This is a genomic window from Tardiphaga sp. (assembly GCF_028290495.1).
GTDB lineage: Bacteria > Pseudomonadota > Alphaproteobacteria > Rhizobiales > Xanthobacteraceae > Tardiphaga.
The window spans coordinates 1-42,801 of the sequence record NZ_JAQGJT010000132.1 but is presented as its reverse complement, the minus strand read 5'-3'; the positions used below and the strand labels follow the sequence as shown (position 1 = coordinate 42,801).

Genomic DNA, 42,801 nt, shown 5'->3' with positions numbered 1-42,801 from the left:
GGCCACAACAGCAAAACCACGACCGGCCTCACCGGCACGGGCGGCTTCGATCGTGGCATTCAGCGCCAGCAGGTTGGTTTGGCCGGCGATGGTGTTGATGAGTTCAACGACATCGCCGATCCGCGCCGCCGCCTTGGCGAGTTCGCCGACACGATCATTGGTCTGGCGCGCCTGCTCAACAGCCTGGCCGGCGATGGTCGCGGAGTCCTGCACCTGGCGGCTGATCTCGTTGACCGACGAGGCCATCTCCTCGGTGGCGGAAGCGACCGACTGCACGTTGGTCGAAGCTTCTTCGGACGCCGCCGCCACCGCGGTCGTCAGTTCCTGCGAACGCTCGGCGGTGGCGGTCAGCGTGCCGGCCGAGGCTTCCAGTTCGGTCGAGGCCGACGACACGGTATCGACGATCTCGCCGATCAACGCTTCGAAATCGCGGGTGATGCCATCGACGCGACGGCCGCGCTCGATCTTGGCCTCGGCGTCGACCATCGCGGCCTGGTCGGCGGCGCGCTTGTCGATCAGCGCCTGCTTGAACACCTGCAGCGCGTCACCCATCGAGCCGATCTCGGTCTTCATGCCCTGGTGCGGCACGATGGCCGAGAGATCGCCGGCGCCCAGCGCCTGCATCGGCTTCACGATCGAGGCGATGCCCGAGGACACGTCCTTGATCAGATAGATCCCGACGCCGATGCCGATCACGGCCGAAGCTGTCAGAATGCCGGCCAGCAACATGAAAGCATTCTCGTAATTATCGCTGGCGTCCTTGCCTGCCCGGTCGGAGCCTGCGTTGTTCAGTTCGATATCCTTGTTCAGGAGTTCGTCAGCCTTTACGCCGATGGGATTCACGGTTTTGGTGTTCAGTTCCTGCGCTTCGTGGGGAATCTTGCCCACGCTGTCACGCGACAGCGCCATCACATCGACCGTGCCCTTCTTGTAGGCGTCCCAGATCTGGCCCCATTCGACGTAGATGGCGCGCTCCTCCGGCGACGTAATCAGCTTCTCGTATTTGGCACGGATCGCACTGTTCGCCGCAACCACCTTCTCCAAGGTTTTTTCATTCTCCAGCTTGTCAACCAGCGTCTCGGACAACATGTGCTGGCGGACAACGTTGCGATAGGTGATGACTCCGCCGCGCAATTCGCCCAGCAGCCGAACGCTCGGCAACCAGCTGACCTGGATATCGACGGCATTGGCGTTGATCGCCTGCATCTTGCGAACGGCCAGCAAGCCCATGCCGGTCATGGCAATCAGCAGGAAGGCCAGAACGGTGGTAATCTTGGCGCGGATAGATAGGCTGGCAAGCATGGCAAAGTATCCCTCGGTGTTTGACCGTTGGTCCGCGTACGCGGTGTGGCTGGGTTGGGCAAAAGGCGTGATGCAAGGTTGGCCGGCGGGACGATCGATCACTCGACCGCAGGAGGATGTTGTAATTCGCCGTTTCAACTTGATGGTTCGTGATGAAGGAGAGGTAAACGGGAACCCAAATCCGATTCAAATAACCCAATAAAAATAGGGGTTTCTGAAAAACAGCACCAAGCTACCGCGAGATATGCAGCCCAGGATGCGCTGGAATGTCACACGCGCATAGATAGCAATTCCGCCATCTGGTCAGCTGCGCTACCTCCGGAGCGAACCACACTCATTTGCGATGAAACGGCAGCAGCCAACGCGCAGCACCCGATGTTGCCGGTTGCGGGCGAGAGCTAGGATATCGATGGGGTCTTGCGCCGGCAGTGACAGGTGGCTGGAAACTAGGACCCGATGGAAGCGACTCCTGAAGTCGCTTGAGACGGATGACGGCCAGAGGGAAAGTGTTGTGGCTGACATCATGGGCCATGAAAGCAACGTTGGAATTACATTTGGGCTTTGTTCCAACGCTCAACTCAAACAGCTTAAAAAGGACTGCGTGGAGTCCGTTACATTGCCACTTTGAACAGGCTCGCTAAGGTCGATGCCGACGTTGGGACGGGGATTGAGATATCGTACGCTGGCTGAGACCGCTGTTGCCCAAGGGCGGGATGCGCGTTCCAACCACTGAGCGGGTGTGACGTTGCCACTGCCGAAGCGGGTGATCGCATTGACACGTAAACTGCGTCGCCGCCTGATGATACGACAGGCCGCCCTTGTCGCCATTAAAAGCTGTCAGCGTTTTGGGAACTCTCGTTGGAGAATGCCGGGGGGTTCGCCAGTCGATCTGTCTGTCGCACCCACTTCGAGCGCGGCAACGATAGAATTTAGCCGCTCGGGTGTTGGATGGCTCTTCAATCGCAGCAGGTTGAAATCGAGGTGCTCTTTCTGGAACATCGAGATCAGCGTGACCCCGGCTGAATTCGTTGCGAATGCGTAATCGGCAAGAAATGCGGCGGCAATTTCAGTGGGACTGCCGCGGTATCCAAGTTCGTCAAGAGCGACCAGGATTTCCTTTTGCGCATTTATTCTCGCGATTATTTGGTCGAGGCATGAGAATGTCCCGTGTGTTATAAACGTTCTGTGAGAGTGAGCACGCTCCTTCAACTTCTCAAGGTTTGGCTCTAGTGGGGTATTGGCAATCTGCACGAATCGATAAGGTAACGATTCATCGAGAGCTGTCATTCCTGCCCCGATATCTCCTGCGACCGAAATGGCGCGCACCTTCCCGTCCTGAACCACGCGCTCCACCGCCCGGATGATATCCTGGTGAACAAGTTCTTCGACTGTCGGTCGATGTAGCGCAAGGACATCGACATAGTCCGTGCGAAGACGTCTTAGGCTCTCCTCGACACTTGATCTTATCAACTCCGCAGACAGCGGTACCTTGAATGGCGTGGGTCGCACTCTTGAAGCGTACTGCTTAAGCGTAGGAAACGCCGTAATAGCGATCCGCGACAACGGCTTCAGCACCCGCATGGCGGTGGGGGTCTTCGGCGGGCGCATGCCAACCTTGGTGCAGACGCAGACACTATCGCGCCTTCTGGATGCAAATTCGCCTAAGATCGATTCAGCCACCCCGTCGCCATACGAAGGCGCGACGTCGTACCAAGTCACCCCAGCTGCGTACGCGCGTTCGAGCGTCTCGAGCCCCTTGCGAACTCCAATACGAGAACCAAGCGAAGCGCAGCCAAAGCCGACACTTGATACTTTCCTGCCGATAGCCTCGACAAAGACCAACTTCATCGCGAATACCCGTTTTTCACGCCGGCACCAAACCTGAAACCGTCTGAGTTGAATGATCTTTTCGTCTTTCTGTCACGAGACAAGAAAGGCATGACATCCCGCGCAATAATTACATCCCGCGCAATAATTGCTCCTAGCGGAGAAACTGTTTCTTGACGTCGCTTGCCGGAGCCATGCTTCGATACGCTACGTCCCGCCGATGGCTATCAGACGCCAGCTCTTTCACCCCGGCCCTAAACTCTTCGTCGTTGTAACAGCCGATGATCGAAACAATTTCCCCGAACTCACCCTCATTTACGAGCTCGATCTGGAACGCAGGATGGCTCATTGAATCCCCCCCCAGTTCGAAAGTAGTCGAACCATGAAAGTAGGCAATCCGATGACGATGCCGGCATGTGGTCACTTTCCCGCACAACCGCAATTAGCTGCCCGGATTCGAAGTGAGGGATCGTCCGCTGCCCAGCGGCCCTCCGGAAGCAGAGGGCACAGACTTGAACCCTGTCGGGCGCACTAACAAAATCAACAATTTAACGACACCGCTGGGCGATATAACCCATGGACCACGGAGGCCAGCCTCCCGATAATCGGCAAGGCTGCCAACGGGCAGGACTCAAATGAGCACACTGGGTGGAACGGTGTTATGCGCCATCGGGCCAAACCTGCGGCGCATGCCGTTAGGGGCAACCGTTAGGGGCGGCGTTGGGGTACATCGGACACCCCGCGACAAACTATCTAATTATTTCAATTGGTTAGAAAAGTGCCAGCAGTTTGGCTGGGGAACTAGGATGCGCTCCACCGTAGCTAATGCTCTGAATTTGGCTGAGATTTGCGGCCCGACTTCCCTCTTTGTGGGAGCGTTGTGGGATCGCGTCAATACGGCCGGGCCTGCCTTGCGGCAAGCTACCGACCAATTTCGGTCACCAGAACCAGAAGAGCGCGAGCCCGAAAGCGGTCGTTTCAGCCGTGAACGGTTTCTCTGCGTTCTAGCATACCAACGAAGTCCCCGATCTTTCGGGCTCTGGTCTCAGCTTTCTTCACCGCGCCAATCCGATACAAGATCGCATATCGGTTAGCGCCCGTGAGCGTAGCGAAGAAAGCTGCGGCCTTCGGATTCGCATCGAGCGCGTTCTGCAAATCCGGTGGAACCTCAGCCTTGCTAGCCGGTGCATACGCGGCCTCCCACCTGCCATCAGCCTTCGCTTTATCAATTTCCAATTGTCCAGATGCCTGCATGCGCCCCGCCGAAATCAGTTCCAGCGCGAGTTTCCGATTGACCTCCGACCACTTGCTGCGCGGTCTGCGTGGGGTAAAGCGTACCAACCAGCTTTCGGCGTCATACTTGTCGAGTTGGCCATCGATCCAGCCATAGCAAAGGGCACTCTCAATCGCCTGAGGTTTGGTGACACTGGCGACGCACGAGCCCTTCTTACGAAATCGAACCCATGCACCGTTGGAATCGCTCGGTTGTTCCGCCAACCAACCTTCCAATGCAATTGGATCAGCAAATGAAACTATCGGAAGGCCCGAACGCAATTCAGTCATTCTCTACCCTCCGCGTGATCCGTGGCTTCGATTATGCCAACGTCCTCGCCTCTTGACCACCGCCGCCTCCACTGTCATTCAGGGCAAGGAATAAATACCCCTGCATTTGGCAACTAACTGCGATTGGCAGACGATGCCGATCATCGAGGGGAATACCATGGACCATCATCACCACCGCCTGTCACCCGCTGCCATCGCCGCCGCGTTCAAGGTGGCCAAGGATCCGTCACGGCTGCTGTCGGTGGCCGACTACTGGCTGGAGTTCGAAGAGCCTGTCGATTTGCTCGGAGACCCTCAGGCCACCTTTGCGGGCGATACGAAGCACCTCCGGGCAGCGTGCGACAAACACGGCATCGCTTATCACGTCGGCGACGAACCGGCCTTCCCGATTTGGCTGCTGAGGGAGTTCTACACGCCGCGCTTCTTGGTAATGTGGGGGCATTGTGGGATCAAGTGGACGATGTCTCGGCATTCGCGTGATGCCGAACCGAAGATATCCCAATTTATTCAGTGCTTTAGCCAAGCCATTGGCTGGGGAACTAGGATTCGAACCTAGACAAACAGAGTCAGAGTCTGTTGTGCTACCGTTACACCATTCCCCAAGAGATTCAGTGGCTTGAGCCGTGGCTCGCCAGAATCATCAGAACGTGGACATCGCCTCGTTCGGCCGCGTTCTAGCCCGACCGGCGCACTTTACGCAAGCACGTCGTGCGTGCGCAGCGCAATTCTCTTGAGGGGTGACGCGCCAACCGCACCGACGCCGCTGCGCGGATTGATGAGGATCAGGATACCTGTTGCGTCTTTGCCAGGGCATGGGAGCAACGGGGTTGATGATGTGCTGGCCAGTGGTGGCGGTGGCCGGATTTTGCTTGATCGGCGGCTGGACTGCCTCAGCAAGAGCCGAAAACAGGCTCGAAATCGACGAGAAGGCCACGGTCCTGGATAATTGGACCGTCGGATTCAACAAGGCGCATAGCAGTTACCTGGCGACCGCGACCTATGGCGACGACACCACGGTGTGGATCGGCATGGATGCCGACGACGGCGAAGTCTATTTCGGCCTCACCAATCCCAATTGGGACTCGATCCAGGACGGCAAGCGATACAGCATGAAGATCGCTTCCGTCGGCGGCGGCCGCTGGCAAGGCCAGTTCAACGGCATCAGTCGCAACCAGGAAAAGGGCGTGATCTCCGGCGGGCTGAAGGAAGCCTTCGTCCGCGACCTGATCCGCAGTCCCGGCATCGCCGTCTCGCTGGGATCGCGCGTCATCGCCAAGCTCAATCTCGACGGATCGCCTGCCGCCTTCGCCGCCGTGCTGGCCTGCCAATCGAAGCAGTCCTCGGCCGCCACGCCGAAAGCCGGCAGCAGCGCACGTCGCGGCGGCAGCAGCGGCACCGGCTTCTTCGTGTCCTCGCAGGGCCATGTCCTGACCAACAGCCACGTCGTGGAATCCTGCCAGGGCATCACGATCGAACAAGCCGGCCAGCAGAGCGTCTCGGGCACCGTGGTCGCGCGCGACAAGGCGAACGATCTCGCCGTCGTCAAAACCAGCCAGAGGCCGTCGGCCGTCACCGCGTTACGGCTCGACCTGCGGGTCGGGGAAAGCATCGCCGTCTACGGATTTCCGCTGGCCAGCAAGCTCGCCACCTCCGGCAATTTCACCGTGGGATATGTCAGCGCACTGGCCGGCCTCAACGACGACACCTCGAAAGTGCAGATTTCCGCGCCGATCCAGCCCGGCAACAGCGGCGGCCCGGTGCTCGATCACTACGGCAACGCGGTCGCCGTGATCGTCTCGACCGCCACCTCGGCGATCATGGCGAGTGCCGCCGGCGTCGCTCCGCAGAACATCAACTTCGCTATCAAGGCCGTGATTGCGAAAAACTTTCTCGACGCCAGCGGGATCAAGGCCGACGGCGAGATGCAGACCAGGCAGGTCTATGAATTCGCCGACCTGGCAGAGCGCGCCAAGCTCGGCACCGTCAAGATTCTTTGCGAGTAATCACATTCAATCGGGGGACTTATCGTTGTCGATCAAGAAACTGCTTTCGATTTTGGCCGTCACCGCACTCTGCATACCCGTTCCGCAGGGCCCTGCCCTCGCGCAATATCGCGACGGCGCGCTGACCGCGGGCCTGATTGGCGCCGCGCTGGGAACGGCGATCCTGATGCAGGGCCAGAGGAGTGGCCCGGCCTATCAGCGCGCTCCCCGCCGCAGCGCGCGCGTTCGGACCGCACCGCGGACGCGTGAATACCGGAACACCAGGGATCCCTTCGCCAGCGCCTCGGCGCCGTCCGATTACGCCCGCCCGGTGAGCGCCGGCAAGCGCTGATCCTTCTGATCCGCTTGATCCGCTACCCCAAAATAAAAAAGCGCGCCCTGCTCCGGGCGCGCTTTTCATTTGGCTGATCGAACCGATCACTTCACCGGCGGCGTGCCGTGGGTGTGGAAGGATTCGATGGTCTTGAGGCCCCAGGCCTGGCCCTTCTTGCGCTCTTCCTCGGTCCAGACGATCGGCTTCCAGTCCGGCGCCAGGATCAGGCGCGCGCCAGCATTGGCGACCTCAACGCGGTTACCGCCGGGCTCGTAGACGTAGAGGAAGAAGGTCTGCTGGATCGCGTGCTTGTGCGGCCCGGTTTCGATATGCACGCCGGCTTCCAGGAAGATGTCGGCGGCGCGCAGAATGTCCTCGCGGCTGTCGAGTGCGTAGGTAATGTGGTGGAAGCGGCCTTTGGTGCCGGAGTGATCGCGCGAATAGGCGAAGTCGTAGCTCTTGTTCGACATGGTCATCCACATCGCCGCTTCGGTACCGTCGTTCAACACGATCTGCTCGGTCAGACGCAGCCCGAGATACTGCTCAAAGAACTCACGGTTGGCCTTGATGTCCACCGCCAGGCAGTTGAGGTGATCGAGCCGGCGCACATTGATGCCGCGCGCCGGATAACGCTGCGCCTGGTTCTTCAGCGCCGGCTTCAGTTCCGGCGGCGCCTCGTACCATTCGGTTTCGTAATACAGCTCGACGATGTGGCCATCGGGATCGCGGCAGCGATAGGCCGGGCCGTGGCCAAGATCGCCATCGGTCCAGCCGATCGCGAATTCAGAGCCCTTCAGCGCGGCGACACGGCGCTCCAGCGCCTGCGGGCTGCGCGCGCGCAGCGCCATGTGCTCCATGCCCGAGGTCTTCGACGCCGTCAGCTTCAGCGAATAGCGCTCATAGTCGTCCCAGCCCCGCAGATAGGCGGAGTCGCCCTTCTCGCCGCTCACCGTCATGCCCATCACATCGACGAAGAACCTGAGGCTCTCCTCCGGCTTCGGCGTCAGCATTTCCATATGCCCGAGATGGGCAAGATCGTAGATCGGTTCGGGGATCATGTTAATTCCTCCAGTGGCAGTGGTCGTAATTGCGAGGAGCTCTTGCGACGAAGCAATCCAGCCTTCGCTTGTGGCCTTCTGGATTGCCGCGTCGCGAAGTTTATCATCGGGCTGGCGAAGCCGGACCCGTTGGCTCCTCGCAATGACGGCTGAGCGTTCGAGCGTTCACCTCAACGCGCGCGTCACGTCATCATACAATTCGTCGACCGCGTAAGCGCGAGGGATCAGCCCCTGCTCCGCGGTATATTTCGTAATCAGTTCGATCGAACGCGTCAGTTCGTCGTCATTGAAAGCCGGCGACTTGCCTACAGCCAGTACCCTGCTCGCCTGCAGCATGCGATGCACTTCACGCACGATTTCCGGGTGCTTCTCCGACAGGTCGCGGCTGACCACCGTGATATGGTTGACGGGCACGACACTGTGCCCGGCGAACCATGCCTTCTCTTCGGCGGCGACATCGGGAAACAGTTGCTTCACCCGAGGATCGTCAGTCTTCTCGCCGAGCACCGCGTCGAGTTCGCCATCGAATAACATCGGCAGGATCTGCTTGCCGGCCGGCGCCTTGGTGGTGGTGTCGATATATTCCGCGACATGTGGATCCTCGAACGTCACCCAGTCGATCTTCTCGAGATCGACGCCGTAATCATTGGCGAGAATGCCACGCAGCCAGGCGCCGGTGGTGGTGGTGAAGGAGCGGATGCCGACCCGTTTGCCTTCGAGGTCTTTCGGCGTGGCGATCCCGGCATTGGGATGCGTCACCGCAAAAGCGTGCTGAAACCGCGCCATCATCACGTCCGGCAGCAGCACCATCGGCTTGTCGTAAGCCTTCGCCATCAGGAAGGTGACGATCGCCAGCTCGGAGACGTCGAACGCCCCTTCGCGGACCATCGGCTTGAAGCCCTTGTTGGTCGGCGAATAATCGGCGAAGTCGAACTCGACCAGCTCGGACGTCACCGCGCCGGATTTCAGCGCCGCAGTGTGCGGGTGAGCGCCGAGCAGGACGCGGAGCTTCATCATCGCCATGTCCTATGCGTCTTCGGGCTTGTCGACATAAACGAGGCCAGCCTTCGCAAGCCCCTCGCGCATATTGTACATGTCGAGGCCGAGAATGCCGGAGGCCAGCTTCTGCCGCTTGCTCTCTTCCAGAGCCGCACGCCCCTCCGCCAAAGCGGCGACATCCGCGGCATCCTTGCGCGGGATCACGACGACGCCATCCTCGTCGGCGATCACGACATCGCCGGGATTGACGAGCGCGCCAGCGCAGACGACGGGGACATTCACCGCACCGAGCGTGGCCTTCACGGTGCCCTTGGCGGAAATCGCCTTCGACCACACCGGGAAGCCCATCTCGCGCAAGGTCTTGATGTCGCGGCAGCCGGCATCGATGATCAGGCCGACGCCACCGCGCGCCTTCAGCGAGGTCGCCAGGAGATCGCCGAACATGCCGTCGGTATTGTCCGTGGTGCAAGCGACCACCAGCATGTCGCCGGGGCGGCACTGCTCGATCGCCACATGCAGCATCCAGTTGTCGCCGGGCTGCGCCAGCACGGTGACCGCAGTGCCCGCGGCTTCCGCGCCGGACCACACCGGGCGCATATAGGTCTTCATCAGGCCGAAGCGGCCATAGGCCTCGTGCGAGGTGGAGACGCCGAGCGCGCCGAGACGCAGGACCACATCGGCGTCAGCGCGCTGGATGTTTTGAATGACGACGGGTTTCATGCCAGCACCTCAAGGGTCATCGGAAACAGGCGCTGATACGCCTCGCCATAGGTCATTGCAGCGCCGGTGTTACGGCCGCCTTGCATGCCGCGCTGAAGCGCCACGCGCTCGTAATAGGCCCAGAGATGCTTCTGCGCGGCCAGGATCTCGAACGTCTTGCGCTTGATGTCCCAGACCTCGTCGATGTTGAGGATCACCTGCGGCTTGAAGTTGCACATTTCGGGCTGGTGCGGCTCGAACAGGAACACCGGCGGCGCCGAGTAGCTATATTCGGCTTCCGGCTTGTGGCCCATCGCCTGCGCGATGATGCGGGCTTCCTGGGCAGCCGCGGTCGCCGCGGGATGATCGACGTTGTAGGGATCTTCCAGCGAATGCGTCAGCACGAAGCTCGGATTGAGTTCGCGGTAGACGTCGATCAGCCGTTCCTTGTGCGCCTCGGTCAGATGCAGCGGATAGTCGCCGGCATCGAAGAACTCGATCTCGGCGCCCAGGGATGCCGCAGCCCGCTCGGCCTCGTCGCGACGGCCGGCCTTCACCTTGGCCAGCGTCATGCCCTCCTGCTTCCAGGCGAACTGCGACTCGCCGCGCTCGCCGTAAGCGAGGCAGACGATCTTCATGCGGTAGCCCTTCTTGGCATGCAGCGCGATTGCGCCGCCGGCGCGCCAGACGAAATCGCCGGGATGGGCGGAAACCACCAGACCTGTTTTTTGCTTCGACATGAGGGTTTTCCTTATTGGCTATCGAATTCGAAAAGGCGCGCGGGATTATCGACCAGGATCTTCTGCTGCACGGCCGGGTCCGGCGCGAACAATGGGATCAGGTCGACGAGGTCGCCGTCATTGGGCATCGCCTTGACGTTGGGGTGTGGCCAGTCGGTGCCCCAGATCACGCGGTCCGGCGCGGTGTCACAGATCTTCTTCGCGAACGGCACGGCGTCGGTGAAGGGCGGGCCCATCGAGGTCACACGCTCGCAACCGGAGACTTTCACCCAGCACTTCTCGTCACGTTGCATCAGTTCGATCAGGGTGCGGAACGGCAGCTGGTCGAGTCCGTCGCCGGCCTTGACGCGACCCATGTGGTCGATCGTGTAGCGCACCGGCAGCTTCGCCAGCAGCTCAGCATAATCAGGCAGATCGACCGCATCGAAGTGCAGATCGACGTGCCAGTTCAGCCGCGCGATCATGTCGATGATGCGATGGAACACCTTCATGTCCGGCGTGCCGCCGAGATGCTTGACGAAATTGAAGCGGCAGCCGCGAAAACCGCCGTCGTGCAATTCCTGCAGGCCCTTTTCAGTGATCGTGCCGTCGATATTCGCGACCGCGCGATAACGGCCGCCGCTGACCTTGATGGCATCGAGCGCGACACGGTTGTCGGTGCCGTGCACGCTGGCGTTCACAATCACCGCGCGGCCGATGCCGAGCACCTTGTGCAGCTTCTGGAAATCCTCCAGCGGAGCGTCCGGCGGGATATAGGAGCCGACATAGGGATACTTGTCGCCCGGCCCGAAGATGTGGGTATGCGCGTCGCAGGCCAGCGGGGGCAGCTTGAACTTCGGCGTGCGGGTGTCGGGATCGGGACCCGGAACGGTTGGTTTGGTCATGTTGTCCTTGAAAGCTTGAGTCAGATGAGTCGTGCGGCCTCTACTGCTTGGGAATGCCGGCCTGCTCGATCACCTTGGTCCATTTCGCGATGTCGTCCACCAGCCGCGCCTTCAGCTCTTCCGGCGAACCGGCGCGGGCCTCGATGCCCAGATCGAGCAGCTTCTGTTTGACATCAGGCTGCGCCACGACCTCGCGCAACGCGCTGTTGAGTTTGGCGATCACCTCCGGCGGCGTTGCGGCCGGCGCGAACAGCGCATTCCACGACACCACGTCGTAACCCTTGACGCCGCCTTCGGTCACCGTCGGCGCGTCCTTGAGGATCACAGAGCGCGCTTCTCCGGTCGTACCAATGGCGCTGACCTTGCCGTCAACAAGCGCGGATTTCATGCCGACATAGTTATCGATCATGACGTCGATATCCTTGCGCAGCAGGCCGACGATGACCTCTGGCGTGCCGCGATAGGGCACGATCTGGAAGTCGATGCCGGCGGTGGACTTCAACAACTGGGCGGAAAGGTTCTGCGTGCTGCCGACGCTGATGGTGCCGACGTTGAGCTTGCCGGGATTTTCGCGCGCGAACTTGATCAGATCGGCCAGCGTCTTGTACGGCGACTCCGCATTGGTGCCGACGATGAAGTCGAAGAACCCGATGCTCGAGATCGGCGCGAAATCCTTCACCGGATCGAACGGCAGGCTCTTGAACAGGGGTACGCTGACGGCGGTGCCGTTGCTGAGCAGCGCCAGCGTATAACCGTCGGGCTGCGACGACAGCACCGAACGCGCCGCGGCAACGCCGCCGGCGCCCGGCATGTTTTCGACGATCAGGCGCTGGCCGAGCTTCTCGCCGAGGCTTTCGGCGACGATGCGCAACGTGATGTCAGCCACACCGCCTGCGGCAAACGGCACGACGACGCGGATCGGCTTGTTCGGATAGGTCGACTGCGCCTGTGACGGCATCGCCGACCACGACAGCACGGCAGCGGTCACGGCGAAGGAGAAACAGAGGCGGCCGAACAGGCCGGAGGGTCGCGTGGACGAGAGCTGAATCATTGTGAATTCCCAAGACGCTTTGCGCCATCCCTGCTTTTTTCAGCCACGCGCCTGTCGCAAGGCGGCGACATCCGGGGGCCATTTCGCCCCCGGATTAGCCACGTCCGATTTATGAAGCAAATGATAGTTTTTGCATAATCAAACGGTGATGTGCATATAAGCGTCCGGTCTCCCGGGAACCCGAGCCCTTCTCGCTCAGCAGCCGTTTGAGCTCAATTTGGGCTCATGCGAGCGATCACAGCGATCGGGCCACCGCCGTTCGGGCCCTGATGCTCGGCGCCGCCCGACACAAACAACATGGTCGACCCGACAACACCGGCCACGACGCCTCCGACAACCGACCGAGCATGGCGGGATGACGCGATGTCGCTGTCGTCCAGCATGGTGTGCCGCGCGCCTCGGATGAGCCCGGATTCAGACGCTTCCGCCTTGCACAGCACGGCGCCAAGCCGCTCCTGCGCTTCGGTCCCAAGGGGGTAGCCGGCGGGCAGCCCGGCTGCGCACAGCGCCCGCACGACGGCGCCGGAGTCGATGGCATCCTGCATGACATCATGCGCGACCACCTGGTCGCCGGCCCAGAGACGGCTGTTGCCGACCACGAGGATCTGGTTCTCCAGCAATTCGACGCCGGCCGATGTACTTGCGCGGTTCGAGTAAAGACCGAAATCACGGCATACGACGGTGTCGTCGACGGCGGCGGGGGACACTTCGCCGAGCGCGAGCGCAACCCCCAGCGCCGATGCACCGCGGGAAAACGCCATCGACTTCAGCGTATCCTCGGTGGCGACGTCTTTCCCTACAGCCTTCGCAGCAGCGATGCGCGATTTGGTCAGCAGCGGACACTTCACCTGGACATAGTGGACATCTGAGACGTCCTCGATCTGCGCGGCCAGCATGGCCTCGCGCACCGCAGCCGCGGTCGCTTCGATTTGCGCCATGCGGCCAACTTCATGAGCCGCAAACGGGCGGGTCACCGCCGTGCCGATCGCCAGCGCCTTGCGGCCCGAAGCGACCTCGCCTCCGCCCGGCACAACCTCGAACACCAGCCAATGCGGGGAGAGCCCGCCTTCGGTGCCCCCGGACATCACGATCACCACGCGACGCTCGACCACATCGGAGCCTTCACCCGTAAAACGGGCAATCGACGCCTTGAGCGCCGAGGCCCCGAATCCGCGCGTAAAATCGTTGACGCAGCCGTTGCCCTCCGTCTTGCCGAGAATGGCGACGATGCGTCGGGGATCAATCACGCCGGCCGCGATCTTTTCTTCGAGACCCGACACGTCATCGGGAGATCCGGCTGCAATCTTGTGAATTCGCGCTTCCATGTGAGGTCCATCCATCGTTGTGCATTCCGGATGAGGCGTAATTCGTAATCAATGTTTCGAACAAGCCCTGAAACAAGCGCACAACGGTGCCAAATTGGCATCATTAAAGGGCGGGCACGGATCCGCCGCGCGCAGCGATGTACAGCGACGCAGCGCTTCAAAGCATTTTCGGCAGCGCCTAGCTGATCGTCTTGAAGTAATTCTGGATCAGTTCGATCAGCGTCTGCGCTGGCTTGCCGAGCGGCAGGCCGCGCTTCACGATGATACCAACGGTGCGGCTGACGCCGGGATTGCGCAGCGGCAATGCCACGAGGCCGGCGGTGCCCTGCGTCGCCACCGCGATGTTCGGCACCACCGCGACACCGAGCCGCTCGAACACCATGCCGACCGCGGTTTGCAAATGCTGCACCTCGTAGCGCCAGTTCAGCGCGTCGCGACGATCGCCCAGCGCATCGTCGATCAGAGCGCGGTTGCCGGCCTGCGGGCTGATCCGGATCAACGGCGTATCGGCGAGATGCGCCCAGTTGACGAAGCTGCGCTGCGCGAATTCGTGGTCCTTCGTGCACAGCAGCACGAAACGCTCCTTGATGAGCGGCATCACCTCGAGATCCCAGATGTTCATCGCGATGATGGTGACGCCGAATTCGGCCTGCCCGGACTGCACCAGCGTGGCGATCTCGCCGGCCGAATTGTCGTGGATCTTGATCGAGATGCCGGGATGCAACGCGTTGAACTGCTTCAGCACCCGCGGCAGATGGTAGGCCGCGATGGTCGGCAGGCAACCCAGCGCGATATGCGCCTGGCGCTGCCGGCCGCGGGCGCGCAACAGGTCGATGGTGTCGGACAGTTCGCCAATTATCCGCCGCGCGGTCGGCAGCAGCTCGAGCCCGGCTGGAGTTAGCGCCACCTGCCGCGTCGTACGGGCGAGCAGTTGCAGGCCGAGATCCTCCTCGAGCTTCTTGATGCGGTGGCTGAGCGCAGTCTGCGACAGGTTCAGATGTGCCGCGGCACGCGAAAAGCTGCCCCGCTCGGCGATGCTGAGAAACGCCTGCAATCCTGGAAAGTCGATGCGCATGGAGATTTCCGAAGTGTGCCCCCAAACGGGCATTCAGAGCTACCCCGCCGCTCCCCGGCGAGGCAAGGCTGCTCGGAGAAACAAAGCGCATCCCAATACCGGAAAATTACACCCGCAAATGGGATGCTGGTTAATTCGCGGTAAAGCTGCGTATGGACCGCAGCGCATGCGGTCGACCAACAATCGGGATTCCCCCCCGAAAATCACTACAGCTTAGTAGTCTCCTATCGAAAAGCCGTGCCCCGGCCTCAAACCGGACACGCCGACGCCCGGGGCGTTTAACCGTTTCTCCAGTCCCTTGTCGGCATAGTGATCCCAAACTGGGACGCGACAACGCGGTTGTTTGACCATGACACATTTCAATGCACCCGCCTCCTTCGGGCGCATCATTTCGGTGAAGGGCTCGCTGGCCCGGGTCGGGCTGTTGGCTGTCAGTCAGATGGCGCCCGCCGAAGCTCGCGGCACGGTCGGCCGTTTCGTCAGCATCCGCTGCTCGACCTCGACCATCATCGCGATGATCACCGAGGTGTCCTGCGAGAACATGCTGGAATCCGACACCTATATCGCCAGCGCTTCGGTTGACCTGCTCGGCGAGATCATGGGCGAGCCGGATCGGGCCAAGTTCCAGCGCGGCGTCACCAACTATCCGACCATCGGCGACACCGTCGACCTGATCTCCAATACGGAATTGCGCACCGTCTATGCGCCGACCGGTTCCGACCAGATCAACGTCGGCACGCTGCAGCAGGACAAGTCGGTCATCGCCTATGTCGATGTCGAGGAAATGCTGAGCAAGCACTTCGCCGTGCTGGGCTCCACCGGCGTCGGCAAATCGTCCGGCGTATCCCTGCTTCTCAATGAAATCCTGCGGGTGCGCCCGAACCTGCGCATATTCCTGCTCGACGTGCACAACGAATATGGCCGCTGCTTCGGCGACCGCGCGCTGGTGCTGAATCCGCGCAACCTGAAGCTGCCGTTCTGGCTGTTCAATTTCGAGGAAATCGTCGACGTGCTGTTCGCCGGCCGCCCCGGCGTGGCGGAAGAGCTGGAAATCCTGGGCGAAGTGATCCCGATCGCCAAGGGCGTCTACACGCAATACCAGAACTCCGACCGCATCGGGCTGAAGCGGGTCGATCCCAAGACCATCGGCTACACCGCCGACACCCCGGTGCCCTATCGCCTGGTCGACCTGATCTCTCTGATCGACGAGCGCATGGGCAAGCTGGAAAACCGCTCATCACGCATCATCTATCACAAGCTGATCTCGCGCATCGAAACGGTGCGCAACGATCCGCGCTACGCTTTCATGTTCGACAACGCCAATGTCGGCGGCGATACGATGGCGGAAGTGATCTCGTACCTGTTCCGGCTGCCCGCCAACGGCAAGCCTATGACCATCATGCAGCTCGCCGGCTTCCCCGCGGAAGTCGTCGACTCCGTGGTCTCGGTGCTGTGCCGCATGGCGTTCGATTTCGGACTGTGGAGCGACGGCGTCTCGCCGTTGTTGTTCGTCTGCGAGGAAGCGCATCGCTACGCCTCCGCCGACCGCAATATCGGTTTCGGCCCGACCCGCAAGGCGGTGTCGCGGATCGCCAAGGAAGGCCGCAAATACGGCGTCTATCTCGGCCTGGTGACACAGCGTCCCGCCGAACTCGACGCCACCATCATCTCCCAGTGCAACACCTTGTTCGCAATGCGACTGGCCAACGACCGCGACCAGGCGCTGCTGCGCTCCGCGGTGTCGGACGCTGCCGCCAATCTTTTGTCCTTCGTGCCGTCGCTCGGTACCCGCGAAGTTCTGGCCTTCGGCGAAGGCGTGGCGCTGCCGACAAGGTTGCGCTTCAAGGAAGTGCCAGCGCATCAGCTGCCGCGCTCCGAGGCGACGATCTCCACCGCGCCGTCGGTCGCGGCGGGCCATGACGCACATTTCGTCACCGCGGTACTGGAACGCTGGCGCGGCGCCACCTCGCACCGCGAAGTACCGAACGATCCCGGCTTCACCGAGCGGCCGATGGCCCGCACGCTGGAAGCCCCGATGCTGCAGCCCTCGCTCGGCCTCGACCCCGACCGCTTCTCGCTACTCAAGAAGCCGCTGCGCTAGCTCCTTTTCGCGCGCGCGATCATCGCCTATGGTCCGCCGCCTGCGCATCACGCGCCCGACGGACCAAGCCCATGACCCAGCCCATTGCCACGCGCTTTCCCGTTCCCGCGATCGACACCCTGCCCGACGACATCCGCACGCGCATTCTGGCGGTGCAGGAAAAATCCGGTTTCGTGCCCAATGTCTTCCTGTCGCTGGCCGGCCGGCCCGACGAATTCCGCGCCTTTTTCGCCTATCATGACGCGCTCATGGACAAGGACGGCGGGCTGACCAAGGCCGAGCGCGAGATGATCGTGGTCGCCACCTCCGCCGCCAACCAGTGCCATTATTGCGTCGTCGCGCATGGCGCGATCCTGCGCATCCGCGCCAAGAACCCGGAGATCGCAGATCAGATCGCGGTAAACTACCGCAAGGCCGACATCACGCCGCGACAGCGCGCGATGCTGGATTTCGCCATGAAGGTGAGCCGGTCTGCGGAAACCGTGTCGGAGGCGGATTTCGTCGAGGCCACCTCTCACGGATTCAGCGACAACGACATCTGGGACATCACGGCGATTGCAGCATTCTTCGCGCTGTCGAACCGGATGGCCAATGTCACCAGCATGAAGCCGAACGCCGAGTTCTACATGATGGGCCGGCTGCCGAAGTAACGGCGGTCCAGAGGGATATCGAAGTGCTGGACTGGTCGGAAATCCTGCTGCGGCTCGGCATTGCGGCGCTGGCCGGCGGTGCGCTCGGCCTCAACCGCGACCTGCACGGCAAGCCGGTCGGCTTGCGGACACTGTCGCTGGTCAGTCTAGCCACCGCGATGGTGATGGTGCTGGCCGATCCGCTACGCGACGGCGGCTTCACCGATGCCGGCAGCCGTATCGTTCAGGGCATCCTGACCGGTATCGGCTTTCTCGGCGCAGGGGTGATCTTCCACGCCGAAAAACACTTTCGTATCCACGGCCTGACCAGCGCCGCCTGCACCTGGTTGACCGCCTGCATCGGGATCATGTGCGGCGCCGGGCAATGGCGCATCGTGGCGGTCGCGCTGGCGATCACCTTCGTGGTCCTGTTGGTCGGCGGCCCGGTCGAACGCCGACTGCACCGCGTGCTCGGCGGCAAGCCGGACCGTGACCTGCCCTTACCCCTGCCGGCCGCGGATCAGTCCTCCGAGGCCGGCCCGCACCAGCCGGGCAGATAGATCGCGTCCTTGCTCTTGGCGAGGTCGAGCGCTTTCTCCATTGCCTTGGCGAAATCGGCCTCGACGTCCTTGCGCGACAGCCGGCGGCGCAACAGGTCGGCCCACAGGAACTCGCTGAACGGCGTGATGTCCTTGGCGTAGCCGCCGGCGCGGCGCAGCTCGCCGGCCAGGCTGCGGAACGGATCGTCCTTCAGCTTGGCGATCGATTTCGGGATGTCGTTAAAATGGTGCCGCACGCCGCGGGCGTCGTAGGGGTAGACCCAGCGGTGGTTATCGAGCACGCCCCAGAACGCAGCCTTGTCGACCATCGTGAGGTCGGCCACCACGCTGACCAGAATATCCTTCACCCCCTCTTCGTGGAGGGCGCGGGCCAGGTGATGGTGATCGATCACATAATGGTTATGGTCCGGCCCGAGTACGACCGGGATCATATGCGTACCCAGCGCCTCGGCCTGCTTGCGCTTCGACTTGTGCTCGCGCCAGCGCTTGCGCTTCTCCTTGACCTCGCGCATGCCCACCGTCATCTGCGTCGGCCGCAGCGACAGGATTGGTACCGGGTGCAAGAGAGGTTCGCGGGTGTTGGGCATGTTTCGTATTCCCTCGATTGCCGCATCTCGGCTATGCGGAGTTTATCCAACTGACACACGGTGAACGTGCTAAAATTACAAATCAAATGTTGCAGACGGCGACAACCATGAAGACCCAGCAGCCGATCATCACGCCGGACGACGAGCACCGCGTGCTTAAATTCGTGCCGCGGAATTCAGCGACGCTGCCGCAGCCTTCAACTACTCCCGAACACCCCCGTCCCGCTGAAGATCTTTCACGCTACGAGCGGCCGCGCGATGAGGCCGACGACTTCCGCCACCGCATGACGGCCAACGTCGCCGCCTTTGGTTTGACGGCCATCCTGATCGGGATCGGTATCTGGCTGGCGATCAGCATCGCCGACCTGCGCAAGACCCAGGATTGCGTGCTGATGGGCCGGCGCGACTGTGCACAGATCACGGTTCCGAAGGGCTGAGGCATCCAGATCGGCGGCGGCGGTGCCCGGTTCTGGCCGGTGGGTAGGCGCTCACCACCCATTGAACTGACGGGCAGCCTCCGTTATACGGGCAATCGACTCCTTTCGGCAGGCAGGGTGTTTTGGGGCCAAGCCCCCTCTTGTCATGCCGTTCTTGAATTTTTCTTCAATCGATCAAAGGCTTAACGATGTCCACCACATTCGATCAGGTCGCCACAATCATCGCGGAAACCTGCGACATTCCCCGCGATACGATCACGCAGGAGAGCCACGCGATCGACGATCTGGGCATCGACAGTCTCGACTTCCTCGACATCGCTTTCGCCATCGACAAGGCGTTCGGTATCAAGCTGCCGCTGGAAAAGTGGACCCAGGAAGTCAACGACGGCAAGGCGACCACCGAGCAGTACTTCGTTTTGAAGAACCTCAGCGCCCGCATCGACGAACTGGTCGCGGCCAAGAGCGCCTGACGCCCACTGTGACCCTCGGTCATGTTCATCCGATCGACCGCCTCGCCGGCCACGATGCCGGCGACAAGATCGCGATGAGCGGGCTCGAGACCTTCCGGCTCTACCCACTCCCCGATCCGGATTTGCGCGGGCACTTAAAAGCCATCGCCGAGCGGATCGGCTTTCCCACCGAGGCGATGGCCAGAGGTTGACGACAATGGCTGAAACGAGACACGTCAATTCCGAACCGGTGGAAGCCTGGATTACCGGCATCGGCCTCGCCACCTCGCTAGGCGAGGGCCCGGACGCGCATTGGGATGCGCTGAACAACAAGCGCATCAACATCGATGAAGCCAATTTCGCGCCCTACATCGTGCATCCGCTCGCGCCGGTTTCCTACGACTCGCAGATTCCCAAAAAGGGCGATCAGCGGCAGATGGAAGCCTGGCAGCGCATCGGCACCTATGCCGCCGGCCTAGCGCTGGAATCGGCCGGGCTGAAGGGCAACAAGGAAATCCTGTCGAAGATGGACATGATCGTCGCGGCCGGTGGCGGCGAACGCGATCTGGCCGTCGATTCCGGCATTCTCAATTCCGAAGGCCACGGCGCGACGCCGCCCGGCCTTCTCAACGAACGGCTGATGAACGACCTGCGGCCGACGCTGTTCCTGGCGCAGCTCTCCAACCTGCTCGCTGGCAATATAGCCATCGTGCATGGCGTCACCGGATCGTCGCGCACCTTCATGGGCGAGGAAGCCGCCGGCGTTGACGCTGCGCGGATTGCGCTGGCGCGGATTGCGGCCGGACAGAGCGACGTGGCGTTGATCGGTGCGGCGCATAACGGCGAGCGCAAGGACCTGTTGCTGCTGTATGAGTTCGACGACTTCAACCTGAAGAACAAGTTCGAGACGCTGTGGGCCCGCGAACAGGCCAGCGGCTTTGCGCTCGGCTCCGGCGGCGCCTTCCTCGTGATCGAATCCCGTGCGCACGCCGAAGCGCGCGGCGCCAAGCCGTTTGCGCGGCTGAAGAACGTCGTTGCCGATCAGGCCCGCCGCAAGACCCCCGGCGAAATCACGGCGTCCCTTGAGAAATTGTGGACCAAGCTCGGGCCGCTGCAAGGCGACACCGCGATCATCACCGGCGCCACCGGCGCAGAGCCCGCGACCTCGGAAGAGCGCGCCTTCCTGAAGGAACATGGCGACATCGCGGTTCGCGCCACCGGCACATCGTTCGGCCATACGCTCGAGACGCAGTTTCCGCTCGGCCTCGGCCTCGCCGCCCTGGCGATCTCGCGCGGCAAGATGTTTCCGCCCAACGATTCGACCGGCCTCGAGATTGAAATGTCGAAGCCACCCACCCAGATTGTGGTGATCGGCGCCGGCCACTGGCGCGGCGAAGGCATGGCGCTGGTCGAAGCAATCGATTGACGCGAACGATACGGCCGACGGGGAATACAATATGACAGCCACGCGCGATAAATTCGGCCGACCGATCGTCGTCGTCACCGGCATGGGTGTTGTCACCTCGCTCGGCGCCGGCAAGCAGGACAACTGGAAGAAGCTGACCGCCGGCGAATCCGGCATCCGGACTATCACGCGCTTTCCGACCGAAGGCCTGAAGACCACGATGGCCGGCACCATCGACTTCGTGCCGGTCGATCCGTTCTCGTCCACCGACCTGTCGGAAAAGCTCGGCGACCTCGCCACCGAGGAAGCCATCGCGCAGGCCGGTATCGGCCGCAAGGGCGACTTCCCCGGCCCGCTGTTCCTGGCGGTTGCGCCCGTTGAAGTCGAATGGCCGCAGCGCCAGGCCGTGGCGCGCGCCACCGGCGCCAACACCGCCATCGATTATGATGCGCTGCTGCGCGTCGCTTCCGGCGGCCAGTTCAAGAATTTCCACCGCCGCTTCATGTTCGGCTCGGTCGCCGACCATATCGCCGACACGTTTGGCACCAAGGGCTCGCCGATCTCGCTATCGACCGCGTGCGCGTCGGGCGCCACGGCGATACAGCTCGGCGTCGAGGCGATCCGCCGCGGCGAGGCTGATGCCGCTTTGTGCGTCGCCACCGACGGTTCGGTCAATCCGGAAGCGCTGATCCGCTTCTCGCTGCTGTCGGCGCTGTCCACCAACAACGATTCGCCGCAGGCCGCGGTCCGCCCGTTCGCTAAGAACCGCGACGGCTTCGTGATGGCCGAAGGCGCAGGCGCGCTGGTGCTGGAAAGCCTGGAAGCCGCCACCGCGCGCGGCGCCAAGATCCTCGGCATCGTCGCCGGTTGCGGCGAACTCGCCGACTCCTTCCACCGCACCCGCTCCAGCCCGGACGGCAAGCCGATCGTCGGCTGCGTCAACAACGCGCTGTTCGATGCCGGCATGGTCTCCGACCAGATCGACTACATCAATGCACACGGCACCGGCACGCCGGAAAACGACAAGATGGAGTATCTCGGCATCTCCATGGTGTTCGGCGAACGCGCCAAGCAGATCCCGGTATCGTCCAACAAGTCGATGGTCGGTCACACGCTGTCGGCCGCTGGCGCCGTCGAAGCGGTGTTCTCGTTGCTCACGCTGGAGCATCAGCGAATTCCGCCGACCATCAATTACGACGTTCCCGATCCGGCGATTCCCTTCGACGTGGTCCCCAATACCGCCCGCGACGCGCGCGTCACCGCCGTGATGTCGAACTCGTTCGGTTTCGGCGGCCAGAACGCCTCGCTGATCCTGACGCGCGAACCGATTTAGGCCTCGCGCGACCTGCGCCGGTTGACGCGATAGCGTGAACCGGCGATACGCAATCCATCTGAAATTCACCTATTGCCGGAGACACGGTGTCATGCGTGCGCTCAATCTTATTGCCGATCGTCAGCTCGTTGTCGTCGATCAGGACGCCCCGCCGCCGCCCGAAGCCGGTGAAGTGCAGATTCGCGTCAAGGCGGTAGCGCTGAACCACATCGACGTCTGGGGCTTCCGCGGCATGGCCTTCGCCAAGCGCAAGCTGCCGCTGGCGATCGGCGCCGAGGCCTCCGGTGAGATCGCCGCGGTCGGCGAAGGCGTGACGCGCTTCAAGCCCGGCCAGAAGGTGGTGATGTACGGCGCCAAGACCTGCGGCACCTGCAAGGCCTGCGTCGAAGGCCGTGACAATTTCTGCGAAAACGTCGGCGGCCTCTACGGCTTCCACCTCGACGGTTTTTCGCGCGAACTGCTGAACATGCCGGAGCGGCTGGTGATCCCCGTCCCCGACAGCGTCAGCCTGCGTGACGCCGCGTGCGCGCCGATCGCGTTCTCGACCGTGCAGCATATGCTGTTCGACAATGCCAAGCTGCAGCCCGGCGAGACCATTCTCGTTCACGCCGGCGGCTCCGGCATCGGCACCGTCGCGATCATGATGGCCAAGAAGATCGGCTGCACGGTGATCACGACCGTGGGCGACGATTCCAAGATCGAGGGCGTGAAAGCGCTCGGAGCCGACTACGTCATCAACTACCGCAAGGATCGGTTCGAGGGCGAGACCCGCAAGATCACCAAGAAGAAAGGCGTCGATGTCGTGTTCGAGCACGTCGGTGCCGACACCTTCAACGGCTCGCTGCTGGTGATGAAGCGCGGCGGCCGTCTGGTGACCTGCGGCTCGACCTCGGGTCCCACCACGACCATCAACCTGATGCAGCTGTTCCAGCAACAGTACCGCATCTTCGGCTCGTTCGGTGCGACCATGAAGAACATCAGCGAGAGCCTCGACAAAATGGCCGACGGCATGCTGCCGGTGATCGACACCGAAGTATCGATGGACGACGTGGAGCCCGCGTTGAAGCGGATGGAGAGCCGCCAGGTGTTCGGCAAGATCATCGTCCACTTCTGATGCTGCGGCTGTTCCTCCGCACCCGTGCGAAAGTTCGTGACGCCATCAAGCCGGCAGGCGAAGCGGTAGTCGGGGCGCTGACGATCGCGTTGCTGCGTACCACGCGCTATTTCGACCCGATCAAGACCGCCAACCTGTTCGCCCGGATTACGCAGAAGATCGGACCGCTGTTCCGCGAGGACAAGATCGGCCGCGCCAATCTCACCGCGGCATTCCCGGAAAAATCGCCGGAAGAGATCGAGACGATTCTCGCGGGCGTGTGGGGAAATCTCGGCCGCTTCGCCGCCGAGTTCGCGCATCTCGATCACGTCTGGGAGCACGACCCCGCGCATCCCGAACTGAGCCGCATCGAAATTCCGCAGCGCACCCACGAATTGTTCGCGCAGCTCCGCCTCGACGGCAAGCCGGCGCTGATCTTCGCCGCCCATCTCGGCAACTGGGAATTGCCCGCGCTCGCCGCAGTCGCGCATGGGCTGGACGCCACCGTGCTGTACCGCCGGCCGAACATCGAGGCCGCCAATCGCATCATCGAGCAAATCCGCGCCGTCAAGATGGGAACGATGGTCCCGGCCAGCCACGACGCGCCGGTGAAGCTGGCGCATGCCTTGAGCGACGGCCAGCACGTCGCGATGCTGGTCGACCAGTGGTTCCGCAACGGCGTCGAAGTGGATTTCTTCGGCCGCAAGACCAACGCCAATCCGATGCTGGCGCGGCTGCTGCGCCAGATCGATTGCCCGATCCACGGCGTCCGCATCATCCGCCTGCCCAACCACCGCTTCCGCGCCGAACTCTCGGAAGAAGTGAAGCCGGTGCGAACCGCTGACGGCAAGGTGGATATTCAGGGCACGATGCAGGCGGTGACATCCGTGCTGGAAGGCTGGATCCGGGAATATCCGGACCAGTGGCTGTGGCTGCATCGCCGCTGGCGGTGAGCTTCTGAATTCCCGCGACGCCTCCACATACTCACTTGTCGTCCCCGCGCATGCGGGGATCCAGTATTCCGAAGCGTCACGGCTCCATCACTGCCGTCGCGCACTACTTGGTCGCCCGGTCGAGCCGAGCGATGACAGCGGCGCATAGACACGGCCTTACCTCCCCGTCTTCACCTTCGTCCACAGCCGGTTGATCACCCGCTGCGTCGTCGGATCGCGCGCGGTGATGACGAACAGCTTTTGCAGCATGGCATCGTTCGGATAGATCGTCTTGTCGTTCAGGATGTTGCGATCGACCAGCTTCTGGCTGGCGAGATTGCCGTTGGCGTAGCCGAGAAAATCCGAGTTCTTCGCCGCCACTTCCGGCCGGTACAGGTAGTTGATCAATTCGTGCGCCTCGGCGACATGCGGCGCATCCGCGGGGATCGCCAGATTGTCGAAGAACATCTGCGCGCCCTCCTTCGGGATCGCGTAGCCGATCTCGACGCTGTTTCTGGATTCCGCGGCGCGCGCCCGGGCCTGGATGATGTCGCCGGACCAGCCGACCACCAGGCAGATCTCGCCGGTCGCCAGCGCGCTGAGATATTCCGACGAATGAAATTTTCGCACCATTGGCCGGACCTTGCTGACGAGGTCAGCGGCCTTGTCGAGGTCGGGCTGTTTGGTGGAATTCGGATCGAGACCGAGCGCATTCAGCGCCGCCGGCAGGAGGTCGTCGGCGGAGTCCAGCATGTGGACGCCGCAATCTTTGAACTTCGCCAGATTCTCCGGCTTGAACACGATGTCCCAGCTGTCGATCTTGCCATTCGGTCCGAGAATTCGCTCGACCGCCTTGACGTTGTAGCCGATGCCGGTGGTGCCCCACATGTAGTTGGCGGCGAACTGGTTGCCGGGGTCGTAGACATTCAGCCGGCTGGTGACCGCATCCCAGGCGTTGGCAAGGTTCGGCAACTTTGTCTTGTCGAGCTTCTGGAAAATCTTCGCGGCGATCTGGCGCTGCAGGAAATATGCTGTCGGCACCACTACGTCGTAGCCGGACTTGCCGGCCAGGAGCCGCGTCTCCAGCGTCTCATTGGCGTCGAACGTATCGTAGACCACCTTGATGCCGGTCTCTTTGGTGAAGTCTTCGAGGACTCCCGGCGCCACGTAGTTCGACCAGTTGTAGAAGTTGACCACCCGCTCCTGCCCTTGCGCCTGCGCGGGCATCGAAAGCGCAATCGATACCGAACAGGCGGCGATGAAGCGGATGCTCATGACCTCTCCTAGCGGCGATGCACCGCGTCCGACAACCGCTCCAGCGCGGTGTCGAGCGTCGAGTCCTTCTTGGCGAAGCAGAACCGCACCACCGACGTCACTTTTTCTTCCTCATAGAACGCCGATACCGGAATCGCCGCGACCTTGTAGTCGTGCACGATGCGCTTGCAGAACGCTTCGTCGGTCTCGTTGAGACCAAGCGGACTGAGATCGACGGTGAGGAAATACGTGCCCTGCGACTTGATCACCGGGAATCCGATACGCTCCAGCCCGGCGGCCAACCGGTCGCGGCTGCGCGCCAGATCGGTCGTCATCTCCTCGAAGAATTCATCGGGCTTGCCGAGGCCGTAAGCGACGGCGGTCTGCAGGTTCGGCGCGGTCGTAAAGGTGAGAAACTGGTGCACCTTGGCGCAAACCCGCAGCAACGGCGGCGCCGCGCAGACGAAGCCGATCTTCCAGCCGGTCAGCGAGAATATCTTGCCGGCCGAACCGATCTTGATGGTGCGGTCGCGCATGCCGGGGATCGACATCAGCGGAATATGCTTGAAGCCCTCGAACACGACGTGCTCCCAGACCTCGTCACAGATCGCGATGGTGTCGAACTCCTGGCAGAACTTCGCCAGCAGTTCGAGGTCCTCGCGCGGATAGACTACCGCGGCGGGGTTGAGCGGATTGTTGAACAGCACCGCCTTGGTCTTGTGATTGAAGACCGAGCGCAGGTCTTCTTCCGTTAGCCGCCAGTGCGGCGGCTTGAGGCTGACCAGCCGCGGAATGCCACCGGCCTGGCGGATGATCGGCAGATAGGAATCGTAGACCGGCTGGAAACAAACGACTTCGTCGCCGGGCTCGACCACCGCGAGGATCGCCGCGGTCAGGGCCTCGGTGCCGCCCGAGGTCACCATCACCTCGGACATCGGATCGAGCGAGAGGCCGTGCCAATGCTGGTAGTGCGTGGCGATCGACTGCCGCAATTCCGGCAGGCCCATCATCGACGGGTACTGATTGTAGCCATTGAGCACGGCATCCGCCGCCGCCTGGCGGATATCCTCCGGGCCCGGATGATCCGGAAAGCCCTGACCGAGATTGATGGCGTCGTTGTCGCGCGCAAGCTGCGACATGGCTTCGAATACCGTGACCGGCAGGTTCGCAAAGATCGGATTCATTGCAGCGTCAGACCTTGGTCGGCAGGCCAGCCGCTTTCCAGCCGAGCATGCCGCCGGCAAGGTGCTTGTCGTAGGCAAAGCCGTCGGCCTGTGCCGCCAGCGATGCCGACACCGAGCGCTTGCCGGAGCGGCAGGCGAACACAATCTGCTTGCCCTGGGGATCGGGCAGATCCGCGGAATCGAAGCCCGACAACGGCACCACTACGGCGTCCGGATAGGCTTCCGCCGCAACCTCGTTGGGCTCGCGGACATCGACCAGCAGATAGCGACCGTCGGCGATCCCCTTGGCGACTTCCTCCGGCGCCAGATCCGTAACGCTGTGATTGTCAGCCACTAAAACCTCCAGGCGCCCCGTCATTCCGGGGCGAATACCACATCAAAATTCCGCGCCAAGGTCGCCTCTGGCGCGCCGAAAATCAAGCGGCGCACGCGGTTAAATCGTCACCTGCGTACCCACCTCGACCACGCGGCCGGTCGGGATCTGGAAATAGTCGGTCGCATCGTTGGCGGTGCGGCTGAGCGCGATGAACAGATGATCCTGCCAGCGCGGCATGCCGGAATGCGCCGCCGGCTTCAACGCGCGCCGCGACAGGAAGAACGACGTCGACATGATGTCGAACTGCCAGCCGACCTTGCGCGCGATCGCCAGCGACTTCGGCACGTTGGGCGATTCCATGAAGCCGAAGCGCAGCGTCACTTTGGTAAAGGTGGCGCTGATCTCTTCCAGCCGGACCCGGTCGGCCGGATCAATGCGCGGCGTCGGCGCGGTCTCGATGGTGAGAATGACGTTCTTCTCGTGCAGCACCTTGTAGTGTTTCAGACTATGCATCAGCGCGGTCGGGGCGGATTCCGGATCGCTGGTCAGGAACACCGCGGTGCCCGACACACGCTGCGGCGGGCGCTTCTCCAGCATCGCGACGAGATCCTTGAGCGGGAATTCGAGCTTGCGCGATTTCTCGAACAGCAGCCGACTGCCGCGCCGCCAAGTGTACATCAGCAGGATCACGATGCCGCCGAGCAGCAGAGGCACCCAGCCGCCATCGAACACCTTCAGAAGGTTGGCGACGAAGAAGGTGAGATCGAGCAGCAGGAAAGGCACGATCAAGGCGGCGGCGGCCACGGCCGACCACCGCCAGACCCGCCAGATCACCACGAAGCCCATCATCGCGGTGACCACCATGGTGCCGGTCACAGAGATGCCATAGGCCGATGCCAGCGCGCTCGACGACTTGAACAGCAGCACCAAAAGCACGACGGCGATCAGCAGCAGCAGGGTGACGCGCGGAATGTAGATCTGGCCGGAATGGGCTTCCGACGTATGGCGGATCTCGAAGCGCGGCAGCAGGCCAAGCTGGATCGCCTGCCGGGTCAGCGAATAGGTGCCGGTGATGACGGCCTGGCTGGCGATCACCGTGGCGACGGTGGCCAAAGCGACCATCGGGATCAGCGCCCAGTCCGGAAACATGAGGAAGAACGGGTTTTCCAGCGCCGTGGGATCGGCGATGACCAGCGCGCCCTGCCCCAGATAGTTCAGCGCCAGCGACGGCAGCACGATGTACAGCCACGCGGTCTGGATCGGCCGCTTGCCGAAATGGCCGAGGTCGGCATACAGCGCCTCGGCGCCGGTGACGGCGAGGAACACCGCGCCGAGCGTGATGAAGCCGATGACACCGTGGTGCAGCATGAAGGAAACGGCATGCAGCGGATTGAGTGCGTAGAGCACTTCGGGATGCCGCACGATCGGCGGAACTGCGGCGATCGCGATCACGGTGAACCACACGCACATCACCGGCCCGAAGAACGCCGCAACCCGCGCGGTGCCCCGCGACTGCACCGCAAACAATACGATCAGGATGATGATGGTCAGCGGCACGACATAGGCGTCGAAGGCCGAGGTCACGAGCTTGATGCCTTCGATCGCGGACAGCACCGACAGCGCCGGGGTGATCACGGCATCGCCGTAGAACAGCGCACCACTGATGATACCGAGCAGCACGATGAGCGATGCGCCGCCGCCCTTGCCCACCGCGCGCTGTGCCAGCGCCATCAGCGCCAGCGTGCCGCCCTCGCCGTGGTTGTCGGCGCGCAACAGGATCAGCACGTATTTCAGCGTGACCACGACGACCAGCGCCCACAGGATCAGCGACAGCACGCCGAGCACGGCTTCGTTGCTGACGCCGGTTGTCGTGTGTCCGCCAGCGGCAATCAGCGCCTCACGCATCGCGTAGAGCGGGCTGGTGCCAATATCGCCATAAACGACACCGATACTGCCCAGCATCAGCGATTTGAAGCCCGCGGTCGAATGCGCGCCGCCATGCTCCACGGCCGCCGACGTTTCCGTGGCGGAAACTGCGCTCTCACTCGTCATGCAATAGCCTCGACAATGGCTGCGTCACCGCAAAGCGAGGCGGCACATCTGCCTGCGCGAAGTCTGCAATATACCGTCTTTCCGGGCGGCAGCCACGCGAAAAGCGACGCAGGGCTAAATCGTCACCTGCGTACCGACTTCGACCACCCGGCCGGTCGGGATCTGGAAATAGTCGGTGGCGTCGTTGGCCGAACGGCTCAGCGCGATGAACAGGTGGTCCTGCCACAGCGGCATGCCGGATTGCGCCGACGGCTTCAGCGAGCGGCGTGAGACGAAGAACGACGTCGCCATGATGTCGAACTGCCAGCCCAGCTTCCGCGCGATCACCAGCGCCTTCGGCACGTTGGGCGATTCCATGAAGCCGAAGCGCAGCCGCACGGTCGAGAACTTGTCGCTGATATTCTCCATCCGCACCCGGTCGGCGGGATCGACGCGCGGCGTCTGCCCGGTCTCGATCGTCAGGATCACGTTGTGCTCATGCAGCACTTTGTTGTGCTTGAGATTATGCAGCATCGCGGTCGGCACGAACTCCGGATCGCTGGTCAGGAACACCGCGGTGCCCTTGACGATGTGCGGCGGACGTTTTTCCAGGCTCTTGATCAGATCGCGCAGCGGCACCTCGGTGCGGCGCGTCTTGGCGATCAGGATCGCAGCGCCGCGACGCCAGCTCCAGATCACCACGGCCATGCTGAGGCCGAACAACAACGGCACCCAGGCGCCCTCCAGCAGCTTCAGCAGGTTGGCGCTGAGGAAAGTTATGTCGACGATCACTAATGGCACGATCACGGCCGCTGCGGTCGCCGCCTTCCAGTTCCACAGCTTCCAGATCACCACGAAGCCCATGATGCCGTCGGCGACCATCGTAGTCGACACCGCAATGCCATAGGCGGAAGCCAGCCCGCTGGAGGTGCGGAACAGCATCACCAGCAGTAGCACGCCGATCAACAACAGCCGGTTGACGCGCGGAAGATAGATCTGGCCGGCATGGGTTTCAGAGGTGAAGCGAACTTCGAAGCGCGGCAACAGGCCGAGCTGCACGGCCTGGCGCACCAGCGAATAGGCCCCGGTGATCACCGCCTGGCTGGCGATCACGGTGGCGGCCGTCGCGAGAATGATCAGCGGCACCAGCATCGACTGCGGCGCCATCAGGTAGAACGGGTTCTCGATCGCCGCGGGATTGGACAACACCAGCGCGCCCTGCCCGAAATAGTTGATCAGCAGCGCCGGCAGCACCAGGATGAACCAACCGGCCTGGATCGGCTTGCGGCCAAAATGGCCGAGATCGGCGTACAGCGCCTCGCCGCCGGTGACGGCGAGAAACACCGCGCCGAGCGTCACCAGTCCGATGGTCCCGTGGCTGAGCAGGAACTGGATCGCGTAGTACGGATTGATCGCATACAGCACCGTCGGGGCGTCGGAGATATGCGACAGGCCCATCACCGTCAGCACGGTAAACCACACGATCATCACCGGCCCGAAGGCATTGGCGACCTTGGCGGTGCCGATGCGTTGCACCGAGAACAGCACGACGAGGATCGCGATGGTCAGGGGCACGACGTAGTGTTCGAGCGCAGGAGCCGCCAGCTTAAGGCCTTCCACCGCCGACAGCACCGAGATCGCCGGCGTAATCATCGAGTCGCCGATGAACATCGAGGCCCCGACCACGCCCAGCGCCATCAGCGGCCAACTGCGCCGGCCCAGCGCGCGCTGCCCCAGCGCCATCAGCGACAGCGTGCCGCCCTCGCCATTGTTGTCGGCGCGCAGCAGCAGCAGCACGTATTTGGCGGTAACGACGATAAACAGCGCCCACAGGATCAGAGAGAGCACGCCGAGCACGATGGCAGGCGTCGGCGGGCCATGATGGGTGGCGCCGGCCACCGCCTCGCGGAACGCATAGAGCGGCGACGTGCCGATGTCGCCGAAGACAACGCCGATGCTACCGAGCGCCAACTGCCAGAACCCCGTCGAAATCGGGATTTCGGCTGGCGCCTCATGGGATGTGTCGCTGACGGCCATGATCCTTGAAACGCTCGTTTGCTGATCTCGGTCCCGGCTATGGCGTGCCGGCCGAGGCCCGTCAACGGCTTGACACCAGCAGAACACACCCTTTGCCGCGGATCAGGGCAATGGTAATTTCGGCTGGCGCTTCAAAAAAAGGATTTGACGGCGGCTATGGCTTGAGGTTCGGCGGCAGCGGCGGGTCTTCGCGCATCAAGGTGATGGTCACCCGGCGGTTGGCGGCCATCGACGGATCGTCAGGAAACAGCGGCTGGCTGTCGGCCTTGCCCGACACCGAGAACACGTGGGCCGGCGGCAAACCCTCCCGTTCCAGAATCTGGCGCACCACATTGGCGCGATCGGCGGACAGGTCGAAGGCATCATATTCGGCGCGCGCCGGGATGAAGCCGGCCGCGGTATGGCCGACGATCGCCACCCGCAGCGGCGTCGCCTTCAGCGGGACGGCGAGCTTCTGCAGCAGCAGCCGCGTGCGCTCATAGGGCACCTTGGAGCCCTCGGCGAACATCGAGCGGCCGTTCTGGTCGATGATTTCGAGGTTCAGCCCCTGCTTGGTTTCCTCGAACATGATGTTCTTGGAAACCTCGGCGATCTCCGGCATGTCCTGCAGCGCCTGGCGCAGCGAGGCCGAAGCCAGCGCGAATTCGCGGTCCATCTTCAGCTTGGCCCCCTTGGGCCGCCCTGCCGAATTGTTTTCGTCCGGGCTGGTGACGTTGGAGGCTTCGTCCGGATTGACGTGTCCGACATTCTTGGTCTGGCCACGGGTCGGCAGGCCGTCGGATTCGATCACGCCGGAATAGCGCGCGTCGGACTGCACGCCGAAGGCTTCGCGCATCGAGCCGGCAACGACCTTCAGCTTGGCGGTATCCTGGGTCGAGAACGACACCAGCATCACGAAGAAGCTCATCATCAGCGCCATCAGATCGGCGAAGGTCACGAACCAGCCGTGACCGCCGTGGGCTTCTTCGCGCTTCTTCTTCGCCATCTGACTGCCCCGCGCCCGTCCGGCTTACGCCGGAACCGGCTCGCCCTCTTCATGGCGATGCTTCTCGGGCAGATAGGCCAGAAGCATTTCGCGCACCAATGTCGGGCTCTTGGAATCGCGGATCATCAGGATGCCGTCGATGATCAGCGTCCGGTTGGTTTCCTCATCGAGCAGCTTGCCGTGCAGCTTGTCGGCGATCGGCAGGCAGAACAGGTTGGCGACCAGCGCGCCGTACAACGTCGCGAGCAGCGCTGTCGCCATGAACGGGCCGAGCTTGGAGGGATCGGACATGTTGGAGAACATCTGCACCATGCCGATCAGCGTGCCGATCATGCCGAACGCCGGAGCGCAATCGCCGATGGCGCGGTAGATCTTGCTGCCCTCGTTGAGGTGCATCAGGAAGTTGTCGCGGTCGCGCTCGAGATTGTCGCGAATGAATTCGAGGTCGTAGCCGTCGGCGACGAAGCGGATGCCCTTGGCAAGGAACGGCTCGTTGGTCTCGACCTTTTCAAGGCCGACCGGCCCCTGCTTGCGGGCGATTTCGGCGATGCGGGCGAGTTCGTCGACGAGGTCGCGCGCCGACAGCCGACTCATCGTGAAAGCGAACTTGGCGCCGAGCGGCAGGCCATGCAGCATCACGCCGAGCGGGAAGCGGATCATGGTCGCGGTGATCGAGCCGCCAAAGATGATGATCATGGCATGTTCGGAGATGAACATGTGAAGATCGCCGCCCATGAACACCATCAGGGCGATGACGGCCATGCCGCCAAGAAGCCCTGCGCCCGTCATGATATCCATGGAAAACTCCGACGCTAAAGCGCACGCAACTCAACTGTCCGTCCTGGACGGGCGCGTCTCACATCAGCCGCGCGTTACTACCCTATGGGGAGTGCGATTAAGGAGCAGTAAAGGTTAAGGACGCAATGCGGAGCCGACCGCTTGCCGCTGTCACGCGTAACAACGACGCCGGGCGGCGTCGCTGTTAACAGCTTGCTAACGATTGGCGCTAGCGGCCCCGGCCGGTCAGTGGATTTCCGACGATTGCTTCAGCGCAGCTTTCAGCTTGTCGAGCGAGAAAGACGCGCTGCGGGCGATGTCGAGGATCGGCGTCTCGCGGCGGCCACACAGTTCGGCAGCGTCGGGGATCATGGCCGCAATATCCGGCGGGATCACCACCGCGCCGTGCTGGTCGGCGTGGATCAGGTCGCCGGATCGCACCGTCATTCCGGCGACGCGGACCTCGCCGCCGAAATTCTCGGCGTGGACATAGGCGTGCGACGGACCGACCGAGCCGGCCAGCGCCTGAAAGCCCTCGGCCCATTGCGGGATGTCGCGGATCGAGCCGTCGGTGACGACGCCGAGACAGCCCAGCGCCTTGTGAACCGCGCTTTGCACCTCGCCCCAGAACGCCCCATAGCCCACATCGGAGCCATCGATGTCCTGGATCACGCTGATGCGCGGACCGGCGCCGGTGCCGACATATTCGTAATAGGCGATGCGGCGCGCGGCTTGTTCGGCGGGCGGCAAGCCGGAGGCCAGTACCGAGCGAATCGTGGCGGTGCGGGCATAGCCGACGATCGCCGGCAGGTCGGGAAACGGGCAGACCAGCGGCTTGGTGGTGTAGCCGATCAGGCGGCGCTGCGGTGCGACGATCTCCATCGCGTTGCAGATCGTCGGCGTGTCGTAACGGCCGAGCGCTTCGAGGACGGAAGCCGGCAACGGTTCTGCAGCGGATAAAGTCACGGAGTTCTCCCTGTCGTGTTTCGCATCCGGTCTTTGCCGGATGTCGTCGTCTGATCGTGTGGAAAGAGTGCGCTAGTTCAACCGCACCGGCCGGTCATCGGGCGCGGGCTCGCTCGGCGCATGGGGCGTGTCCGGGGCGGCCTCGGCGGGAATGGCAGGATCAACCGGTGCCACGGCGGCGGTCGAGGCTGCCAGCGCGCGCTCCTGGTCGCGGTACGACTTCCAGCCGATCGGCAGGCTGAGCAGATACAGCACCGACAGCAGCGACAGCACATGCCAAGGGTAGCCGATCAGCAGCGCGATAAAGAGCACGACGCCCGCGACCACCGGCAGGACCAATTCGCGCGGCACCCGCATGTTGGTCGACTTGCCGGAGAACACCGGCAGCCGCGACACCATCAGAAACGCTATCAGCAGCGTGAACAGCGTGGTGAGCGCCGCGGGCGGCGTCGGCATACCCAGGAACGATAGATAAATCGGCAGCAGCACGGTGATGGCGCCGAGCGGCGCCGGCATGCCGGTGAAGAAGTTGGCGGCGAAGGCCGGCTTGTTGGGGTCATCCATCTCGGCGTTGAAACGCGCCAGCCGCAGGCTGCCGCAGATCGCAAAGATCATCGCCGCGATCCAGCCGAAATTGCTGAGGTCGTGAAGCTGCCAGAAATACAGGATCAGGCCCGGCGCGACACCGAAATTGACGAAATCGGCGAGGCTGTCGAGTTCGGCGCCGAACTTGGACTGGCCCTTGATCATGCGGGCGACACGGCCATCGACCCCGTCCAGCACGGCGGCGAACACGATCGCGGCGACCGCCAGCTCCATCCGCCCTTCGGTGGAGAGCCGGATCGCCGTCAGGCCGGCGCAGATCGCCAGCAGGGTGATCATATTGGGCACCAGCATCCGGATCGGAATCGTCCGGAACCGGCGGCGGCGCGTCTCAGGCAACGGGTCTAGGGGCATCTGCATGGCTTCCTCATAGCAAACCCTACCCTGCTCCGCCATTGTGGCGGAGCATCGACCCTGCAGGCCGGGGAACGGGGTTAATCAACCCGGTAGGTGCGGCCGCCGTCGCCGATGTTGAAATCGGCCAGCACGGTCTCGCCGGCTACCGCGGTCTGGCCAACCGACACCAGCGCCTTGCTGCCTTCGGGCAGATAGACGTCGAGGCGAGAGCCGAACCGGATCAGGCCGAAACGCTCGCCGGCGCCGAGCATCTGGCCCTCGCGCACGAATGAGACGATCCGCCGCGCCACCAGGCCTGCGATCTGCACCACGCCGATGCGGCCACCGGGGATCGAGATCACCAGCGAATTGCGCTCATTGTCGTCGGAGGCCTTGTCGAGTTCGGCATTGATAAACTTGCCGGGGCGGTAGGCGATGCGCTCGATGCGGCCGGCGACCGGGCTGCGGTTCACGTGGCAGTTGAACACGCTCATGAAGACCGAAATCCGCAGCAGCGGCACGTCGCCAAGGCCGAGTTCGGCCGGCGGCAGCACCATCTGGATCAGCGACACCCGGCCATCGGCGGGCGACACCACGACGCCCTCGCGGATCGGCGTGACGCGGACCGGATCGCGGAAGAACAGCGCACACCACACCGTCAGGACCGTGCCGATCCAGCCCAGCGGCGTCCAGATCCAGAACAGGATCAGGGTCGCCAGGGCAAAGCCGCCAATGAACGGGTAGCCTTCCTTGTGGATCGGCGGAATTTGCGCACGGATGGAATTGGCGATGGACATGGGGTCAGGCTTCTTTCTTCCCCTCTCCCCCAAGCAGCGAAGCTGCGCAGGCGGCGAGAGGGTGGCGCGACGACAGTCGCGCCAGGAGAGGGGGCTGGCGAGGTACGGCCAAGGTGCTCGATAGTAACTTCGAGCACCCCGCCGGTGTTGTTCAACACCTCATTATTCCAGAACCGCAGCACGCGAAACCCTTGTTGTTCGAGCCATAGGTCGCGGTCTGCAACGCAGTCGCTTCCCCCGGATGCTGCGCAACGCGCCCTCTTGAGGGCATGGTGCGCTGCTGATCCGGGGCCCATCGACCGCGCGCTGTCAGCATGGGTCCCGGATCTGCGGCGCAGCGTTTCACGCTGCACCGCATCCGGGACACGAGATCTACATTGAAAAGCTATTCCGCCGCGTCCGGCGTCATCAAGACCGGAGGCACCCGATTCGGGGCCGCAGCCTCGTCGGCGATCAGCGCCAGCCGCTCGCGGGCTTCCTGGGCTTCGCGCTGCCGGTTCCACATGCTCGCATAGAGACCGCCCGCGGCCAGTAGCTGGCTATGGGTGCCGCGCTCGGCGATACGGCCCTGGTCGAGCACGATGATCTCGTCGGCGCCGACGATGGTCGAGAGCCGGTGCGCAATCACCAAGGAGGTGCGGTTGCGCGAGACCTTTTCCAGCGCATCCTGGATTTCCTGTTCAGTGTGGCTGTCGAGCGCCGAGGTGGCCTCATCGAGCAGCAGGATCGGCGGCGCCTTCAGCACGGTGCGGGCGATCGCCACGCGCTGCTTTTCGCCGCCCGACAGCTTCAGGCCGCGCTCGCCAACTTCGGTCTCGTAGCCCTTCGGCGACATCTGGATGAAGCTGTCGATCTGCGCGGTGCGCGCGGCCTCCTCCACCTCTTCGTCGGTGGCGTCCCAGCGGCCGTAGCGAATGTTGTAGCGGATGGTGTCGTTGAACAGCACGGTGTCCTGCGGCACCATGCCGATCACCTCGCGCAGACTGGACTGCGTGACGTTGCGGATGTTCTGGCCGTCGATCGAGATGGTCCCGCCGGACACGTCATAGAGCCGGAACAGCAGCCGCGAGATCGTCGATTTGCCCGCACCGGAGGGACCGACGATGGCCACGGTCTTGCCGGCGGGCACCTCGAAGGACAGACCCTTGAGAATCGGACGCTCCGGGTCGTAGGCGAACTGCACGTTGTCGAAACGGACATGACCGGAGGCGACCACCAGCGGCTTCGCACCGGGAAGATCCTTGACCTCCGGGTTACGCTGCAACACGCCGAACATCTTCTCGATGTCGATCACCGCCTGCTTGATCTCGCGATACACCATACCCATGAAATTCAGCGGCTGGTACAGCTGGATCATCATCGCATTGATCATGACGAAATCGCCGACCGTATTACGACCGCTGCGCACGCCGATCGCGCACATCAGCATCGTCGCGGTGAGGCCGCAGGTGAAGATGATCGCCTGCCCGGTATTGAGCAGCGCCAGCGAGGTGTAGGTCTTGACGCTGGCCTTCTCGTAGCGCGCCATCGAGCGGTCGTAACGCTCCGCCTCGCGCGCTTCGGCGCTGAAGTATTTCACGGTCTCATAGTTCAACAGCGAGTCGATCGCCTTGGTGTTCGCCTCGGTGTCGGAATCGTTCATCTTGCGGCGGATCTCGATCCGCCATTCGGTCGCAATGTAGGTGTAGTACATGTAGACGAACACCGTGATCGCGGTGACCAGCACGTAGCGCCAGTCGAACTGCCACAGCAGCACGCCCATCAGCAGCGAGACCTCGACCACCGTCGGCACCAGCTGCAGGATCACCATCCGCACGATCACCTCGATGCCGAGGCGGCCACGCTCCAGCACCCGTGTCAGTCCGCCGGTCTTGCGCTCAAGGTGAAAGCGCAGCGACAATTCGTGCATATGGACGAAGGTGAGGAACGCCAGCTTGCGGACCGCATGCATCGCCACCTTGGCGAAAATGCCGTCGCGCCATTGCGTCAGCACCGCCATCAGCACGCGGATCAGGCCGTAGCTCACCGTCATGATGACGGGCGAGGCGATCAGCCACAACATCCAGTTGGACGATTGAAGCGGCGCGGTGTCGGCGCCGGTCAGGGCGTCGATCGCCCATTTGAAGGTAAACGGCACCGTCAGCGTCGCCAGCTTGGCGATCAGCAGCAGCACCATCGACCAGACGACGCGCATCTTCAGGTCGGCGCGGTCGCCGGGCCAGATATAGGGCCACAGGTGAACCAGCGTCGCCATCAGCGTACCGCGTTCGATGGAATTTGCGGCAGTGGGGGCGTCGCCGTCGTTCGTGGTATCGGCGGGTCTAGTCATTGATGGCGCCGGAAACGAACGAGGCGGCTGCGTCGCGCCGCGCGGTGCTGAAGGTCGGTTGCATGCTGGAATGCATATAGACTCTTTGCCGGGTTGTCGCACCCTCCGCAGTGCATTCTTTTCCCGCTCAGGAGGGTGCAGCGAGTATCAATTTCCCGTTCTGCGATCACGCAGGTCTTGACGCTGTGATCCCGCACTGCCACATAAATTGTCATGAGCATCATCAAGAACGTCTGCGTGTATTGCGGCTCCGGCCCCGGCACCAACCCCCGCTTCGTGGAATCGGCCATCGCGCTCGGCAAATCGCTTGCGGAAAGCGGCGTCGGCCTGGTCTATGGCGGCGGCTCGATCGGCCTGATGGGCGCGGTTGCTTCATCGGTCCTCAAGCACGGCGGCCGCGTCACCGGCATCATCCCCGAGTTCCTGACCAAGCGCGAAAATGCGCTGACCGGCGCCCAGGAACTGATCGTCACCCACGACATGCACGAGCGCAAACGGCTGATGTTCGAGCGCTCGGACGCGTTCGTCGCACTGCCCGGCGGTATCGGAACGCTGGAAGAGCTGGTCGAGCAATTGACCTGGCAACAGCTCGGCCGCCACAGCAAGCCGATCCTGCTCGCCAATATCGAGAACTTCTGGGAGCCGCTGCTGGAGCTGCTCAGCCATATGCGCTCGACCGCCTTCATCCGGCCGACGCTGCCGCTGGAAGTGCTGAAGGCCGAGCAGGTCGAGGACATCCTGCCCCGCTTGCGCGCCGCCGCAGCCCAAGCCTCGGAAGCAGCCAAGAAACTGGACCCGGAAGTCGCCAGCCGGCTGTAATTATTTCAACAAGTTGTCATTCCGGGATGCGACAGACGGCGCAGCCGGATGGCCTAGGCCCGGAACCCTGAGATATTCATCACCATCTCCGGGTTCGCTCGCAGCTAACGCTGGTCTCGCCCCGGAATGACAGCGTCAGCGTCGGCGTTACTTTTCAGAAACGTCACCGCCTCGATCCGGTTACCATCCGGATCGGCGATGAACGTCGCGTAATAGCGCACGCGATCATGCGGGCGCATCGACGGCGCGCTTTCCGAGATCCCGCCAGCCGAAACCGCCGCCGCGTGGAAGGCATCGACTTCCTCGATCGACTTTGCCCGCAGGCACAGATGCGCACCGCCGTCCGGCGACAGCGGCTGCATGTCAGGGCGAAAATTGATCCAGACTTCCGGATAAGTCTTGCCGAACCCGACCATTCCCGGCCGCGTCACCAGCCTCGTCATGCCGAGCGCCGAGAAGATGCGCTCGTAGAACGGCACCGCTTGCCCAAGATTCCTGACGGCGAGCGAGACATGGTCGATCATGACGGTCTCCTCAGACGGGTGGCGATGCCTCGCCGAGTGTCTTCTGCATCGTGGTGTTGGCGAGCCACTCCTCGCCCAATGTGATGGTGTTACGCCGTGTCGCGATATAGCCGCGCTTGAGGAAGAACTCCTGCGCGTTGTCGCTAACGTCTACCGTCAGGGTTTTCGCGCCACGCGCGCCAGCCAGTTTCTCCAGCGCATCGCACAGCATGGCGGCGACGCCGCGCAGAACGGCACTCGGATGCACATAGAGCAGATCGATGTGATCGGCGCCGCGCAGCGAGACAAACCCGATCGGCGAACTGTTCATACTGGCGATCAGCGTCAACTGGCCGGCGAGGCGCTTGCCGAACGCTGCCTCGTCCTCAGCAGCAGAGGCCCACGCCGCCTGCTGGGTTTCGCTGTAGTCGTCGCCGGTCAGCTCGGCGATCGAGGCCACAAAGATCGCGGCCAGAATCGGCGTGTCGGTCGGCAGGAACGGCCGCAGTGTGGCTTGAGGCATCGCCTGTCCCATCAGCGTGCGATCTCCCAGGTGGTGCCGTCCTTGGAATCCTTGATCGTCACGCCGAGCGCCGCCAGTTCGTCACGCAGGCGATCGGATTCCGCGAAATCCTTGCGCGCCCGCGCCGCTGTGCGGTCCGCGATCAGGCCGTCAATCTGTGCGGCATCGACGCCGCTGGCCTGCTGCTTGCGCCCGGCCCATTCGGCCGCGGTCTCCGACAGGAAACCGAGCATGCGCAGCGAAGCCGCGAACTTCCCGCGATCCTTTTCGTCGCCGGCGGCGGCGCCGTTGCGCAGGCCGTGCAGCGCCGCGATCATCTGCGGCGTGTTGAGGTCATCGGACAGCGCGTCGATCACCTTGCTGGAGGGATGGCCGCCCTTGTTGTCCGCAGCGACCCAGTACCAGTCGTCGAGCGTCCTGGCGCTTTCTTCCAGGCCCTTCAGCGTCCAGTCCATCGGCGAGCGATACTGCGTCTTCAGCATGTTGAGGCGGACCACCTCGCCCGGCCAGTCGTTCAGCAATTCGCGGATGGTAACGAAATTGCCGGTCGATTTCGACATCTTCTCGCCTTCGACCTGCAGGAAGCCGTTGTGCATCCAGTAGTTGGCCATCGCCTCCGTGCCGTGCGCGCAGCGCGACTGGGCGATCTCGTTCTCGTGGTGCGGGAAGATCAGATCGAGGCCGCCGCCGTGAATGTCGAAGGTCTCGCCCAGATAGGCGGCCGACATCGCCGAGCATTCGATATGCCAGCCCGGACGGCCCCTGCCCCACGGGCTTTCCCAGCCGGGCTCTTCCGCGGAGGATTGCTTCCACAGCACGAAATCGGTCGGATGCTTCTTGTGCGCATCGACGGCGACGCGCGCGCCGGCCTGCTGGTCTTCCAGTTTGCGGCCCGACAGCAAGCCGTAATCCGGCATCGATTCGGTATCGAACAGCACTTCGCCGCCGGCTTCGTACGCATGACCGCGCGCGATCAACTGCTTGATCAGCGTCACCATGTCGGTCTTGCCGTCGGCGCGCGGCAGCACGAAATCGGTGGCGCGCGGCTCAAAGGTGGGCGGCAGGCAGCCGAGCGCTGCGACATCGGCGTGAAACTGTTCGGCGGTCTTCTCGGTGACGGCGCGGATGGCGTCGTTCAGCGGCAGGCCGGGAAAGTCACGGATCGCGCGGTCATTGATCTTGTCATCGACGTCGGTGATGTTGCGGACATAGGTGACCTGGTCCGGGCCATAGATGTAGCGCAGCATCCGGAACAACACGTCGAACACGATCACCGGGCGGGCATTGCCGATATGGGCGAAGTCGTAGACCGTGGGACCGCAGACATACAGCCGGACGTTGTCGGCATCGATCGGCGCGAAGCTGCGCTTCTCTTTGGTCAGCGTGTCGTAAAGGCGAAAATCCATGACTGTCCCGTCCCTGATGGCCGGGCGTCCAATGATCTCGGTTGAGAAAAGACGGCCTCAGCCAGCGAATTGCTAGCGGATAATCTCGCGGCGCAGGCCGCAATTGGCGAGAAAACCGTTCATTCGCGGCACCATGCGGCAGCCGGGGCTTTGCCGTCAAGGCCCGCAGAAAGCGGTGCCATGGTGCCGATTTGGGCCGCATGGTTAATGATTCTTAAACCTTCACCCTTATTGGATGAGGTCAGGTTCCCTCAATCACAAGGTGCGTCATGAAATCGATTGCGATGTTGCTGGCCGCCTCCGTTCTGGCCGCCACCTCCGCTCTGGCCGATTCCCGCGTCTTCATCATCGCCAATCAGTCCGACGGCTACGGCATCGACCGCTGCCTCGCCCGCGGCGAGAAATGCGGCGCCTCTGCCGCTTTGTCTTACTGCAAATCGCACGAATTCGCCCAGGCGACCGCCTTCCGCCGGGTCGATCCCGACGAGATCACCGGCTCGGTGCCGAAGGCCCCCGCCTGCGCGAGCGGTGGTTGCAACGAATACATCGCGATCACCTGCCAGCGCTGACGGCCTTCTGCGCAGAACGAGAAACTTGCGGCGTTGCCGCCACAGTACAGCCCCGGAAACGACGTGACCCTGCCGCGAGAAGCCGCTATGGGAAGGCGGCGTTGCTGTTGCCCCGGAAATCTTCCACCACGTGGCGAATTCGGCAATGCCGGCAAGGGGTTTGCCATGCATCGAACCCGCGCCGATCTGACCCGATGTGCTGCAATGGCCCTTTATGTCTGACAGGTTGAATGCCTCCCTCTCCCGCTGGGCCCTGACCGGCGCCGTCCTGCTAGGCGCGTTCTCGCTCAGCCTCGATGTCTTTGCGCAGGGCATGCCGCCCGGTGCGCAGCCCGGCGCCAATCCAATGTGCGTCCGGCTCGAAGCGCAACTCGCGACCGTTGATCGCGGCGGCGGCGATCCGGCGCGGGCCGAACAGTTGCGCCGCTACGAGGACGCCGCTTCCAAGCAGCAGTCGGAACTCGACCGCGTCACCGCACAGGCGCGCCGGATGGGCTGCGATTCGTCCGGCTTCTTCTCAATGTTCAACGGCCAATCGCAGCAGTGCGGCCCGGTCAACAACCAGATTCAACAGATGCGCGGCAATCTCGACCAGATCACCGGCAATCTGGAACGGCTGCGCGTCGGCACTCCCGGCAGTTCGGACCGCGACAGCCAGCGCCGCTCTGTGCTGCTGGCGCTTGCGCAGAACAATTGCGGTCCGCAATACGCCGCCGCCGCGCGCAATCCCGGCGGCTCGGGCCCCGGCAATTTTCTCAACAACCTGTTCGGCAACAACGAGCCGAGCCCCGACTCACCGCCGATCGACGCCCCCGCCGCGGCGCCATCCGGCACCTACCGCACCGTCTGCGTGCGCACCTGCGACGGATCCTATTTCCCGATCTCGTTCGCCACCGTGCAGAGCCGCTTTGCCGACGACGAGCGCACCTGCAAGAGCCTGTGCCCGGCCTCGGATGCCAACCTGTTCAGCTACCGCAACCCCGGCGAGGACATGAACGCCG

The 42,801-nt window shown here is 62.9% G+C and carries 44 protein-coding genes and 1 tRNA gene; 16 read left to right on the top strand and 29 right to left on the bottom strand.

Going from position 1 to position 42,801, the window contains the following annotated elements:
* From JWQ24_RS19710 to JWQ24_RS19695, 4 genes are all read right to left on the bottom strand, one after another.
* On the bottom strand, positions 1–1,302 hold a 1,302-nt coding region (locus JWQ24_RS19710; protein ID WP_299811729.1), incomplete at its 3' end, for an MCP four helix bundle domain-containing protein.
* 837 nt (positions 1,303–2,139) lie between these two features.
* Positions 2,140–3,150, bottom strand: a complete 1,011-nt coding sequence (locus JWQ24_RS19705) for an aldo/keto reductase (protein WP_299811727.1) — start codon at positions 3,148–3,150, stop codon at positions 2,140–2,142.
* Between the two features lie 133 nt (positions 3,151–3,283).
* Positions 3,284–3,478 carry a hypothetical protein gene (locus JWQ24_RS19700; RefSeq protein ID WP_299811725.1) on the bottom strand — a complete coding sequence of 65 codons (195 nt, stop codon included), beginning with the start codon at positions 3,476–3,478 and terminating at the stop codon, positions 3,284–3,286.
* Positions 3,479–4,107: 629 nt separating this feature from the next.
* The gene (locus tag JWQ24_RS19695) at positions 4,108–4,692 is read right to left on the bottom strand and encodes a YdeI/OmpD-associated family protein (protein ID WP_299811723.1); all 585 of its coding nucleotides are present in this window, start codon (positions 4,690–4,692) and stop codon (positions 4,108–4,110) included.
* Positions 4,693–4,825: 133 nt separating this feature from the next.
* On the opposite strand from JWQ24_RS19695, the gene JWQ24_RS19690 reads away from it, so the two are divergent.
* Positions 4,826–5,248, top strand: coding sequence for a hypothetical protein (locus JWQ24_RS19690; protein WP_299811721.1), 423 nt, complete (start codon positions 4,826–4,828; stop codon positions 5,246–5,248).
* Here JWQ24_RS19690 and JWQ24_RS19685 read toward each other — a convergent pair.
* Positions 5,221–5,294: transfer RNA gene (locus JWQ24_RS19685), tRNA-Gln, on the bottom strand. The genes JWQ24_RS19690 and JWQ24_RS19685 overlap by 28 nt on opposite strands.
* 228 nt (positions 5,295–5,522) lie before the next feature.
* Between JWQ24_RS19685 and JWQ24_RS19680 the strand changes: the two genes are divergently transcribed.
* Positions 5,523–6,695, top strand: a complete 1,173-nt coding sequence (locus JWQ24_RS19680) for a serine protease (RefSeq protein ID WP_299811719.1) — start codon at positions 5,523–5,525, stop codon at positions 6,693–6,695.
* 25 nt (positions 6,696–6,720) lie between these two features.
* On the top strand, positions 6,721–7,026 hold the full coding sequence (locus tag JWQ24_RS19675; protein ID WP_299811717.1) for a hypothetical protein: 306 nt from the start codon (positions 6,721–6,723) through the stop codon (positions 7,024–7,026).
* An 86-nt stretch (positions 7,027–7,112) separates the two neighbouring features.
* On the opposite strand, the gene JWQ24_RS19670 is transcribed toward JWQ24_RS19675, so the two are convergent.
* The 8 genes from JWQ24_RS19670 to JWQ24_RS19635 all read right to left on the bottom strand — a co-directional run bounded on the left by JWQ24_RS19670 (position 7,113) and on the right by JWQ24_RS19635 (position 14,839).
* Entirely contained in the window at positions 7,113–8,066 is a 954-nt protein-coding gene (locus tag JWQ24_RS19670) for a catechol 2,3-dioxygenase (RefSeq protein WP_299811715.1), read from the bottom strand.
* 165 nt (positions 8,067–8,231) lie between these two features.
* Positions 8,232–9,083, bottom strand: coding sequence for an ABC transporter substrate-binding protein (locus tag JWQ24_RS19665; protein ID WP_299811713.1), 852 nt, complete (start codon positions 9,081–9,083; stop codon positions 8,232–8,234).
* Positions 9,084–9,092: 9 nt separating this feature from the next.
* Positions 9,093–9,785 carry a 4-carboxy-4-hydroxy-2-oxoadipate aldolase/oxaloacetate decarboxylase gene (locus JWQ24_RS19660; protein WP_299811711.1) on the bottom strand — a complete coding sequence of 231 codons (693 nt, stop codon included), beginning with the start codon at positions 9,783–9,785 and terminating at the stop codon, positions 9,093–9,095.
* Positions 9,782–10,504 (bottom strand): PIG-L deacetylase family protein, encoded by a 723-nt coding sequence (locus JWQ24_RS19655; protein WP_299811709.1) that lies wholly within the window; start codon positions 10,502–10,504, stop codon positions 9,782–9,784. The genes JWQ24_RS19660 and JWQ24_RS19655 overlap by 4 nt, the downstream gene beginning before the upstream one ends.
* Positions 10,505–10,515: 11 nt before the next feature.
* Entirely contained in the window at positions 10,516–11,388 is an 873-nt protein-coding gene (locus tag JWQ24_RS19650) for an amidohydrolase family protein (protein WP_299811707.1), read from the bottom strand.
* A gap of 40 nt (positions 11,389–11,428) precedes the next feature.
* The gene (locus JWQ24_RS19645; RefSeq protein ID WP_299811705.1) at positions 11,429–12,439 is read right to left on the bottom strand and encodes a tripartite tricarboxylate transporter substrate binding protein; all 1,011 of its coding nucleotides are present in this window, start codon (positions 12,437–12,439) and stop codon (positions 11,429–11,431) included.
* 212 nt (positions 12,440–12,651) lie between these two features.
* The gene (locus JWQ24_RS19640) at positions 12,652–13,764 is read right to left on the bottom strand and encodes a ring-opening amidohydrolase (protein ID WP_299811703.1); all 1,113 of its coding nucleotides are present in this window, start codon (positions 13,762–13,764) and stop codon (positions 12,652–12,654) included.
* A gap of 178 nt (positions 13,765–13,942) precedes the next feature.
* The gene (locus JWQ24_RS19635) at positions 13,943–14,839 is read right to left on the bottom strand and encodes a LysR family transcriptional regulator (RefSeq protein ID WP_299811701.1); all 897 of its coding nucleotides are present in this window, start codon (positions 14,837–14,839) and stop codon (positions 13,943–13,945) included.
* A gap of 349 nt (positions 14,840–15,188) precedes the next feature.
* Here JWQ24_RS19635 and JWQ24_RS19630 point away from each other — a divergent pair, with 349 nt between their 5' ends.
* The 3 genes from JWQ24_RS19630 (at position 15,189) to JWQ24_RS19620 (ending at position 18,129) form a co-directional block, all read left to right on the top strand.
* The gene (locus tag JWQ24_RS19630) at positions 15,189–16,940 is read left to right on the top strand and encodes a DUF87 domain-containing protein (protein ID WP_299811699.1); all 1,752 of its coding nucleotides are present in this window, start codon (positions 15,189–15,191) and stop codon (positions 16,938–16,940) included.
* A gap of 71 nt (positions 16,941–17,011) precedes the next feature.
* Positions 17,012–17,590, top strand: coding sequence for a peroxidase-related enzyme (locus JWQ24_RS19625; RefSeq protein ID WP_299811697.1), 579 nt, complete (start codon positions 17,012–17,014; stop codon positions 17,588–17,590).
* A 23-nt stretch (positions 17,591–17,613) separates the two neighbouring features.
* Positions 17,614–18,129 (top strand): MgtC/SapB family protein, encoded by a 516-nt coding sequence (locus JWQ24_RS19620; RefSeq protein WP_299811695.1) that lies wholly within the window; start codon positions 17,614–17,616, stop codon positions 18,127–18,129.
* Here JWQ24_RS19620 and JWQ24_RS19615 read toward each other — a convergent pair.
* Positions 18,090–18,716, bottom strand: a complete 627-nt coding sequence (locus JWQ24_RS19615; protein ID WP_299811693.1) for a ParB-like protein — start codon at positions 18,714–18,716, stop codon at positions 18,090–18,092. The genes JWQ24_RS19620 and JWQ24_RS19615 overlap by 40 nt on opposite strands.
* 107 nt (positions 18,717–18,823) lie before the next feature.
* On the opposite strand from JWQ24_RS19615, the gene JWQ24_RS19610 reads away from it, so the two are divergent.
* From JWQ24_RS19610 to JWQ24_RS19580, 7 genes are all read left to right on the top strand, one after another.
* Positions 18,824–19,153, top strand: a complete 330-nt coding sequence (locus JWQ24_RS19610; RefSeq protein WP_299811731.1) for a hypothetical protein — start codon at positions 18,824–18,826, stop codon at positions 19,151–19,153.
* Positions 19,154–19,341: 188 nt separating this feature from the next.
* On the top strand, positions 19,342–19,623 hold the full coding sequence (locus JWQ24_RS19605; RefSeq protein WP_299811691.1) for an acyl carrier protein: 282 nt from the start codon (positions 19,342–19,344) through the stop codon (positions 19,621–19,623).
* A gap of 8 nt (positions 19,624–19,631) precedes the next feature.
* Positions 19,632–19,814, top strand: coding sequence for a hypothetical protein (locus JWQ24_RS19600; RefSeq protein WP_299811689.1), 183 nt, complete (start codon positions 19,632–19,634; stop codon positions 19,812–19,814).
* Positions 19,815–19,819: 5 nt separating this feature from the next.
* A complete protein-coding gene (locus tag JWQ24_RS19595) occupies positions 19,820–21,028 on the top strand; it encodes a beta-ketoacyl-ACP synthase (RefSeq protein ID WP_299811687.1) in 1,209 nt (402 codons plus the stop codon).
* A gap of 31 nt (positions 21,029–21,059) precedes the next feature.
* Positions 21,060–22,340 carry a beta-ketoacyl-ACP synthase gene (locus tag JWQ24_RS19590; RefSeq protein WP_299811685.1) on the top strand — a complete coding sequence of 427 codons (1,281 nt, stop codon included), beginning with the start codon at positions 21,060–21,062 and terminating at the stop codon, positions 22,338–22,340.
* Positions 22,341–22,431: 91 nt separating this feature from the next.
* Positions 22,432–23,454, top strand: coding sequence for a zinc-binding dehydrogenase (locus tag JWQ24_RS19585; protein ID WP_299811684.1), 1,023 nt, complete (start codon positions 22,432–22,434; stop codon positions 23,452–23,454).
* Complete coding sequence (locus JWQ24_RS19580; protein ID WP_299811683.1) at positions 23,454–24,386, top strand: lipid A biosynthesis lauroyl acyltransferase; 933 nt, start codon at positions 23,454–23,456, stop codon at positions 24,384–24,386. The genes JWQ24_RS19585 and JWQ24_RS19580 overlap by 1 nt, the downstream gene beginning before the upstream one ends.
* A 156-nt stretch (positions 24,387–24,542) precedes the next feature.
* On the opposite strand, the gene JWQ24_RS19575 is transcribed toward JWQ24_RS19580, so the two are convergent.
* From JWQ24_RS19575 to JWQ24_RS19520, 12 genes are all read right to left on the bottom strand, one after another.
* Positions 24,543–25,640, bottom strand: a complete 1,098-nt coding sequence (locus tag JWQ24_RS19575; RefSeq protein ID WP_299811681.1) for a polyamine ABC transporter substrate-binding protein — start codon at positions 25,638–25,640, stop codon at positions 24,543–24,545.
* An 8-nt stretch (positions 25,641–25,648) separates the two neighbouring features.
* Positions 25,649–26,803, bottom strand: coding sequence for an aminotransferase (locus tag JWQ24_RS19570; RefSeq protein ID WP_299811679.1), 1,155 nt, complete (start codon positions 26,801–26,803; stop codon positions 25,649–25,651).
* A 7-nt stretch (positions 26,804–26,810) separates the two neighbouring features.
* Positions 26,811–27,137, bottom strand: a complete 327-nt coding sequence (locus JWQ24_RS19565) for a rhodanese-like domain-containing protein (RefSeq protein ID WP_299811677.1) — start codon at positions 27,135–27,137, stop codon at positions 26,811–26,813.
* A 99-nt stretch (positions 27,138–27,236) separates the two neighbouring features.
* Complete coding sequence (locus JWQ24_RS19560; protein ID WP_299811675.1) at positions 27,237–29,171, bottom strand: potassium transporter Kup; 1,935 nt, start codon at positions 29,169–29,171, stop codon at positions 27,237–27,239.
* 114 nt (positions 29,172–29,285) lie between these two features.
* On the bottom strand, positions 29,286–31,187 hold the full coding sequence (locus tag JWQ24_RS19555) for a potassium transporter Kup (protein WP_299811673.1): 1,902 nt from the start codon (positions 31,185–31,187) through the stop codon (positions 29,286–29,288).
* 154 nt (positions 31,188–31,341) lie between these two features.
* Complete coding sequence (locus tag JWQ24_RS19550) at positions 31,342–32,172, bottom strand: flagellar motor protein MotB (RefSeq protein ID WP_299811671.1); 831 nt, start codon at positions 32,170–32,172, stop codon at positions 31,342–31,344.
* Positions 32,173–32,196: 24 nt separating this feature from the next.
* The gene (locus tag JWQ24_RS19545) at positions 32,197–32,970 is read right to left on the bottom strand and encodes a MotA/TolQ/ExbB proton channel family protein (RefSeq protein ID WP_299811669.1); all 774 of its coding nucleotides are present in this window, start codon (positions 32,968–32,970) and stop codon (positions 32,197–32,199) included.
* 225 nt (positions 32,971–33,195) lie between these two features.
* A complete protein-coding gene (locus tag JWQ24_RS19540; protein ID WP_299811667.1) occupies positions 33,196–33,915 on the bottom strand; it encodes an RraA family protein in 720 nt (239 codons plus the stop codon).
* Positions 33,916–33,987: 72 nt separating this feature from the next.
* Positions 33,988–34,878 (bottom strand): CDP-diacylglycerol--serine O-phosphatidyltransferase, encoded by an 891-nt coding sequence (gene pssA, locus JWQ24_RS19535; protein ID WP_299811665.1) that lies wholly within the window; start codon positions 34,876–34,878, stop codon positions 33,988–33,990.
* 74 nt (positions 34,879–34,952) lie between these two features.
* Positions 34,953–35,651, bottom strand: a complete 699-nt coding sequence (locus JWQ24_RS19530) for a phosphatidylserine decarboxylase (RefSeq protein ID WP_299811663.1) — start codon at positions 35,649–35,651, stop codon at positions 34,953–34,955.
* A complete protein-coding gene (locus JWQ24_RS19525) occupies positions 35,561–35,947 on the bottom strand; it encodes a DUF559 domain-containing protein (protein ID WP_299811661.1) in 387 nt (128 codons plus the stop codon). Before JWQ24_RS19525 ends, JWQ24_RS19530 begins: the two co-directional genes overlap by 91 nt.
* A gap of 89 nt (positions 35,948–36,036) precedes the next feature.
* A complete protein-coding gene (locus tag JWQ24_RS19520) occupies positions 36,037–37,980 on the bottom strand; it encodes an ABC transporter ATP-binding protein/permease (RefSeq protein ID WP_299811659.1) in 1,944 nt (647 codons plus the stop codon).
* Positions 37,981–38,193: 213 nt separating this feature from the next.
* Between JWQ24_RS19520 and JWQ24_RS19515 the strand changes: the two genes are divergently transcribed.
* Positions 38,194–38,799 (top strand): TIGR00730 family Rossman fold protein, encoded by a 606-nt coding sequence (locus JWQ24_RS19515; RefSeq protein WP_299811657.1) that lies wholly within the window; start codon positions 38,194–38,196, stop codon positions 38,797–38,799.
* A 104-nt stretch (positions 38,800–38,903) separates the two neighbouring features.
* Here JWQ24_RS19515 and JWQ24_RS19510 read toward each other — a convergent pair whose 3' ends face one another.
* From JWQ24_RS19510 to cysS, 3 genes are read right to left on the bottom strand one after another with little or no spacing between them, the layout of a single operon-like run.
* Positions 38,904–39,323: a VOC family protein gene (locus tag JWQ24_RS19510; protein WP_299811655.1), complete on the bottom strand. Its 420-nt coding sequence runs from the start codon at positions 39,321–39,323 to the stop codon at positions 38,904–38,906.
* A 10-nt stretch (positions 39,324–39,333) separates the two neighbouring features.
* Positions 39,334–39,837 (bottom strand): GNAT family N-acetyltransferase, encoded by a 504-nt coding sequence (locus tag JWQ24_RS19505; protein WP_299811653.1) that lies wholly within the window; start codon positions 39,835–39,837, stop codon positions 39,334–39,336.
* The gene (cysS, locus tag JWQ24_RS19500; RefSeq protein ID WP_299811651.1) at positions 39,837–41,231 is read right to left on the bottom strand and encodes a cysteine--tRNA ligase; all 1,395 of its coding nucleotides are present in this window, start codon (positions 41,229–41,231) and stop codon (positions 39,837–39,839) included. Before cysS ends, JWQ24_RS19505 begins: the two co-directional genes overlap by 1 nt.
* Positions 41,232–41,500: 269 nt before the next feature.
* Here cysS and JWQ24_RS19495 point away from each other — a divergent pair, with 269 nt between their 5' ends.
* Positions 41,501–41,800, top strand: coding sequence for a hypothetical protein (locus JWQ24_RS19495; RefSeq protein WP_299811649.1), 300 nt, complete (start codon positions 41,501–41,503; stop codon positions 41,798–41,800).
* Between the two features lie 214 nt (positions 41,801–42,014).
* Positions 42,015–42,801 (top strand): DUF2865 domain-containing protein (locus JWQ24_RS19490; RefSeq protein WP_299811647.1); only part of this gene is annotated, 787 nt, incomplete at its 3' end.

Bases quoted from the DNA above. Each gene is read 5' to 3' on its own strand.
- JWQ24_RS19705 (WP_299811727.1), bottom strand. From the start codon at position 3,150: ATGAAGTTGGTCTTTGTCGAGGCTATCGGCAGGAAAGTATCAAGTGTC.
- JWQ24_RS19700 (WP_299811725.1), bottom strand. From the start codon at position 3,478: ATGAGCCATCCTGCGTTCCAGATCGAGCTCGTAAATGAGGGTGAGTTC.
- JWQ24_RS19695 (WP_299811723.1), bottom strand. From the start codon at position 4,692: ATGACTGAATTGCGTTCGGGCCTTCCGATAGTTTCATTTGCTGATCCA.
- JWQ24_RS19690 (WP_299811721.1), top strand. From the start codon at position 4,826: ATGCCGATCATCGAGGGGAATACCATGGACCATCATCACCACCGCCTG.
- JWQ24_RS19680 (WP_299811719.1), top strand. From the start codon at position 5,523: ATGATGTGCTGGCCAGTGGTGGCGGTGGCCGGATTTTGCTTGATCGGC.
- JWQ24_RS19670 (WP_299811715.1), bottom strand. From the start codon at position 8,066: ATGATCCCCGAACCGATCTACGATCTTGCCCATCTCGGGCATATGGAA.
- JWQ24_RS19665 (WP_299811713.1), bottom strand. From the start codon at position 9,083: ATGATGAAGCTCCGCGTCCTGCTCGGCGCTCACCCGCACACTGCGGCG.
- JWQ24_RS19660 (WP_299811711.1), bottom strand. From the start codon at position 9,785: ATGAAACCCGTCGTCATTCAAAACATCCAGCGCGCTGACGCCGATGTG.
- JWQ24_RS19655 (WP_299811709.1), bottom strand. From the start codon at position 10,504: ATGTCGAAGCAAAAAACAGGTCTGGTGGTTTCCGCCCATCCCGGCGAT.
- JWQ24_RS19650 (WP_299811707.1), bottom strand. From the start codon at position 11,388: ATGACCAAACCAACCGTTCCGGGTCCCGATCCCGACACCCGCACGCCG.
- JWQ24_RS19645 (WP_299811705.1), bottom strand. From the start codon at position 12,439: ATGATTCAGCTCTCGTCCACGCGACCCTCCGGCCTGTTCGGCCGCCTC.
- JWQ24_RS19640 (WP_299811703.1), bottom strand. From the start codon at position 13,764: ATGGAAGCGCGAATTCACAAGATTGCAGCCGGATCTCCCGATGACGTG.
- JWQ24_RS19635 (WP_299811701.1), bottom strand. From the start codon at position 14,839: ATGCGCATCGACTTTCCAGGATTGCAGGCGTTTCTCAGCATCGCCGAG.
- JWQ24_RS19630 (WP_299811699.1), top strand. From the start codon at position 15,189: ATGACACATTTCAATGCACCCGCCTCCTTCGGGCGCATCATTTCGGTG.
- JWQ24_RS19625 (WP_299811697.1), top strand. From the start codon at position 17,012: ATGACCCAGCCCATTGCCACGCGCTTTCCCGTTCCCGCGATCGACACC.
- JWQ24_RS19615 (WP_299811693.1), bottom strand. From the start codon at position 18,716: ATGCCCAACACCCGCGAACCTCTCTTGCACCCGGTACCAATCCTGTCG.
- JWQ24_RS19610 (WP_299811731.1), top strand. From the start codon at position 18,824: ATGAAGACCCAGCAGCCGATCATCACGCCGGACGACGAGCACCGCGTG.
- JWQ24_RS19605 (WP_299811691.1), top strand. From the start codon at position 19,342: ATGTCCACCACATTCGATCAGGTCGCCACAATCATCGCGGAAACCTGC.
- JWQ24_RS19595 (WP_299811687.1), top strand. From the start codon at position 19,820: ATGGCTGAAACGAGACACGTCAATTCCGAACCGGTGGAAGCCTGGATT.
- JWQ24_RS19590 (WP_299811685.1), top strand. From the start codon at position 21,060: ATGACAGCCACGCGCGATAAATTCGGCCGACCGATCGTCGTCGTCACC.
- JWQ24_RS19585 (WP_299811684.1), top strand. From the start codon at position 22,432: ATGCGTGCGCTCAATCTTATTGCCGATCGTCAGCTCGTTGTCGTCGAT.
- JWQ24_RS19580 (WP_299811683.1), top strand. From the start codon at position 23,454: ATGCTGCGGCTGTTCCTCCGCACCCGTGCGAAAGTTCGTGACGCCATC.
- JWQ24_RS19575 (WP_299811681.1), bottom strand. From the start codon at position 25,640: ATGAGCATCCGCTTCATCGCCGCCTGTTCGGTATCGATTGCGCTTTCG.
- JWQ24_RS19570 (WP_299811679.1), bottom strand. From the start codon at position 26,803: ATGAATCCGATCTTTGCGAACCTGCCGGTCACGGTATTCGAAGCCATG.
- JWQ24_RS19560 (WP_299811675.1), bottom strand. From the start codon at position 29,171: ATGACGAGTGAGAGCGCAGTTTCCGCCACGGAAACGTCGGCGGCCGTG.
- JWQ24_RS19555 (WP_299811673.1), bottom strand. From the start codon at position 31,187: ATGGCCGTCAGCGACACATCCCATGAGGCGCCAGCCGAAATCCCGATT.
- JWQ24_RS19550 (WP_299811671.1), bottom strand. From the start codon at position 32,172: ATGGCGAAGAAGAAGCGCGAAGAAGCCCACGGCGGTCACGGCTGGTTC.
- JWQ24_RS19545 (WP_299811669.1), bottom strand. From the start codon at position 32,970: ATGGATATCATGACGGGCGCAGGGCTTCTTGGCGGCATGGCCGTCATC.
- pssA (WP_299811665.1), bottom strand. From the start codon at position 34,878: ATGCAGATGCCCCTAGACCCGTTGCCTGAGACGCGCCGCCGCCGGTTC.
- JWQ24_RS19530 (WP_299811663.1), bottom strand. From the start codon at position 35,651: ATGTCCATCGCCAATTCCATCCGTGCGCAAATTCCGCCGATCCACAAG.
- JWQ24_RS19525 (WP_299811661.1), bottom strand. From the start codon at position 35,947: ATGGGCCCCGGATCAGCAGCGCACCATGCCCTCAAGAGGGCGCGTTGC.
- JWQ24_RS19520 (WP_299811659.1), bottom strand. From the start codon at position 37,980: ATGACTAGACCCGCCGATACCACGAACGACGGCGACGCCCCCACTGCC.
- JWQ24_RS19515 (WP_299811657.1), top strand. From the start codon at position 38,194: ATGAGCATCATCAAGAACGTCTGCGTGTATTGCGGCTCCGGCCCCGGC.
- JWQ24_RS19510 (WP_299811655.1), bottom strand. From the start codon at position 39,323: ATGATCGACCATGTCTCGCTCGCCGTCAGGAATCTTGGGCAAGCGGTG.
- JWQ24_RS19505 (WP_299811653.1), bottom strand. From the start codon at position 39,837: ATGGGACAGGCGATGCCTCAAGCCACACTGCGGCCGTTCCTGCCGACC.
- cysS (WP_299811651.1), bottom strand. From the start codon at position 41,231: ATGGATTTTCGCCTTTACGACACGCTGACCAAAGAGAAGCGCAGCTTC.
- JWQ24_RS19495 (WP_299811649.1), top strand. From the start codon at position 41,501: ATGAAATCGATTGCGATGTTGCTGGCCGCCTCCGTTCTGGCCGCCACC.